The following is a 57671-nucleotide window of genomic DNA, read 5'->3' as shown; positions in this document are numbered from 1 at the left end:
AACGCCATCTTGAGATTAATACTAATTTTAATGGTGACAAATCGTTAATTTATGAGCAAACCGAAAAAAGGCCGCAGTGTCAGTTCAAATCGTTGGATGCAAGAGCATTTTGATGATGAATACGTAAAGAAAGCGCAAAAGCTTGGTTTACGTTCACGCGCGGTATTTAAAATTGAAGAGATCAATAATAAAGATAAGTTGATCAAAAAAGGTATGAAAGTCGTAGACCTAGGTGCAGCACCTGGCGGCTGGTCTGAGTATGCGGTAAAAGTTGTTGGTGATAATGGTGACGTGATTGCCTGTGATATTTTACCAATGGAACCATTACCTGGCGTTGCGTTTTTGCAAGGCGATTTTCGTGAAGATGAGGTACTTGATACCTTATTGGCACGTATCGATGGCAAGAACGTTGATGTGGTGATGTCAGATATGGCACATAACTTCAGTGGTAACGAAGCCACCGATCAGGCTCGAAACATGTATTTGGTCGAGCTGGCATTGGATATGTGTCATCAAGTTTTGAAGAAAAATGGCAGTTTTGTTGTCAAAGTATTTCAGGGAGAGGGATTCGATCAGTACATGAAAGACGTACGAAATTGCTTTACCGTGGTGAAAACCCGTAAACCTGAATCATCGCGTCCACGTTCTCGCGAAGTATATATAGTGGCTACAGGTTACAAACTGTAGTAGAGTTACATTAGCAATACTTTATAATAAGAGCTTGAAATTACGAATTAAAGCCCTTATTTAAACAAGTAAACAAGTCTAAGAATCATCGCAAAGTAAGCTATACAAGAGGTCCTCACATTGAGCGATATGGTTAAAAATCTTATTTTATGGCTAGTGATAGCTATAGTATTAATGTCGGTTTTTCAAAGCTTTACGCCTAGCAACACGGCTGACGCAAAGCTTGATTATACCCAATTTATTTCTGATACCCGTTCGGGACAGGTCGGTGAAGTGAACATTGAAGCCAATGGTGTTATCAATGGCAAAATGCGCAATGGTCAAACATTCACGACAATGATCCCTACCCAATATGACAAAGATTTGCTCAATGATTTGATTCAAAATAACGTCAAAGTACAGGGTGTTCCACCGGAAGAGCCAAGTCTTCTTGCCAGTATTTTTATCAACTGGTTCCCAATGTTGTTATTGATTGGTATTTGGATATTCTTCATGCGCCAAATGCAAGGTGGTGGCGGTAAAGGCGCCATGAGCTTTGGTAAGTCTAAAGCGCGCCTGTTATCTGACGATCAAATCAAAACAACGTTTGCCGACGTTGCAGGTTGTGACGAAGCAAAAGAAGAAGTTGCGGAGTTGGTTGATTACTTGCGTGATCCATCGAAATTCCAAAAATTAGGTGGTCGCATTCCTTCAGGTATTTTAATGGTTGGTCAACCTGGTACGGGTAAAACCCTATTGGCCAAAGCGATTGCCGGTGAAGCGAAAGTGCCATTCTTCTCTATCTCAGGTTCTGACTTTGTCGAGATGTTTGTTGGTGTTGGTGCATCGCGTGTACGTGATATGTTTGACCAAGCGAAAAAATCTGCACCGTGCATTATCTTCATTGATGAAATCGATGCGGTAGGTCGCCAACGTGGCGCCGGTCTTGGTGGTGGTCACGATGAACGTGAGCAAACATTGAACCAAATGTTGGTAGAAATGGATGGTTTTGAAGGTACTGAAGGGGTCATCGTGATTGCCGCGACTAACCGTCCTGATGTATTGGATCCGGCCTTATTACGTCCTGGCCGTTTTGACCGTCAAGTTACTGTTGGTCTACCTGATATTCGTGGTCGTGAACAAATTCTTAAAGTACACATGCGTAAAGTGCCAATTGCTGATGACGTCGATGCCGCGGTTATTGCCCGTGGTACACCAGGCTTTAGTGGTGCCGATCTTGCTAACTTGGTAAACGAAGCTGCATTATTTGCCGCCCGTACCAGTCGTCGCATGGTGTCTATGGTTGAGTTTGATAAAGCCAAAGACAAAATCATGATGGGCGCAGAACGTCGCTCTATGGTGATGAGCGAGTCAGAAAAAGAAATGACTGCGTATCATGAAGCTGGTCACGCAATCGTTGGTCGTATGGTACCTGAGCATGATCCGGTGTACAAAGTAAGTATCATTCCTCGTGGTCGCGCCTTAGGTGTAACCATGTACTTGCCAGAAAAAGATAGAGTAAGTCACAGCAAGATGCATCTAGAAAGCATGGTGTCATCGCTTTACGGTGGTCGAATTGCTGAAGATGTCATCTATGGTTCTGACAAGGTGTCAACAGGCGCATCTAACGATATTGAGCGTGCCACTGAAATCGCTCGTAAGATGGTTACCCAGTGGGGTCTATCTGACAAGATGGGGCCAATGTTGTATGCAGAAGAAGAGGGCGAAGTGTTCCTTGGTCGTAGCGCTGCACAACACAAGCATATGTCTGACGAGACTGCCAAAGATATTGATGATGAAGTTCGTACCATCATTGAACGCAACTACAAACGAGCAGAAGATATTCTTAAAAACAACATGGATATCTTGCACTCAATGAAAGATGCGCTTATGAAATACGAAACCATCGATGCTGATCAAATTGATGATTTGATGGCTCGTGTCGATGTCCGTGCACCGAAAGGTTATGGTGATGAAAATCGTAACGACAGCACACCACCAGCAAGCTCGGTTAAGCCAAGCAACCCGGATGTTAATAATCCAGCTGACGAACCAGCGAACTAAAAGCTAAATTTAGCTTCTAGGTCAATCTACAAAAACCCGCTATATGGCGGGTTTTTATTTGCCCGAAAATTAGTTTGTTCGTATCGCAAAAAAAGCCGCATTTTGAACTTTGGCCAATGAAAGTTATTGGTGGATGGGTATTACATTGAGAATGTTTGCGAGAATTCGTTGTCATTGAATAACAGCCTCTTCTATAATATACGGCAAAACCAATAACAATCTCGATAAGACACCGCCTTAAACCATGCTATTTGCTGAAAAACAACTCGATATAACCTCACCACAAGTGATGGGGATTCTTAATGTAACGCCAGATTCCTTTTCCGACGGCGGTCAGTTCAACTCGATTGAAAATGCCTTAAAGCAAGTTGAGCAAATGCTAGCCGATGGCGCGACGATTATTGATGTTGGTGGTGAGTCTACTCGACCTGGTGCGGCTGACGTTGATTTACAACAAGAGCTACAACGCGTCATTCCGGTTATCGAGGCGATTACTCGCCGTTTTGATACCATAGTCTCAGTTGATACCAGCAAAGCTGAAGTTATGCGCCAAGCCATTGCTGCGGGGGCGGGCTTAATTAATGATGTGCGAGCACTGCAAAACCCTGGTTGCCTAGCGGTGGTTGCTGAGTGTGAATTACCGGTCTGTTTAATGCATATGCAAGGCATGCCACGCACCATGCAACATGATCCGCAATACAGTGATGTGATTGGCGATTTACTCGATTTTTTTAATGACCGAATAGCACAGTGTGTTGCGGCAGGCATTGAGCGAGAGCGAATCATTATCGATCCGGGCTATGGCTTTGGTAAAACCCTGGAACAAAACTATGAATTACTGGCTCGACAACAGGAGCTAGCTTGCATGGGGTTACCAATACTATCTGGCATGTCACGTAAATCGATGATTGGCAATTTGCTGAATTGCGAGGTAGAACAACGTCTTGCCGGTAGTTTATCGGCAGCAGTCATTGCTGCATTGCATGGCGCGAATATCATTCGAGTGCATGATGTCAAAGAAACCGTCGATGCGTTAGCTGTTTTGAACAAAACGCTGCAATTTAGACGATAATAATTTTATAAGTTACAAAGATTTATTCTACAATTTTAAAAACAATTAGGAGACAGTAATTTGTCTGAAAGAAAATATTTTGGTACCGATGGTGTACGCGGACTGGTCGGCAAAGCGCCAATTTCTCCAGAGTTTGTTATGAAGCTTGGTTGGGCTGCTGGTAAAGTTTTGGCAACACAAGGCACGCAAAAAGTACTGATAGGCAAAGATACTCGTATTTCAGGTTATATGCTTGAGTCTGCACTAGAAGCTGGCTTTTCAGCTGCAGGCATCGACATCGGTTTGATGGGACCAATGCCAACACCGGCCATTGCCTATCTCACCAAAACATTCCGCGCAGAAGCGGGGATTGTCATCAGTGCCTCACACAATCCTTTTTATGATAACGGTATTAAGTTTTTCTCAACGTCTGGTGAAAAGCTACCTGACGAGGTCGAGTTACAAATCGAACGTATGCTCGATGAAGACATGGATTGCGTCCATTCCGCCAAACTTGGTAAGGCAGTGCGCATCGATGATGCCGCTGGTCGATACATTGAATTTTGTAAGAGTAACTTCCCATCAGAATACTCTCTAAATGGTTTGAAAATCGTCGTTGATTGCGCCAATGGTGCCACTTACCACATCGCCCCTGCGGTATTTCGTGAGCTGGGCGCTGAAGTGATTGAATACGGCTGCGAGCCAAATGGCATCAACATTAACGACGATTGCGGTGCAACATCTACCTCTAATATTGCCAAGTTAGTGCTTGAGCAACAAGCGGATCTAGGTATCGCCCTTGATGGCGACGGTGACCGCTTGATGATGGTTGATCACAATGGTGATATTGTGGATGGTGATGAACTTATCTATATCATGGCTAAGAACGCACAAGATCGCGAAACATTAGTCGGCGGTGTGGTTGGTACTCTGATGAGTAATATGGGCCTAGAACTGGCACTGCAATCACTTGATATTGAATTTAGCCGCGCCAAAGTTGGTGACCGTTATGTCATGGAACAACTGAAACAAAAAGGTTGGAAGCTTGGCGCTGAAAATTCTGGCCATATCATTAACCTAGATTGCACCTCTACCGGTGATGGTATCGTTGCCGCCCTTAATGTGCTTGAAGCCATTTGCCAGTCAGGTAAGACACTGGCTCAGTTAAAATCTGGTATGACTAAGTTACCGCAGATATTGGTTAATGTTAGGTTCAATGAATACACTGACCCGCTTAATGATGACAGAGTTAAGCAAAGTGTTGATGAAGTAGAAACAGAATTAGTTGGGCGAGGTCGAGTACTGTTACGTAAATCCGGTACTGAACCGTTAATCCGCGTTATGGTGGAAGGACCTGAAGTGGCCGAAGTGTCGCGCTTAGCGAATGTTATCGCTGACGCTGTTAAAGCCGCAGGTGCTGAACACTAAGTGATATTATGTTCGGCATAGGTATTGGTGAAACGTAAATCAAGCCAAAGCTAATGTGTTGAATTTGTAATAAATGTGTTGCTAATTTAAGCAAACAAACTGGTAGGCGAGATATTTCCTTGTATCTTTAATTGACAGTTGTTAATATCTCGCCGTTTTCTAATAGGGAATTGCTATGACAAGACAGACCATTGTGGCCGCGAATTGGAAGATGAACGGCGATTCGAAGTTAATACTCGAAATGAGCGAAGCGCTTAACGCGTTGACTTTAAAAAACAAACAGGTCATTGTTTGTCCTTCAGCACCTTATTTAGCCAATGCTGTAAGTGCATTTTCAAACCAAGACATTGCGATTGGTGCACAAAATGCGAACGAACATGACAAGGGCGCTTATACCGGTGAAGTTTCAGCTTTAATGCTGAAAGATTTACAGGTACAATACGTGATCTTGGGGCATTCAGAAAGACGTGCGATTTATGGTGAAAGCTCTGAGCTCGTCGCCGATAAAGTAGCGCATGTTTTAGGCCATGGCCTTACCGCCATCTTATGTATTGGTGAAACTGAATCGGAACGCGAGAATGGCGAAACCGAAACAGTGTTAAAGTCGCAGTTAGATCCGGTTATCAATAAAATTGGTATCCAGGCATTTGAAAATGTCGTTGTTGCTTATGAGCCTGTATGGGCAATCGGAACAGGCAAAACTGCCTCATCTGAAATCGCGCAACAAACCCACGAGTTTATTCGTGGTTATCTAGCATCGTTTGACACAGATATTGCCAACACAACGGCAATTTTGTACGGTGGTAGTGTTAACGCAGGTAACTGCCAAGAATTGTTCTCCCAAGCTGATATAGACGGTGGTCTAATTGGCGGGGCGAGTTTAAAAATTGAAGAATTTAGTAATATCTGCTCAGCAGAATAGGATTTAAAGATAATGTTGTATCAAGTATTGTTAGTTGTTTATCTAATCATTGCCTTGATTCTTGTTGGTTTTATTTTAATTCAACAAGGTAAGGGTGCAGACATGGGCGCATCATTCGGTGCAGGCTCGTCAGCCACCATTTTTGGTTCATCAGGTTCTGGTAACTTTATGACCAAAACCACGGCAATTTTGGCAACGGTTTTTTTCGTTACTAGCTTGATTCTTGGTAACCTGACTGCACAGCGTACCAAAGCAACCGATGAATGGAATAACTTAGGCGGCGCAGAACAAGTAGAAAGCGCTACACCAGCGTCTGATGTACCTGCAAGCGACGACAAAAAAGAGAGCGACGTACCAAACTAATTCGCCTCATACGTTTTTGCGGATGTGGTGGAATTGGTAGACACGCAGCCTTGAGGGGGCTGTGGCTTCGGCCGTGAGAGTTCGAGTCTCTCCATCCGCACCAAAACAAGGTTCTAGCAGAACCAAAGAAGACCCGAAAAGCTAATAAAATCAAGCTTTTCGGGTTTTTTTATGTCCAAAGTTATTTCATAACGTCTTTTGCAATCCACGTTTTTTAGTAGTACTGTAAGTAGTACCGGTTCAATAATTAACCAGGTGGTACTACTAAAATGGCTAGGATCGTAACTCCACTTACCAATACTCAAGTTAAGCAAGCAAAACCCAAAGATAAATTATATAAGCTCGCAGATGGTGGTGGCTTGCAATTAAGAGTGAAGCCGACAGGCGCTAAATCTTGGTTGTTTGATTACTTTAAACCCATCACTAAAAAGCGCAGTTCAATGGGCTTTGGCACCTACCCTGAAGTGTCACTTGCTGATGCCCGAAAAAAACGTACCCATGCCCGTGAATTATTAGCGCAAGACATCGACCCCAAAGAGCACAAAGAAGATGAACTTCGTGAAAAGCAATTAGCAGCTAGTAATACTTTTAAAAGCGTAGCTACTGCCTGGTTCACTATTAAAAAAACAAAAATAGCTGAAACAACAGCTAGAAGTTTATGGCGCAATTTCGAAAACCATATTTTTCCAAACCTAGGGCATAGACCAATTGATAAAATCTTGGCACCGGAAGCCATTAATGTTTTAAAGCCCTTAGCGGCAAAAGGTAGCCTCGAAACAACCAGTAAGTTAGTAGGGTATTTAAATGAAGTAATGCGCCATGCGGTTAATACAGGACTATTACACCACAATTCTTTAGCAGGTATCCGCAGTGCATTTGAAACACCCAAAGTTACGCATATGCCAACGCTTAAACCTGAAGAGTTACCTGAGTTAATGAAAGCAATTAACTACGCGAGTATTAAATTGGTTACTCGCTGTCTAATTGAGTGGCAGTTACATACCATGGTGCGCCCAAGAGAAGCCGCAGAAGCGAAATGGTGTGAAATAGACTTTGAGCAAAAGCTATGGAATATTCCAAGCGAACGTATGAAAATGAAAAAACCTCATAGCGTACCGTTAACGCCGCAAACATTATCGATATTGCAAATGATCAAGCCCATCAGTGGTCATCGAGAGCACATATTCCCATCCGATAGACACCCTAATAACCCAAGCAACCCAGAAACAGCAAACAAAGCACTGCAACGTATGGGATTTAAAGGGCGGTTAACAGCACATGGGATGCGCTCGATTGCTAGTACCACTTTAAATGAACAAGGCTTTGATGGCGACATTATCGAAAGCGCTTTAGCTCACCAAGAACAAAACGAAGTTAGACGTGCATATAACCGTGCTCAATATTTAGAAAGAAGAAAAGTATTGATGTCCTGGTGGTCAAATTATGTTGAAGAAGCCTCAACGGGCAAACTAATCAATGAAAAATCGGTTAAACACTTATCCGTAATGGTTTGATGCAGAACGTAGGGTTAATGAGATACAGCCTTAAATTTTAAACATAGAAAATAATAAAAAGAATATGAAAAAGTTATTAAAACTAAAAGAATGGCTAACGCCAGAAGAAGCGGTTGCTTACATATCAACTGAAATTGGCGAAAAAGTATTTGTAAGTGATTTATATCGTTTCGCTATTGATGAACACTTAACCCTTTCCGTTAATTTTGTTAATCAAGCTAAGGTTAAGGTGGGGCAGGTTGTTAAAATTCACCATTCAGAATTACGCACCATTGAAGGCAATAATTTCACGGATGAAGAGTTATCTGAACCATCAACATTACCTTTAGATCACCATATACACTTATCTGGTGATGATTGGCTTGCATTAACAACCGAAGTCACTTCAATTAGCGGCATCTGGGATTTGACTATGCTGGGTTCTGAAATTCTGGATATTGAAAATTATTACCAGCAACTAACTTCTGGACTTAAAGTGACTTTGACTTGCCTAGAAGGGGTGTTGGTAAAGCAAGGAGACGTTTATTGCCAGCTTCAAACAAATTTTTACGACATCTGTAATGATCAAGTTCCAAACAAAATTATCGAAGATGAACAGGATAAACGGAATGTACCATTTTATTCACCATCAGGTAGTTTAGATGATTATGACTATGTTTTTGTGATTAGAACAGCTGAAGTAAATAGAATTGCAAAATTATTAGAAGGCAGCTCTCACATTGATAAACCATTAACAACTAATGAAAGAAACTCTCTTCTCATTGTAATTGGTGCGTTATGTAAAGAATTAAACATCGACCCGAATCAAAGAGGTATAAGCACATCTGTCATTGCTATGACCGAATTGATTGGCGCACCATTAAATGTCGACACTGTTCGCAAAATATTAAATCAGATAGAACCCGCCATATCCTCTAGAAGCAAATGATCTTATCAGGATCAAAAAACGAATTCGTAATGTCATAAAACGAATTCGGTTTTTAACACGAGTTTTTAAAATAACCTCTTAGTCGTTCCTAAAAACAATTAAGAGGTATCAACATGTCTAATAAAATCATTCGCCTACCAGCGGTAAAAGATAAGACTGGTTTATCACGAAGCAGTATTTACTTACGTATGAGCAAAGGTGAATTTCCACAAAATATTTCACTTGGCGGTCGAGCAGTCGGTTGGGTTGAAGAAGATATCAACGAATGGCTAGAACAATGTATAGCTAAAGGTAAATAGCAGGGGGATTTATGAAACGAAATCATAACCCTAATAAATGCAAAATCAACCGCTTTTATACAGTCGAAGAAGTATCTATGCTTCTCGACGTTCATAAACATACGGTTCGAAATTGGATTTTAAAAGGCTTAGCTGTCTGTGATGATAAAAGACCAGTAATTATTCTAGGTAAAGATTTAAAAGCATTTTTACAAAAGCAACGTCAGCAAGGTAAGCGCAAGTGTAAACCATCAGAGCTTTATTGTATGAAATGTCGAGAGCCGAGAATACCGGATCAAAAATCTATTGAGTTTATCAAAGAAACCAACACTAAAGGTCGAGTAATAGCTGCTTGTTCACACTGTAATTCGTCTATGAACAAATACTTCAAATTAGATGAGTTAGCGACAATTCAGCGAGATTTAGCCGTGATATTACCGCTACAACAAAAACACATAGGTTAGATGCTTAACCCCTTCCTGAATTGTACTTTAAATAGGTGAGATGAAACGATGAAAACGCACAACCCAAATAATGTAAGAATCATTCATAAGTATTGTATGTTTTTAAAAGAAGCTAAGCGACAGAATGAAGCATCAATTGATGGATTTGCAAAAGCAATAAATCGCTTTGAGCAATACACTAAATATAAAGACTTTAAAAAGTTTCATTATCAACAAGCAGTGGGATTTAAAAAGCACTTGGCTAATCAAAAAAATGCAACAACTAAGCAACCGTTAAGTAAAGCTACTTTGCACACAACACTTCGACACTTGAAAAGTTTCTTTCAATGGTTAGCTATGCAAACCGGCTATAAGTCGCGAATAAACTATTGTGATACTGAATATTTTAATTTATCTGAAAAAGAAACCCGAATAGCAAATGCTAAACGTAAAAAGCCGGTGCCAAGCCTAGAACAAATACTGCATGTATTGGAATACATGCCTGAACGTACGGATATTGAAAAACGCAATAAGGCGTTAATTGCATTTACTTTGTTAACGGGAGCCAGAGATAGCGCCATTGCGTCGCTCAAAATTAAGCACGTTAACTTATTGGATAACAGCCTGTTCCAAGATGCTCGTGACGTAAATACTAAATTCAGCAAAACGTTTACTACCTACTTTTTTCCTGTTGGTAACTTACCAAAGGCAATCGTATCTGCGTGGATAGAGCACCTAACTAAAGAATTGTTATTTAGCCCAGATGACCCCTTATTTCCTAAAACTAAAATGGTCGTAGGCAGTAATCGAAAATTTCAAGCGCGTAGTTTATTGCGTGAGCATTGGCTAACCGCTGATCCCATACGGAAAGTATTTAAACAAGCTTTTCAAAGCGTAGAGTTGCCATATTTTAACCCGCACAGTTTTCGTAATACGTTAGTCAGACTAGGTGAAAAATTATGCCAAACACCTGAAGCGTTTAAAGCATGGAGCCAAAACTTAGGGCATGAAGGGGTTTTAACGACGCTATACAGTTATGGTGAAGTTGCCGACTACCGACAAGCTGAATTAATTAAAAAGCTCAATGAGCCACGAGTTGAGGGCAGCCCTGATATTGACATTATTGTTGCTGCAACGATTAAACAGATGAAGAGTAATAAACAGTAATGGTTATAGGTTAAATTGCATCAATTTTAGATGCAATTTGAATATAGGGGCTTTTTATCAAATAACTTTATGAAAGACAGTCTACATTATGACTCAAATGTAGACAGTGGAGGTACGCAGATGTCAAATATAGTGGCTTTCAAGCAAGCAGAAATAACACCGCCAACTAACGAAAAGTCGACAGTTTTAAATCGACGTGATTATATAACGATGAAAGAACTCAAAAAGCTAATTGAATTGACCAAAAATTTAAGAAACGGTGACCAAACAGCTTTAATGCTTACTATGGCTTTTAGGCATGGATTAAGAGTAAGCGAGTTAGTTAATATGACCTGGGCACAAATCTTTTTTGATGAAAGCCAGTTGCACGTAATACGCTGTAAAAAGTCACGTGATAGTATGCAGCCAATACAAGGCGATGAACTAAGAATGCTTAGAAAGCAACGGCGAGATAACCCCAATCAACGATATGTATTTTTAAGTGAGCGTGGTGCACCGTACACCTCTGACGGATTTCGCAAAAGAATTGCTAGATTAATAGCCAAGGCCAAAGAAAAAGATCCTACTTCGTTTGATTTCAACATGACACCACATTCTTTAAGGCATGGTTGCGGTCATTATTTAGCCAATAGTAAGCGATGGGAAACCAGGCGCATACAGGAGTACCTAGGGCATGTGAATATTCAGCATACGGTAAGATATACAGAGTTATCTGGGCACAAATTTAATGACCTAGTATTTAGTTAATGAAAACACTCGTTGTTTAGTATGTTATCTCAAATGGTAAGATAGAAGTGACTTACAGGCTATAACAAGTCTAACTGGCATTACAGACCGTTTTTGCCACTTTGCCGACTAAAGCCGAAATATTGCTAAGGACAGGTATACGATCCGAAAGCGGACGCAGGGTTGGTACAGATTTAGTTTCTACGCTTGAAGTCAATTATCGGTTCCTTTATAGACACTGACAGACTATGGCTATATTAGCTATAATTTAGTGGTAACCACCACAGCCAAAAAGCCATTCGCATAAGTGCCTTATAGTTAGATGCAAATATATCTATATTGATGTTTGATAATTTAATGTCAACCATTAGTAACTAAGTAATGTCGCTGTCGGAAGAAAAATACTCACTTGGCAAAGAGCGAATCCCGAAGTTCATATTAGTAGGTTATTTTTAAAAAATCGGTTAAGCAGAAGTTAACTATCTCTTGCAGTAGGACGCACTGATTTTTTTATCAAAATTTGAATTATTCTGAAAAATTGTTCCTATTATTTTGAAGGTTGATTTTTAATCATTAGCTACATACACTGGTTTTGTGCTTAATTAATAAGCACTTATAATATTAAAGGATTAAAAATGATAAAAAAATACTTCGTAAAACTATTGTCTATAAACCTACTTCTCATTTCTTTTACTTCATTAGCGGATGTTCAAGATGATACCAACACAGCCATGCTTCTTAAATGCAATGGAGGATTTGGAAATATCTCTTTGAATGGCAGTAAACCAAAATATGGTCATGTGGGGAAAAACCTAAAAATTACAGCCGAAGAAACTAGTAGTTGGGATACCGCCTATGCTTGGTTTATAACGTCTCCGAGCTACTTTAACTCGCCTCTCAATAAGTCAGATGTAGAAGGCGTGGGAGATTATTTAGCTCAATCAGGGTTATTTGATCAAATCGAAGAGCTAACGGGAGATGCTGATGAGGATGAATTTACTTATAGCAATTTCACTCGTGGTGGCCCTTGGGCAGTTACAATCGCTACCATAGATGTTGATTTTGATTGGTCTTGGCCACCATTCGGTATAAGGAGGTTTTAATAGTTGTGTTCAACAAAATCACGGTTGCCAAGAACCATTATAAATAAGGAGCTTCAAATGAAACTGATTCTAATTGTAATATTAATAGCCTTACCATTTACAGTCATGGCTCAACACTCGATCGGATTACAAGTAAATTACACTAAATTTAAAGATACTGATTTTTTTGATGTTTCCACAAAAAATTTTGTTGATGATACAGATGTTGGTTACGGTATCTATTACATCTACCAATCTACTGACTTGTTGAGGGTTAAAACTGGGTACATCGATCATGGAGAATTTGCTTTCAATGTTGATGGCAATAATTTTCACGGGGAAAGTTCAAGTATATATGTAGCTTGGGCACCAAATTATGAAATCAATAGCAATTTAGACCTTACTTTTGGGTTGGGATACTCCAAAAATGAGTTAAAGTTTAAAAGTAACAAAGATGATGAATCAGGTCTCTTTACAACTATTGGCTTTAATTATCAATACCAAGACAAATACATATTTGGAATGGAAGCTGGATCGATCAGTGGTGTTGTAGGAGATATTGATCCTATTTGGTTAGCCTTAAACGTCGAGTATATGTTTTAATTCAAAAGTTAACTTATTTAACCCTGTTAGTATAATAGGGTTAAATTTTTCCTCTTATACATTTGAAATCATTAACCTTCCAAAATTGAAATGCCGAAATCTTCAACCTAGCAAAACATGGAATAACTATAAATTAGGCTAAACATGCGTAATTGAATTTCATTGTGATAAAATTTTTTTTGTGGCAGCTTACGGGAAAATGCGTCTAGCCATATTTAATCTTCCATGATGGTCTGCGGTCCATGGCGTTGGGTTGTTCATCATTTTTCTGCAAAAAAGTAGCAAGATATTTTTGAACAAAATCTGTAACAATCCATAGTCCCCTTTCGGATCATATACCTGTCCTTAGCAATATTTCGGCTTTAGTCGGCAAAGTGGCAGGTAAAGACGTTTGCAGAGATAGATTTGTATCGACATGGTGTCAATGACATGTGAACAGGAAAAGAAATTATGACAATAAAGTTAATATAAGTGAAAACTTGATTTCATTTAGATTTAATCAGCTAGTTCTCTATGTGACTTTTGCTTTTAGTAGTACCGTAAGTAGTACTGCTTAACTTCTAACTTTATTATTCCATTTTTATTCAAAAGCTTATTTACTTAAGGCGAGTCTCTCCATCGCACCAAAACATATTAAAACCGGTCTTATGACCGGTTTTTTTGTGCTTGAACAATGGAGAATTTTTACAGATAAATTGTTTGATTTTAGTGTACTCACAAAGATGTATTACGCCGAATATAACCGTGAGTTGGACTTTTAAGATTTTGTGGGACACGTCATTTATCAACTAAGTGCCCGTATAGTTATTCACTTAATCCTTTTCTAAGGCTTATGATACGGTGCGATCAGCTATCTTCTCTGTGGCTTATTCTTCGGCACGTAATTCAAAATAGATACAGGTACCACTTTTTTGACCGCAAACCCCTCAATTTCTTTGCGCTCAATAATATGGCCAAGACGACTTTCAATGGCACATAGATTTCTAAAGTTATCTTTAGATACAAACGATATCGCTTCGCCCATTAAGCCTGCACGTCCAGTGCGGCCAATACGGTGAATATAATCATCGGCTTTGTCGGGTAAATCATAATTAACCACGCGGGTAAGCTCACCAATATCGATGCCGCGGGCAGCAATACCGGTCGCCACTAAAAATTTGATTGCGCCGGATTTAAATTCACTGAGAATCTGTTCACGTATTGCTTGGGTTCTGCCGCTATGAATGGATTCTGCTTTAATTCCGCGCTTCTCTAGCTGACTGACCAGCTTGGCTGCGCCGTGTTTTGTTTCGATGAAAATAAGGGCTTGTTGCCACTCTTGCTCTTTAATTAAATGACTGAGTAAGGCTGATTTATTACCCTTGTCTACCGTGATCAGCCATTGAGTAATTTTCGGCGCGGAGCGACTATCCGGTGTTGTCGATATTTCTACCGCATCGTGCAGCGTTCGTTTTGCCAATGTGCGAACATCATCGCTTATGGTGGCAGAGAATAATAGATTTTGTCGCTCAGTGGGCAGGCGATCAATAATTTTATTGATGTCATCGATAAAGCCCATATCCAGCATTCTGTCCGCTTCATCGAGAACAAGCACTTCAAGTTCATCAAAATGTAATGCCCGTTGGTGCGCCAGATCTAACAATCTACCAGGCGTGGCAACTAGAATATCTACGCCCCAGATCAATTGTTGTATTTGTGGCGCAGAATCAACACCACCATACATTGCCATAGAGCTCAGGTTTAGATATTTACCGTATTGGCGAATGCTCGCTTCAACCTGAACAGCAAGCTCACGTGTGGGCGTGAGAATAAGTGCTCGAATTCGTTTGCCACGCAGCTTGCGTGGTTTGTTTAACGATTGCAGTAACGGCAATACAAAACTGGCGGTTTTACCTGTGCCTGTTTGGGCACCGGCAATGACGTCTTTTCCGGATAAGATCACCGGTACCGCCTTAACTTGTATCGCTGTAGGAGATTTATAATCAAGCTCGGTTACGGCTTTTACAATAGAATCGCATAATCCAAGTTTTGAAAATGGCATATAGAGTCTCGGTTAATTGAGTGAGCAACGGGCTGCATGAGCAGAAAATCGTGAAGTGAAACAAAGGAGTGGAGTATAGCAGCAAATGCCATGGTGTAGAAGTTGGCAGCTAGGGCGTTACGCCATTATTATCTAGTACTGTTGGCTCAGAACGACTCTAAACACAGTTAGCATTTGATAGTTGAATTGTTCAGTTCTTGCTCGCCCAATTTGAAATCCCCTCTATACTTTAACTATTAAAACTTAATATAAAATAATGGCTTATTGTCTCTTTGAGCACGTTGGGGCATTCGGGCCTATTTTACTAAGGAGGGCAATTGAACAAATTAATCTATGCAATGATGATGCAATGCGTTGCACTGGTATTGTCTGTAAATGTTATGGCATCTGAACAGCATAAAATTAGCTATGGCAACGTAAAATCGGTATTAATTACCACCGCCGATTCGGATATTTTGCAAAACACCATTATTGGCGGGGCGCTAGGAATGGCAATTGGCGATAATACCTTGGCGACGATAGATGGTGCCGCTGCAGGTTTTGCTATCACGTCGATAATTGAAGGCGATCGGCGGGTATTTTTATACAGCATCGATGTCGATGGTGAAATTAAGAAAATTGCTATGGAAGAGGGGGGGATTGGCGAAGGCCGCTGTGTCGCTATCGAAACCGATGATAACCATACTAATGTAAGAGCGGTATCTTCTACTTTTTGTCTACAATCCGGTCATAAGGCGCTTTCCTCTGAAGAAGTAGTCGAGTTGCAACAATCACAGGCCGAGCAATGCAAAGCAGCTAGACAAGCAGCACTGAAAGCCACAACCGATGCTGACATTGATGATGCTATGGTTAAAGTTCGTGCCCTTTGTGAATAAACGGCTCGTTTTATAGTTCGATGAACCACGCTAAAAATACAGAGAATATTATGAATTACTTATTTAAATGGATTAGCTTGTTGTTGTTATCTCTAACTCTAATAGCCTGCTCTGGTACGGTCAGTTCAGTGGATACTAAAGGAGAGGGGGCTGGACACGTTTACATCATTTCGGAGGCTATTGCCAAACGATTAATGATGGCGGCAATGAAGTCTGAATTTAACCCGAAAGACATTAAAGAATTATCTAAGCCTAACATAGGTTACAGCTCGACAGTGCAATGGGGTGTAGATGAAGACACTATTGAACTCACTGCATTGCCGGCAGAGGGAAAGGATAGCAGCGGTGAAACGGTACGAGGTTATGTGTTTTCAGCAAAACACGCCGGAACGGCACCAGCGGCAGGAAGCCCGACCATCGATAGATTGTTAGCGCATATAGTCAAAGACGCGGAAACATTAGCTAGCACGGCGAAGTTCAGCAAGTTAATAGAATAATTTGAAACAATTTTTAGGCGCAATAAGTACGCCATTAGCCTCGATTTTTGGCAGTGGTTTTTTAGTTATCGTACCCATATTAGCTGGTGCGGTAGCGTTTTACTCTGTTTATGCAATGCTCGCGGTATGTGTGCTAGCTTTCCTAGTTGGCGAAGTGATTCGCTATAACATTCAATATGTCGAACCATGCTTAGCCAATAAAGTGGCTGCTAAATCGACATTGCTGTTGCAACGGGTATCCGATCTCGCCTTAATCTTGGCATACGTAATTTCTGTGTGCTTGTATCTACACATTTTGTCGGCCTTTGTGCTGACTGCCATTGATTATGATACCCCCATAAATGAAGATATCTTAACCACCGTTATCATCATCACTATTACTCTAATTGGTTTGATTAAAGGGTTGAAACCATTAGAAAACATAGAAACCTGGGCCTTATTGATAACCTTGTTGGTTATTATTATATTGTCTGTGGCGCTGGCTAACTACGACTATGCCATTTGGCAGCGACAATCTAGCTTTACCATGCCGGTTTGGGTCGAACAGTCTAGCTGGCAAATATTAACTATTCTAGCCGGAACTCTAATTGTGGTGCAGGGCTTTGAAACCAGTCGCTATTTAGGACGAGAATATGCTGCCAAACTAAGAATTAAAACCTCCCGCTGGTCGCAAATCATATCAACGCTTGTTTATCTAAGCTTTGTGACTCTAGCTTTACCTGTGGTGCACACCTTAGATGGCCAGTATAACGATCATAGTTTAATCGACTTAATTGCCACCGTATCGGTATTATTGGTGACACCTTTAGTGCTGGCGGCTGCATTGAGCCAGTTTTCAGCCGCAGTTGCCGATACACTTGCCGCCTCTGGCAGTATGGTTGAAATGAGCAAGGGCGTGTTAACATACGCACAGGGATATTTACTCGTTGGAGTTGGCGCCATTGTGTTAACGTGGTCGGTTAATACCTTTGAAGTGATTGCACTGGCATCTCGTTCCTTCGCTTTGTACTATTTTATTCAGTGCCTTGTTGCCATTTCTGTGGCGAAAAACCGTTATTGGCAGTTTGTGTTAGCAATATTGTCGGTCATTTTACTGTGGATTACGTTATTTGCTAAACCGGTAGGTTAACGTTTTAGTAGAATGTAATAAAAAAGCCACATAGATAAACTATGTGGCTTTGAACGTTAGCGATTACTAAATCGTCTGAAATGTTAAATGTTTAGACTATTTATTCGCTGTTAGTTTTTGTCTTGCCAGTAAGCTTGCGCTTAGGGCAATTAACATCCACCAAACGGCACCGCCCGAGTCAGAGCTTTCCTCTTTTGCTGCTAATTCCGCTGGGAATTCACAACTGCCATCATCGGTGTTAGCGTCTGCATCAAAATTTGTTGCTGAAGAGTCCATACAACCAAGCTCAATACCATCCGAGACCACGGTCAACATAAAAGTAGTGACGGCTTTGTCAGCAGAGTTAACTGCATCTTGAACCGTTACTGTAACTTCGGTTTCACCATGGAAGTTCATCTCAGGGGTGATGATAAACGTCGACCCAGCAGCATTGCCGTTGATCTCGGTAGTGAAATTATCACCACTAACGATGATCTCATTGGCACTGGTTTGCGCATCAGCATAAATAACTGCAATGTCATCAGAGGTGGAGTTTTCGTCGATTGTCACATCGTTCATCGGTGCAAGAGTGAGATTGCCATTAACTTTAATTTCAGCAGATTTTTTCATGCTTTCAATACCTTCAACGGCACTATTGATGTTTAACATCAAATTTTTACCTGAAGCATTGTCGTCAACCCGAACCTGGAATTGCAACATGATTTCACTGATCTCTGGACCAGAATAGTCGTAACAGATAACTAAGTCGTTAGATAATTTTTCATCGATGTTATCAAACGCGTATTGGCTGCCTTTATATCCTTCTATTGGTCCAAACGGAGTTCGTACACCTGAGAAGCTATGCACACCGACGGTACCTGCAGTTTCACCAGCGAAGTCAAGGTTGTCATAGGCCATGATAATCTCGTATTGATTTTCACCATGGTTATAGCCGCCTAGATTTATAATGGTTTGGAAATCATAGCGATCAACATTGTTAATCACCGTAGTCTCTTGAGTGAACCAGTTAAAATCTATGCTTTGTGAACGAACATTATCCCATTCAACGATCAGCGTTTTATCTTCGGTGTACGCGAAGGTCATACCGGCATTATCGTCTGGTGAATAAAAATTCGGCTCATATGGTGTACCAAAGCTTTGACCAAAAAATACGCCTTTCCATAGTGGTGCTATCATCGCATCAGGGAATGATGCCATTGGGAATGGCATATTGAATGGGAAGAACAATGGCAGCTCATCAAATTGCAGATAGCCTTGCGGGCTCATTGTTATCGTCGGATACGAATGATACTCGCTATTGTTATACATAGAATAAGTAAGTTCTTCGCCCCAAAGTGCCGAAAATTCAAGCGTCAGGTTTTCATTCCAAATACCACCCCAGTCAGGACCAAAGCCAACTTTGGAAAGTAAATCAAAATAACCACCGTCATGATCGGCTAAACCAAAACTTGGCGTTTTACACATCGCATCATCAAGATTGGTGGTAATGATATATTCAATTGGCGTAGTTGATGTATCTCGTTGCACACCAGTAATAGTCAGCGTGTTATTCTCAATAATCAGTTGTTCTACACCACTATGTGCCAATGACGCAGAATTTGGCACAAACGATAAACCTTCTGGCAACTCGCTCGCTAAATCAATGACGCGATCTACCCCAGACGCATTGTGACGAACACTTAACGACACATCAATTATATCGCCGGCTTTCGCGGTGGTCTGGCTAAGGTTAAGTTGTACATCATCCGCTTTACGGTTTAAACGATATGGCACTAAGCCAATGTTGTTGGTGTTGATGTTGTCAGTGCCAAGTTCAAAGGCACCATAGAACACGTCACCTTCAACCATATCTTTGTTCCATTCGATATCTAAATCGAAGGTGTCAACGCCATTATTGCTTTCAGGACCAGAAACGATAACGTCCATTGCTACTTGATCGGTAACGATAGCGGTTGCTACGGTATAACTATCAATTGGACGTGGATATGATTCCCAATATTTTTTCCAATTATGTAAAACAACCCAGTATTTGCCTTGCTCCGGATTATTGATATTACAAAAGTCTTTGTCATATTCACTAAATGATACGCAAATCGCTTCGTCCATTTGCACCATGCCATCATTATTGACATCATAGCCAACAATCACGTCAAGATCGCCGCGAATCCAATCCTCTTCGGCGGTAGATTCATCTAATGACAACACTTCTGTTATCAAACGCTTACTGTTTGCCGGCACATCAAGCCAAAGAGTTTGAGTGGCGTCATCAAGGTTACTATCCGCAAAAGGCGAATTAAAGTCGGTATCTTGTGGCAGAGTTACGCTGTGTAATGTGGCCGCTACTGGCGCATAAGAGCTAACGTTTAAGTTAGTAAACGTGCCTGCAGTTAAGCCCTTAACAGTGTGCACATCATTATTACGATATGCTGAAATGTTGATGTTTTCCGGTAATTCGCCACCATTATATTTTAATGCCAACGGCAAGTAATTATTAGGACTTAGTTGATTTGCTTCTTTAATAAATACTTTTCCGTGCACTTCGACTTCTGAATTGCCTATCGCAGTTTGCGAGTCAATAATGGAAGCTTCAAATAATATTGATACTTTTTCACCAGCTTTTAGATCAAAATTCGCTGGCGTAGCTTTCACTGCTACCGAATATTCCCCTGTTTCAGTTTCCACAGACCAAGAGCCATCATGTGTTGCTTCAAATGTGCGCACCCAGCTACAGACACCTTTACAATTAAAGTTCACCAACTCAGGCATGTTTAACGCTTTAACATCGCCACCGTTGGTTGGGTTAGCAAGCATAAAGTTTTCAGCCGTTTCGTTCATGATTAAGCCAGAACTTATCGCCGCTGCCGCATCTATCCGACCAGAGCCAGCACGATATATTCCCGCAGGTACTACACCATCAGGCCAGCCAGCATCGAACGTCACGCTTTGATTCGCGGTCATCATGATTGCCGATTGAATTTCTGAGGCGGTCCACTCTGGACGGGCTTGCTTAATCAACGCAGCCACACCAGTAACGTGAGGTGCTGCCATTGAGGTGCCACTCATTGAAATATATTTACTCGAAACATTAACCGCTGAGAATGGATGTTCATCGGCATTAGCGGCATAAATATCAACACCTGGTGCCGATATTGATGGAATTAAATGCTCAGGGTTAGTTTTACTCGGACCTCTTGATGAAAAAGCGGCGAGCATATCTTGGTTACTTTCATCAATGTTTTTCGCGACATTACTGGCGGTAATGGTCGCCATGTGGCCGGTGCCAGATTGTAACCATGGAATTAAAGACCATTGGGCATTGTAATCAATATGCACGCCAGGAATCGCATAAACGTCGTCGTTTAAACTATCATCCCAATTGATGTTGTAGAGGACAAAACCACCAGCACCACCTGCGGCGACATTTGAGGCTTTCTCAACTCGAGCAATTACACCACGTTTACAAACTACAATTTGATCAGAGGTAAAGGTGTCTATTGGGAAAGGTTGTAAACACAACTCATCACCATAATCTGCTGCTAAAACAATATTGCCGGTAAATGCTTCAGAAATACCTGCGGCTTGCCAAGAAGGGGTAATGCTGGTGTCGCCACCAGAGAGATTTTCTAATTGCTTACCAGTAACGTCGATTGTTCGACCGGTGGTAGTTGCACCAACGGTTAACAGCCAAGGTGATGCATGATCAGAAGAGGCCATTATTTCATTGTAACCGTCGGAGCCACTGTTGCCTGCAGATGCAGCAACCACTATACCGGCTTCTCGTGCTGACAAAAACGCCAGTTCAAACGGGTCATTCCACGGTAAAGCTTCGCTACCACCGATAGAGAAATTAATCACGTCAACGCCATCTTCAATCGCATCTTCAATACCAGCAACCAAGGCTTCACCAGGACAACCTGCGTAGGCGTCGCCGGCACCACCCGGGTAACAAACTTGATAAGAAATTATGTTGGCATGCGGAGCAACACCTGAAATGGTCCCCATATCAAGGCCGGTCAACACGCCATCACCATCGCCAATTTGTGGAAACATGTGCGGCACATTTAAAAGTACATTACCCGCTGTGGTACTTGCGGTATGCGAACCATGACCATTGTAATCTTCACCATTTTTCGGGCGGATTTGCATCGCAGGCATCCAGTCCTGCCAAAACTCATCTTGAAATTCTGGTGCAGAATAGGCATCGGTGATCACATCATAACTGCGTACGCCAATAAGTTTGTCATTACACATGTAAGCAAATTCTTGTTTGGCACAATCGCCAATGTAATTATCTGCACCTAACGGATTGGTATGCGCATAACCGTCACCACCAACGGCAGCAAAAGACGGGTGATCGGTGTTAATACCGGTATCTAAAATACCAACAACAATGCCTTCACCTCTAAATTGAGTATTGTTTTCGGTAACGTTACCGTTCCAAATTTTGTCGGCACCGATTAGCTGCGGTCCAACATCAGTGTTTAGCTGGTATAAACGAGAGCGCTTAATATTTAGCACTTGTGGGTTTTGAGCGATTACTTTTGCCTGCTGCTGAGTGATATTTACGCTAAAACCATTCAACGCTGTGGTGAATTGCTTGCGAACATCCAGCTTTAAACCCTGAACGGCTAGGCTATTAATCAAGTCGTTTTGTTTAGACTTTAGAAACCCTTTATAGGCATTGATGTCAGTTTTATTGACGTTTTTATTGAACAGTTTTGCATTGGCTTGTCTTAGTTCGCCATTAACCGCTGTCGCCTTCAATCCGTCAATGCCGCCCTTGTAGGTGGTTACCGGCTGCTCTATCATTTGAATAATGTAGGTATGAACACCTGAAATATCAGGTTCTTCGATAAATTTCTCTACCGAAGATTTTGGGTTTAAGTGCATGTTTACGCTGCCGGCACGTTTTAATACATTATTATTGGCAAGGGCAGTCTTACGCACTGTCTGGTTGAGTTGTTTTAATTGTGTATTGTTTAGATCAAGCTTCTTCAGTGTTGAAGTCCCTTGATTAATGATGGCGCTATTATCGGTCATTGTTGCACCTACGCTAGCGGCATAAAGTGCGGTGACCACCGATAATGCGATCGATTTAACTTTCATCGTTATCTCCGAATCTATTATTAATATTATTTCGCTCTTGGGTATGCTCCCAAGTAGTCGTATTGATACTAAAGTAAAAGGATTAATAACTAGGCATGAATAACTGTGCAAAATTGTATATGGCAGCGCGCGCAATTTTGTAAATGTGACAAATTGTACACAGGCTGTGTTTTGACCTAAAAGATCGATAAACTACGCTTTTTTTTACGGATGAGTTACGTTTCGTTAACCTTATGAGCAAATGATTTTGAGACTTGTAGTTTGTTTCCTATTTGCAGTGTTTAGCATCACCGTTAATGCGAATGACAATGATTGTAGTGGTGATTGTATTGCGACCAATAGTTGGTCTGCAGGGATTGCGCTTGGGTTAGGTGAGCTTTCAAATCCTTTACATCAAGGGCGCGACCGAAATGTATCTGTGTTGCCGGCAGTGTACTTTTATGGAGAACGATTCTACCTTGAAAATACCACGCTCGGTTACACGCTTTTTGAAAATGATCACTGGTCGATTGACATAAAAGGTGAACTTAATAAAGACGGTATTTACTTTCGAGACAGCAAATCGGATCAATTTTTTGCCACGGGCACTGTAGTAAACCCTTTCCCTCTACCGATACCTATTGACTCAGATGACTTTATTCCTGAACAAGACGTAGAACGAGACTTATCTTATATGGGCGGCGTAGGAATAAGTTATTTTTTTGCTGACGAATGGCTTATCAATCTTGATTTACTTAGTGATGTAAGTGGTGTCCATCATGGCCAACAAGTTGACCTAAGTGTTTTTTATACTAAAGAATTTGGTAAGTTAAGTTTTAACCTATCTGTCGGCGCATTATATCAATCATCTAAACTCAACAATTACTATTACGGATTTGATAACAATGAGTTTGCTGAATATGATGTTCAGTATAAAGCTGGTGGTGGGGTTAATCCCTATGCTTCGGTAGGCCTAGCATTTCCTGTTAGCAAATATTTTTCTCTAGTCGCAAATTATAAATATGAACAGCTTAGTAGTGAAATTAGTCATAGCTCTCTAGTCAACGATGATAGCGGCCATTTCTATTTCTTTGGCATTTCAGGTCATATTGGTAATCATTAATGACTCGTGCCTTAGCTATTAGCTTAATTATCGTATTGGTAAGCTGCGTTGAAAAAGCGCAGGCTTCTACTAAGGCACTACAAATAAAGCCTGAAAATTGTCTTAATCAAAGCGAACATTGTGATATAGAAGTTGAATTTTCCTGGAGCCTGAATGAACCTCGGTCTTTCTGTATTTTCCAATTAGGCTTAAACCTACCTGAATTTTGTATAGTAAACAGTCGTTCGGGTTCGAGAATAATACAGCTCGATGTTTCCGAGACCGTTGAATTTGTCTTGGTCGACAGTACTACCGATGTCCACGTCGATACCAGTTTGTTTAGAGTATTTACCAGCACTGTGCAAAAACGTAAAAGAAAACGCCATGCGTGGAGTATTTTATGAAACTTGGCGCAGAAACAATTGAGCTAAATGGGGCGGAAAAGATCAAGCTGCTGATTATCGAAGATGATATTAAACTGGCGCAACATATGAAAGGTTTTTTCATTGCCCATAACTTCAAAGTCGACGTGTATCATCATCCTGATGAGTTTTTTAAAAATGCTTACCCAATTAACGCCGACATCATCGTTTGCGATATTAATTTGCCTGGGGGCAGTGGATTCAAGCTGTGCCATGAAATTCGAAAAACTTACTTTGGTCCCTTTATCTTTTTAACAGCAAGATCTGAAGAGAATGACCAAATTAAGGGCTTAGAACTTGGGGCTGACTATTACGAATTAAAGCCGATACGTCCAAAGTTGTTATTAACTAAGATTAATGCATTGTTGCGCAGTCGACACAGGCATTACCGTGACATGGCAGAAAACAAACGTATCACGCTCGATGGTTTGGCTATCGATTATGACCGTAGGTCGATAAAAATTTGTGAGCAGAGCTTAGACTTCACCACTGAAGAGTTTGATTTGTTATGGTTAATGATAAACAAACAGGATCAGGTGTTAACCCGAGAGTTTTTATTCGAAAAAGCGGTTGGCCGTCCCTATGATGGTGTCGATAGAATTATTGATGGCCGGGTAAGCCGGATTCGCAAGAAGTTTAATCCTGTAGAAGGTAATCCGTACGAAATAAAAACGGTATGGAGAAAGGGCTATCTATTCGCTAAAAAGGATGCGGTGAATTAGTGAAGACGCAATTTATAAAACTGTTTTTATTGATTTTTTCTACGCTTTTAATTTTGGCTGTGGTTAGCGAAAAGTTGTTTAGTGAAAGTGATGACGAATATTACTCAGACATCAATGCTGTACATATGTTTAATAGTTTAGAAATCATTGATACACAAAGCGCAATAGTCAAAAATGTACGGGTGATCTCTGTGGCGCAATTGTCCTGGCCGGCTGAATTGCTAGTAGCCCTTGAAAATGGTGAAATTGTGCCGCTGCATGAAAAAAATAATAATATTTACTTTTATAAATTAAACCCTAACGAGCCGACTTCTGTTATTCAACTGGGGCCTTTCAATATAGAACAGCCAGAGTCTTCATTTTCCGCTCTGCCGGTCATTTTTTATAGCAGTTTTGCGTTATTATTATTTGCTTGGATTTGGCCTATGTTCAGAGACTTAGAGCGATTGAACAAAGCAACGGAAAGCTTTTCAAAATATAGAAAACTAATCAAGGTTGATATTAAAACGTCTTCTCGTGTTCATCCCGTTGCTCAGAGTTTGAGTGAAATGTCAGCAAAAGTCTTGCACTATATGTCATTACAGCAATTTTTGGCTAGTACCGTTTCTCACGATATTAGAACACCAGTTTCCCGAATCAATTTTTGCGTAGACATGTTAGACACAAACAACCTAGAGCAATCGAAACAGTCAATATTTGAAGACCTTGATGAAATCGAATTGCTTACTCATAACTTTATTGAGTTTTCCAAACTTGAAGGACAAATAGCCAATCTTGATATTAAACAGCAAAATCTTGTAATCGTGATCAAAAGGTTGGTTGAAAAATTATTGGCGAATTCAAAAATAGCCATAGAATTGCATGCACCTGAAACTATTTTGGTAAAATTTGATCAAGAATTCCTTCGCCGAGCATTACAAAATATTATTGTTAATGCGTTGAAATATGCAAAATCTACCGTCAGAGTTTCTTTAAAGTGTTATCAATCATCGGTGCAAATTATCATAGAAGATGATGGTGTTGGCATTAAAGAAGAAGAACGAGAACGCGTTATCTATGCCTATCAACGTGGTACCGATGAAACGGATATAAGCAAAGGATATGGCTTAGGGCTAGCCTTAACCAGTGTGATTAGCCAATGGCATAATGGCGAGTTACGTATTAGTCGCTCAGAAACTTTAACAGGCACAAAAGTCGTTTTTCTCTTACCTCGGTAAGCCCCCAAGTTTTTAACTAAATCCAGCTTAGTATTTTTTTGTTGTCTAGGTACTGTCTAGGTACTGTCTGGGCGCCTGCGATGAGCGGCGGGGCGTCGATAATAATGCAGGCGTTAACGTTAGAAAAATAAACTCAGCAGTTTTCTTCGGCGATGCCATGTCAGCTATTGTAGGTTTATTAATGACATCATTGATGTTTTGCTAACGTAACTTGCCCTGCATTTTCTTCGCTAGCGAAGCGTTCTGGATGTTGAGTCATATCCTACCAATCAGTGTTCTCATCTATCTGCTGTTAAGTAATCGGTCTAATAAAGCTCATATCATAAAAGCGATGCGAGATAGCTTATCGCTGTCACTTCAAGCATTCAATGCAATGCTAAAGCAGCACGAATTCTACCTAGGCTGCTATGATTTGAAGGACGTTGTTATTATTAGGAGGTAAATATGAAAAAGTTTTTGATCGCAATAATGCTCTTCTCATTTCTTAGTGCATGTGATGACGCGAAAAAAGCCGCTGACCAAGTACAAGAAGCGGTGCAGTCATTTGATATGGAAAGTCTCAATTTAGACCAATTTGGCGGGGCGGCGGAGCAAGCTAAAGCGTTAGCATTATCGGTACAGGATGCAATCAATGTAGACTTGAGTAACCCTGATGCAGTCAATAAGGTAAAAGACAGTATTGCCAATGCGTATAGTTGCATGGCGGACAAGTCGTCTGATGAACAAGCGACGGATTTGGTCAATACACTGATCGAAAAAGTGAAAAATGAAGATGTCATGAGCCTGATCAAACAAGCGGTTGAACAAGGTGCAAGTGTAACTCAATGCATGACCAATTAACGGTCTAATTTAACTTAGTTTAACTTACCTTAATTTAGATGAATTAGCCGGTATGTAACGTCTTCGAAACCGCATCATTGATGTAACATGCGATGTAAAGCCTGTGATAAACGCCATCTCACAACGATGGCGTTTTTTTAATCCCAAACAAACTGTTCAGCGTAACTTTTAGTCAGCAATGTGTTGAGTTAGCAAAACGACAAACCGCCGCGCATTATGTGCCCATATTCATCCCTCAACCCCAAAAATATGTCTATACTTTTATATACTTAGCTATGGACCACTATGAAACACGTAAGAACCAAAAGTATTTTAGTTGTTTTGTCTTTATGTTTTGTAACACCGATTGTTGTTGCTAATCAGGATAAACCTAAAGTAACTGCCGGGTTTGGTGTATTTGGGGCGGTTGATAAAGGTCAGATTTCGACAATCAAATTAGGTTACGAATTTATGCCCTGGGAGGAGTTTTGGGGTATACGGCCGCTCACGCAAATTATGGTTAATGACTACGGCGCTTATTATGCCTCCATTGGACTGAGCAAAGAATTTAAAATTGATGCTCGATGGCCTAAATGGCGTTGGGGCATGATGACTTCGATTGGCTATTATCATGAAGACTCAAATGACAATACCGATGAACTTGGCCATGAGGTTGAGTTTTATACTGCCATTATGGCGTCCTATAAGCTAAACACGCAGTCGAGTATTCGTATTGAACTAGGTCATATTTCAAACGGCGGGCTAGGCGATCAAAACCCAGGCTCTGAAGCGGTATTGGTTACATACCTAGCGTCTTTTTAACGCAGGGTTTGCTTATGGCGTATGAAACAAGATGCATGCGGCATATGCGTGTCGGGTTATTTCTATAAAGCTGCTTACATTAGTTTTTTAAGCAAAGTTATGTTGGTGTCATCATTTATGTCGGTCGCCAGCTATATTTTTTATTTGTGAATTCACACCAATTGAGAGAGGCAATATGCAACACTCATGTCGATATGTTGAAATGAAAGGCCGATTACTCTGTGCTTGTTTACTTAGCTGCACATTTAGCGTAAATGCATTGGCAAACGTTGAGGAGCAACAAGAAAAACTAACTCAACTACCGCAGAACCCTCAACAACCTCAACAGCAAGAATCCGCGCAACAAACTCAGCCAGAGCAAAACAAGGTTGCAGAGATATCTGAACAACCATTATCAGAAGAAACAACTGCAGACCCTAGTGCACAAGATCAATCACTTCAACAACCTGCAGAACTTTCAGATGCCATGGTAGAGCGTTTAATGAAGGATATGATTTGGGTCGAAGGCGGCGAGTTTACCATGGGCTCAGACCATGTCGACGCTAACAGTCGCGAAAAACCGCCACATCAAGTGACAGTCGACGGATTTTATATGGGCCGCACCGAAGTCACTCAAGAGTTATTCTTAGCGGTGATGGGTTGGAATTTCAGTTATTTTCCCTGCGAATTGTGCCCAGTGAACAATATCAGTTGGATTAATATGCAGCAGTTTATCAACCGCCTTAATGAGGCGACCGGTAAAGTATTTCGTTTGCCCAGTGAGGCTGAATGGGCGTTCGCGGCTAAAGGTGGCAATCAATCACAGGGGTTCTTGTTTAGTGGCTCTGATACCATTGATGACGTCGCATGGTATGCCGGTAACGCGAATCGTAAACTGCAACCTGTCGGATTAAAGCGCAGTAATGAACTGGGTTTACATGATATGACCGGAAATGTGTGGGAATTTTGCCAAGACGACATGAGTCGTACGGTATACTCAGACAAACCGCGCGACAACCCGATGTATATTGTTACCACCGATATCAAGCAAGTGTCACTAAAAGTGCTACGTGGCGGCGGTTACGAGTTTTCCGATAAAGAGTCTTATGTATATCGTCGTGACGGTGCGACCAGCAATGTGCGCATGCCCGATATTGGTTTTCGTTTAGCGCTCGATAAACAATAATGTTGCTCAATGGTTATCGCATAAATAGTGATACAAAACCTTGAGCAATGGTATGGCAATCCATCAAACTTTCACTTAGTACATTAATGTTTCCGCAAATTAGTGTGAAATTGTAAAGTTAGCCTAGGTTTATATTGCTCTTTTATGCGCACCCATATATAATTTGCACAGCTTTGACGTGAAATGATTTTTTACTTACAACTCTAGGGTACTAAATCGCTAATTTTCACGGCCTGTATTAGATAAATTGCACCTCATGGTCTTAGTCTTTTACTGTTCACAAAGGGTTGTTTTTGAGGGCCCCGTGTGAATTGGGGCTTTTTCGTATCTGTAGATCGCTTGTTAGCAGATTACGGAACGACACCAATACTACTGATTGTTGTCCGAGCCTCCCGGTGATAGATGACGATGCCAGGTAGCTACACTATTGGGCCAAGAGGCCCTTTTTTCGTTTTTGGAGAATATTCTTGAGTAAGTTTGAGCAAAAATTAACTGAGTTGCTGCGTCCGTCTGTTGAAATGACTGGCAAAGAATTATTGGGTATTGAATACATCAGTGCCGGAAATAACTCGGTTTTACGCTTATTTATTGATCATGAGAATGGCATAGACGTTGACGATTGTGCCGAAGTGTCACGACAAGTCAGCGCAGTATTGGATGTGGAAGACCCAATCAGTACTGAATATAACTTAGAAGTATCATCACCTGGGGTAGACAGACCGTTGTTTGAAAAGCCTCATTATGAAGGTGTTGTTGGTGAAACAATAGAGGTAAAACTGTCGATGCCTATTAATGGCCGTCGCAAGTTCAAAGGTGAACTTGAAGCAATCGAAGGTGACACTTTGATTGTCATCGTTGATGGCCAGGACTATGAGTTACCGATTGGCAATATCGATAAGGCGAACTTAATCGCCAAGTTTTAAACTGATTTTTCATTTCGCTGTGCTGTAATGTAGCGAAATGAGTGGAAATTGAAATAAGAAGTGAGGCTTTAAAAGCATGAGCAAGGAAATACTACTGGTCGTTGATGCGGTTTCTAATGAAAAAGCATTACCACGCGAAGATATATTCAAGGCGATGGAAACTGCACTTGAGACAGCCACAAAAAAGAAATATGAAGGCGATATCGCAGTACGAGTGGAAATTGACCGTGAAACCGGTGAGTTTGATACATTCCGTCGTTGGGAAGTTGTTGAAGATGGCAGCGAACCAATGGAAAACCCTTACGCACAAATCGGCTTAGCGGCTGCACAATATGATGAACCTGAACTTGGTTTAGGTGATTTTGTTGAAGAGCAAATTGAGTCGGTTAAGTTTGACCGTATTACTACACAAACGGCGAAGCAAGTTATCGTACAAAAAGTACGTGAAGCAGAACGCGCTAAAGTCGTTGGTGAGTACCGTGATCAACTAGGTGAAATCATCACCGGTGTGGTTAAAAAAGCAAGCCGAGATTCAGTTATCCTAGATTTAGGTAATAATGCTGAAGCGGTTATTTTCCGCGATGAAATGCTACCGCGCGAAGTATTCCGCCCTGGTGACCGAATTCGTGGTTTGTTGTTTGATATTCGCCCAGAAGCTCGTGGCGCACAATTATTTGTGTCTCGTGCTAAACCTGAAATGTTAATCGAATTGTTCCGCGTTGAAGTGCCAGAAATTGGTGAAGAAATGTTGGAAATAAAAGGCGCTGCTCGTGATCCTGGTAGCCGCGCTAAGATTGCCGTTAAGTCTAACGACAAACGTATTGACCCAGTTGGTGCGTGTGTTGGTATGCGTGGTTCACGTGTACAAGCGGTATCTGGTGAGCTTGGTGGTGAGCGTGTTGATATCGTTTTATTTGACGACAACCCAGCTCAATTCGTTATCAATGCGATGGCGCCGGCAGAAGTTGCCTCAATTATCGTAGATGAAGATACCAACACCATGGATATCGCCGTAGAAGAAAGCAATTTAGCTATGGCGATTGGTAAAAGTGGTCAAAACATTCGATTGGCAAGCCAACTTACCGGTTGGGAACTGAATGTCATGACTATTGAAGACATGAAGTCAAAACATGAAGCAGAAAACGACAAGGTTATTAACTTGTTTACTGAAAAACTGGATATCGATGACGACTTCGCCACCATGTTGGTTGAAGAGGGCTTTTCTTCACTTGAAGAAATTGCTTATGTTCCAGTTAATGAATTGCTAGACGTCGATGGCCTTAATGAAGACATCGTTGAAGAGTTACGTGAACGCGCTAAAGGAGCATTAACAACTGCTGCTCTGGCTAGCGAAGAATCACTAGAAGATGCAGAGCCAGCAGAAGATTTATTAAATCTTGAAGGTATGGACAAACACCTTGCATTCGTACTTGCAAGCCGCAGCGTAATCACGCTGGAAGATTTGGCTGAGCAAGGTGTTGATGAAATTTCAGATATTGAAGAGCTAACTGAAGAAAAAGCAGCAGAACTTATTATGGCGGCCCGTAATATTTGTTGGTTTAACGAAGAATAAGCTTAGCAAGGAGAAAATATTTAATGACCGATGTAACCGTAAAACAACTTGCTATCGAAATAGGTACAGATACCGATCGTTTGCTTAAACAGCTAGACGATGCTGGTATCAAAAAGAACGCTGAAGAAAGCGTTTCTGAGCAAGAGAAAGAAAGCTTGCTTGAACACCTTAAAAAGCAGCACGGTGATACGTCAGATTCGCAACCTACGCGTATGACGTTAAACCGTAAGAAGAAATCAACTTTATCTGTTGGTTCTGGTTCTAAAGCCAAACAGGTACAGGTAGAAGTGCGTAAAAAGCGTACCTACGTGAAAGCCAGTGATGTTGAGCTTAAAGCCCAAGCCGAAGCAGAAGAGCAGGCACGCATAGAAGCCGAAGCTCAAGCGAAAGCTGAAGCTGAAGCGCAAGCCAAAGCCGATGCCGAAGCACGCGCCAAAGCAGAAGCCGCAGCGAAAGCTAAAGCAGAAGCAGATGCGAAAGCTCGTGCAGAAGCGCAAGCCAAAGCTAAAGCAGCAGCACAAGAAAAAGCGCAAGAAGTAGAGAAAGCTGAGCCGAAAGAAGAAAACGAAGAAGAGAAAAAGATTCGTTTAGCGCAAGAAGCTGAAGCTGCCGCAAAAGCTGAAGAAGAAGCTCGTCAATCGGCTGCCGCTGCGGCCAAACTTGCTGAAGAAAACGAAGCACGTTGGAAAGAGCAAGAAGCTGAGCGTAAGAAGAAAGAGCAAGAAGTTGTTCACGTAACATCTTCTGTTTATGCTCAAGAAGCTGAAGACCAAGCTGATATGCGCGACGAAACTAAAAACCGTCGTAAGAAAAAGAAAAAGCCAGGTAAAGACGATCGTGGTGCCAGAGGTCGTGGTGCTCGCGGTCGTAAGAAAGGTACACTTAGTGCACCTACGTCTTTACAGCACGGCTTCCAAAAGCCAGCTAAAGACATTACCCGTGCCGTACGTTTAGGTGAAACCATTTCTGTTGCTGAACTAGCCGATAAAATGGCGGTTAAAGGTGCTGAAGTCGTTAAAGTGATGTTCAAAATGGGTGCTATGGCAACCATTAACCAAGTTATTGACCAAGAAACTGCGGCACTTGTTGTTGAAGAAATGGGTCATAACGTTGTTCTAGTAAATGAAAATGCACTAGAAGATGCGGTTCTTGAAGATCGCGGTCATGTTGGTGAGTCAATCACCCGTGCACCGGTTGTTACCATTATGGGTCACGTTGACCACGGTAAAACGTCATTACTTGATTACATTCGTAAAGCGAAAGTTGCTGACGGCGAAGCCGGTGGTATTACCCAGCACATTGGTGCTTATCACGTAGAAACTGGTCACGGTATGATCACCTTCTTAGATACTCCGGGTCACGCCGCGTTTACTGCAATGCGTTCACGTGGTGCGAAAGCGACAGATATCGTTATCATTGTTGTCGCTGCCGATGATGGTGTTATGCCACAAACAGTTGAAGCGATTCAGCATGCTAAAGCATCTGAAGTGCCAATTATTATCGCAATCAACAAAATGGATAAAGAAACCACGGATGTTGAGCGTGTACGTAGTGAACTTTCACAACACGACGTTCTTTCTGAAGAGTGGGGCGGTGACGTTCAATTCTGTCCTGTATCAGCTAAGACTGGTTTAGGTATTGATGAATTGCTTGATGCTGTACTACTGCAAGCTGAAGTTCTAGAACTTGAAGCGGTTGTTGATAAGATGGCGAACGGTGTTGTTGTTGAGTCTAAACTTGATAAAGGCCGTGGTCCTGTAGCAACTGTATTGGTACAAGAAGGTACGTTGAAGCAAGGTGATATCGTACTTTGTGGTTTAGAGTACGGTCGTGTTCGAGCCATGCGTGATGAAAATGGTAAAGCCATTACAACGGCGGGTCCGTCAATTCCAGTAGAGATTTTAGGTCTTTCTGGTGTACCTCAGTCAGGTGATGAAGCGACAGTTGTTAAAGATGAGAAGAAAGCTCGTGAAGTTGCGTTGTTCCGTCAAGGTAAATTCCGTGATGTGAAACTTGCTCGTCAACAAAAAGCGAAGCTTGAAAACATGTTTGCTAACATGGAAGAAGGTGACGTTTCAGAAGTTAACGTGGTACTTAAGTCTGATGTACAAGGTTCATTGGAAGCCATTTCAGACTCACTAACCAAACTATCTACTGACGAAGTTAAAGTTAAAATCGTTGGTTCAGGTGTTGGTGGTATTACCGAGACTGATGCTTCACTTGCTGCCGCATCTAACGCAATTGTTGTTGGTTTCAACGTACGTGCTGATGCGTCTGCGCGTAAGGTTATTGAAGCTGAAAACCTAGACCTACGTTACTACAGCGTTATTTACGCACTGATCGACGAAGTGAAGTCAGCGATGAGCGGTATGCTTGCCCCTGAATTCAAACAAGAGATCATTGGTCTTGCTGAAGTTCGTGATGTATTTAAGTCACCGAAAATTGGTGCTATCGCTGGTTGTATGGTTACCGAAGGTATCATTAAACGTAGCGCGCCAATCCGTGTACTTCGTGAAAACGTTGTAATCTACGAAGGTGAGCTTGAGTCATTACGTCGCTTTAAAGACGATGTACAAGAAGTTCGTAACGGTACTGAGTGTGGTATCGGTGTTAAGAACTACAACGATGTACGCGTTGGTGACCAAATTGAGGTATTCGAGACAGTTGAAGTGGCACGTACACTGTAACTCTTGAATAACAGCCTAGTGAATAAAATAGGGGCTTAGCCCCTATTTTTGCCTGTTAACCGCCAAATATACGCGCGTTAATGGCATATTTATATATTGGAGCAATGAATGGCCAGAGAATTTTCCCGTACTGATCGGGTGGCACAACAAATCCAAAAAGAAATTGCGGTAATCTTACAACGTGAAGTAAAAGATCCGCGTTTGGGCATGGTAACCGTATCAGCAGTAGAGGTTAGCCGCGACTTGGCGTACGCCAAAGTATTCGTTACCTTTTTCCACGATGATGACAGCAAAATTAAAGACGCGTTAGCCATTTTAAACGATGCTGCCGGTTATATTCGTTCGTTATTAGCGAAAGTGTTACGTGCTCGCATTATGCCGCAACTTAGATTTGAATATGACAAATCTTTGGTGGAAGGTGTTCGCATGACCAACCTAGTGAATAAAGTCATTGCTGAAGACGAAAGAAAGTCAGGCAAAACGAACGACGAGCAGGAAGACTAATTCATGGCAAGACGCAGAAAAGGCCGTCAAGTCGATGGCGTTTTATTGTTGGATAAACCCTATGAAATGTCATCTAACCATGCATTACAGGCGGCAAAACGCATTTATTTTGCCAATAAAGCAGGGCATACCGGTGCATTAGATCCACTAGCAACCGGTATGTTGCCTATTTGTTTTGGTGAAGCGACAAAGTTTTCGCAGTTTTTACTCGATACGGATAAGACCTATATCGTTACCGCTAAGTTGGGTATTCGTACCACAACCAGTGATGCGGACGGTGAGGTCGTGAGCGAAAAGCCGGTGAACATCAGCGATGCTGAGTTATTGCCAGCGCTGGAATCATTTCGTGGTAAATCAAAACAAGTACCGTCGATGTATTCAGCGCTAAAACACAAAGGTCAGCCTTTGTACAAGTATGCGCGAGAAGGTATCACCATTGAGCGAGAAGCGCGTGATATCGACGTTTACCGTTTAGATTTATTGCGTTTTGAAGGCGATGAAGTGGACATGGAAATTCACGTGTCTAAAGGTACGTACATTCGTACCATCGTTGATGACCTAGGTGAGTTACTCGGTTGTGGCGCGCATGTAAGCATGTTACGTCGTACGACTGTTGGTAGCTACCCGGTGGAAAACATGGTCACCTTGGAGCAATTAGAGCAGTTATTGGAGCAGGCTCGAGAGCAAGACATAGCACCGTCTGAGTTACTCGATCCATTATTGTTACCAATGGATACTGCTGTGGTTGGCTTAAGCGAAGTTAATGTTGACGACGAAGCGGCACATTACCTTAAACATGGTAATCCGGTGATGATGCCAGGTGTCAGCGAAGATGGTTTGCTTAAAATCACCGTCGGTGATAACAAACAGTTTATCGGTGTTGGCCATATCAATAGCGACGGCATGTTAGCGCCGAAACGCTTGGTTGTACAACACGAACAATAAGCATTTGTAGCAATACGTAAAATTGCTTGCATAGCAGGCGGATTTTGCTATTATACGCGCTCTTTTCCGCTATGCTGAATTAGTGTTTGGCTTAGCGGGTTTGATTAAACACTATTAACACTAAGGTATATATTATGTCTTTATCAGCTGAACAAAAAGCAGCAATCGTTGCAGAATACGCGACTAAAGAAGGTGACACTGGTTCTCCAGAGGTTCAAGTAGCTCTTTTGACTACTCAAATCAATCACCTACAAGGTCACTTCAAGAAGCACCTTCACGATCACCACTCACGTCGTGGTCTACTACGTATGGTTAGCCAACGTCGTAAACTTCTTGATTATGTTAAGCGTAAGAACGTTACTCGCTATCAAGATCTAATCCAACGTTTAGGTATCCGTCGCTAAGACACTACCCAAAACGCAAAAAAGGCCAGTTTATACTGGCCTTTTTTAATTCTAAAATGCAATAAATTATCACACCTATTCGCTACGCTAACGGCCATAATGAGGCGTGACGTACGCTGAACTATTTAACCGTTAACGAGCCGTCAATTACCGCCTTAAGCTCGTCAATTAAAATTCGTTTCAGCCATTTATGCGCAGCACTGTTGTGAGTGATGATGTGATCATTTAAATACATTGGCACAGCATAACTCTTGTCATGTATTAACATCACTTGTTTAAAGTCCTGTTGCAAAACCGCCTGTTCCATCAAATGATGTGCACCAATAAGTAAGTAATCATTTTTCTTCATAACCGCTGCTAACATGCCCAACTGACCGCTTTGAAAAGCAACCTGACGATGTAAGTTATGATCGTCAATATATCGTAAGGCCGGATTAGAGATAAGCGACTCTGATTGCACTTCAACATTAAAATCAACGAATTTGTAATGCAAACAATCATCGATGCTAGGGTTACTTGTCGCAAAAATAGGGTGGTCTTTGCGAGCAAAAATTGCCGGGTAGGAATAGCCTAATAATGTTGATTGAAAAGGCTCTTCGTTAATTGGTGCAACAAAAATCGCAAAGTCTAAGCTGCCGGTCGACAGATGTTTTTGTTGTGTTAATGAGGATGGTTGTTGGGAAATGATCACATCCGGTGCCAGTGCGCTGACGGTGTCAATAACTGGCAGCAACAAGGAATGACTCATCAAGCCTGGAATGGCAATGGTAAAGCTTTGCTCGCATGTTTTCGGATCAAAATCGCTGTTATCAATCAAACCATAGACATCATTAAGCAGCACCGTTAAAGGTTGCTTTAGCTCGGCAGCTCTACTGGTTGGCCGCAAACCGCTGGACTCGCGGGCAAACAGTGGGTCATCAAATATCTCTCTTAGTTTTTGCAATGCTCGGCTCACCGCCGGTTGCGATACGAACAGCTTTTCCGCTGCTCGGCTGACATTATTTTCCTGTAATAACACCAGTAAGGTGACTAACAAGTTCAGGTCAATTCGGGCCAGTCTTTGAGCTATTGAACGCATGTCTTTTGTCTCGCTGGTAGCTGCTATACTCCTTAAGTATATCACTTATAAATAGGTATCATTGGATAGTATATGTTGGCATCGGTAATATAGCGCCAAATGCTACGTCGTCCATCATTTAAGGAACATCAATGAATCAAACGAGACAGTCCATATCACAATTAACATCTCAGGTTGAAAGTTCGGTCATTGGCCAAAAACACATGGTTGAAACGCTGATCATAGCTTTGCTTACTAACGGCAATGTGCTGTTAGAAGGGTTACCTGGGACGGCGAAAACGCGTTCGATTAAAGCACTCGCCGAGGCGTTAACTGTTGACTTGGGGCGTGTGCAGTTTACCCCAGATTTGTTGCCATCTGATGTTACTGGTACCGAGGTGTATCAAGAAATTGATGGCAAGCCCTGTTTAACGTTTCAACAAGGCCCTGTATTTAACAATTTGTTGTTGGCCGATGAAATTAACCGCTCCCCGGCCAAGGTCCAGGCAGCGTTGTTAGAAGCGATGGAAGAGCGACAAATTACCGTTGCTGGTAAAACCTATAAATTACCTGAGTTATTTATGGTTTTGGCAACTCAAAACCCCGTTGAACAAGAAGGTACGTACCCTTTGCCTGAAGCGCAAATGGACCGCTTTTTAATGAAAATTAACCTTGATTACCCTGATGCAGAGTCAGAAGCTCAAATCATTAAGTTAGTTCGTGGTGAAGAAATGGCGAGTAATGGTGAGCAAATCAAAGTCGACCCGCAAGTGATTTTTGCGGCTCGCGATGAAGTTCGTCAAGTCCATTGCTCTGATGCCGTACTTGATTACATGGTGTCGATCATTATCGCCACGCGTCAGCCACAACAGTATGTTGATTCTCCTCTAGCCAACTGGTTGGCGGTAGGTTCAAGCCCGCGAGCCAGTATCGCGTTGGATAAGAGTGCGCGAGCGATGGCTTGGCTGAACGGTAAAGATTTTGTTGATCCTGATGATGTGCGTCAGATTGTCCATGCGGTATTAAGGCATCGTCTGGTGTTGTCCTACGATGCGCTGGCAGATGGAATCACCGCTGACATGGTTATAGATGAAATCCTTAAACAGGTTGCTGTAGTTTAAAGGGGAGTGAGGCTCGCATGAACTCAATGAATCATGATCAAGACATATACACCAGTATTGATGCGTTGCGTCGCTTACAGTTTAAAGCGCGAGGATTCAGCTTAGTGGCGCAGCAACCCATCAATAGCATATTGTCGGGTAAAAATGCCTCCAAACTTCGTGGCCGAGGGCTTAATTTCGAAGAAATGCGTCAATATCAGGTTGGTGACGATATTCGCACTATGGATTGGAAAGTCACTATGCGCACCAAGAAACCCCACGTTAAAGTATACAGCGAAGAACGTGAACGCAATGTCATACTGTTGGTCGACCAACGACAGAGCATGTTCTTTGGCAGTAAAGGTAAAACCAAGTCCGTGATCGCAGCGGAAATAGCGGCATTAATGGCATGGCAAGTGGTGGCGAGCACAGATCGAATCGGCGCTGTGGTATTTAACGATAATCAAGTGACTCATATAGCGCCCAAACGCAGTCAAAACCAGGTCATTACCGTCATCGGTGACATTTGTCGCTATAACCACAAATTGACCTCAGGTGCTAGTCAACCAGAGCACCATGTATCATTAGAAAGCATGTTTGCGCAAGTGATGCGTATTATCGGCCATGATGCTTTATTGATAATGATCAGTGATGGTTATGGCTGGAGTGACAAGTGTGGAGAGTACGTTAAACGCATCAGCCAGCATAACGATATCATGCTGTGTCATGTGACCGACCCATTAGAGCGTCAACTTATTGCCATGTCACAAATGGTGGTCAGTGATGGCGACATGCAGATCGAACTCACAACCAAAAAAGAAGCATTGCAACAGCGATTCAGTCACGATGTTGAAAACGCCATTGCTAAGTTTTTATCGGTTGCGCACAAATATCGCATGCCAATGATCGCCTTTGATACCTTGCTGCCTACGGATAAACAGGTTCGTAAAGCGTTTGGTGTGGTTAGAGCGTAAGGTATTGAATATGTTTCTTTTATTATCAGCATCGACGTCAGGTCAAGCACAACCGATGCTTGACGGTCTTAACGATATTCCTGTTCCTGCAGACATTAGTTGGTTTCCGCAAACCCTAGGCTGGAAATTGTTACTGTTTATGGCCATCGCAGCGATTGTTTATCGTTGCTATTTGCACCTACGACGTTATGTTCAAAATGCTTATCGACGGGCAGCCTTAGCTAAATTACAGCAGCTCGGTAATAACCCAGAGCAATTGGCTCTATTGCCTTTGTTGTTGCGTAAAACCGCCTTATACGGTTTTCCTCGCACCGACGTGACGGCTCATGTCGGTAAAGAATGGGCACTATGGTTAGATAACCAGTGCCAAGGCAGTCAATTTGCTCAGCACTACACAGCGCAATTAGCACAGTTATCGTACGCCGAGAGCAAGACCATGGCGGATAACGAATTTCGCGCATTAAAAGCACACATCGCACATTGGATAAAACACCATAGGGGGCAATATGATTGAGTTCGCGCATCCATTAGCCTGGTTGTTATTGCCTATTCCCGTGTTGGTTTATTGGTTATTGCCAGAATATAAAGAACAAAGAGCCTCGGTTCATGTGCCGTACTTCGCTCGCTTGGTAAAAGTATCCGGAGAAACCCCTAAAAAAGGTGCCGTTAAGCTGCTTCGACGTCGATTACAGCAGTTTCTATTGTTGTTAGGCTGGGTTGCATTGATTAGCGCCATTGCGCAACCTGAGTGGGTTGGTGAGCCGATAGAGCAAAAAAAGTCAGCGCGAGAAATTATGGTGGCGTTGGACTTATCTGGTTCAATGCAAGAGCAAGATTTTGTAGATCAACAAGGGCAAAAAATTGATCGTCTTAGCGCCGCGAAACAGGTGTTAAATGATTTTGCGCAGCAACGTAAGCATGACCGCTTAGGGCTTATTTTGTTTGCTGACGCTGCCTACCTGCAAGCACCATTTACCGATGATATTGCAACTTGGCAGGACTTATTGAATCAATCACAACTCGGTTACGCAGGCTATCAAACCGCCTTTGGTGATGCCATAGGCTTAACGATTGCGGTATTCGAACAACAAAAAAGCAAACAACGAGTATTGATTTTGCTCACCGATGGCGCGGATACAGGCTCAAAAATGCCGCCTATTAAGGCCGCCCAAATTGCTGCTAAGCATGATATTAAAATATACACCATAGCTGTTGGCGATCCGAGTAATGAAGGTGAATATGAAATGGATCTACAAACACTTGAAAAGGTTGCCAAAGCCAGTGGTGGACAAAGTTTTACCGCGATTAATCGCCAAGAGTTGCAGCAGGCTTATCAACAGATTAATGATTTGGAAAAGCAGCAATATGAGACTCTGTCTTATCGACCAAGGCACAGTTTGCATCATCTCGCTTTTGCGATTTATTTTGTCGCCAATTTGCTGGTTATCGTTATGTTATTTGCCGTTAAATTAATCGGCAGGAAAGCATTGCCACTGATTAATGAGTCAGACAATGAGCCAAAGACTGAACCAAGCACTGTTGTAAAAGGAGGCCAGTAATGAACCCTATAGCTGTTATGCAAGAATTAGGTTTGGGTTATTTGAGTGACTTCCATTTTATTCGCCCATTATGGTTACTGTCATTAATCCCTTTGTTTTTGTTTTATCGTTTTGTTGTCGCAAAAGATGATTCTTTGACTAAATGGCGTGGTGTTATGTCTGACAAGATGATCCGCCACTTAAGCATCGATGAAACGCAACAACGTATGTTTACGCCAAAACGTTTGTTTGCGGTGTTCGCAGTGGTGTCTACGTTAGTTATGGCAGGACCTGCGTGGAAAAAGCAAGCTACAGAGTTTTTTGTCGATGAGTCGGTACTGATCATTGCATTGGATGTTTCCAGTTCGATGCAATCGACCGATTTGCAACCGAGCCGCCTATTGCGCGCGAAACAAAAAATTAATGCCTTGCTCGACCAACGTGGTGACGCGAAAACTGCGCTGGTGGTGTACTCAGGAACCGCGCATATTGCCATGCCAATTACTAAAGATAGGCAAATGATCCGACATTTTCTGGATGTGCTTGATACCGACTTGTTGCCGGATAAAGCGCCACAGCAAAGCTCGACACTGAAACCTTTGGCGAGTTTGCTCAAGCAAACAACAACGGCATCTACGGTATTACTGTTAACCGATAAGACCGATTCAGACGCGGTAAATCAATTTAAATCGTTTTTCAGTGAGCAACAACATCAATTATTGGTTTGGGCTATTGCCGAGAATCCCGACAGTGGCTTGCCTGCGGCTAATGGTTTATCAAGTCAACAGCTGCAACAGCTGCAACAATTGGCGGACACCGGTCACGGACGTATGGTGCCATTTACTCACAATGGTGACGATGTCGACACGGTTATTAATAATATCGAAAACAATCTATTTGCCAGTGATGATTCGGCGCAACCATGGCACGACGAAGGGTATTGGTTGTTGTTTGTGTTATTGCCGTTACAGGCGCTTTGGTTTCGACGTGGGTGGACAATGCAATGGTAAATACAAAAACATTGGCTGCAACACCACGATGGTTTAATACCATAAAGCGTGTCAGCGTAAACTTATATTCGGCTTACCAGAAACATAAAACCGCCATAATTGCGGGTCTGGTGTTAATGCTTGGTCTCGCCATTTACCTAAGCCCGCAAGGTTTTATGAATTTATGGCTTAGCCGAGATCAGCAAGCGGCACTTTATCTACAGCAAGGTAAAGCAGAGCAAGCTGCAACGGTATTTGCCGATAAACGGTGGGCGGCATACAGTTATTTCGTTGCCGGTGAGTATGACCTAGCACAAACTATGTTCGCTCAACTGGATGGCGTTGATGCCAGATTTAGCGAAGCCAGTGCTCATGCATATATGGGTAATATCGTCAAAGCCATCTCACTGTATAAGCAGGTGTTACAAACGCAAGCTGATTATCCTGGCGCAGAAGAGAACCTGCAGATATTAGAAAAAATCTTAGCTAATGCGAAACCTGGTAAACCTAAAGCGATAGATACCGATGAGATAGATACCGAGAAAAAGGGCAGCAATAAAAAGATGCAAAGCCAAGGGGCGGGGCAGCGAGTGATGTCGGACAGTTTGTGGCTTAAGCAAGTGCAAACCAATCCGGAAAAGTTTTTACGTAAAAAGTTTCAACAGGAATACATCAATGCCAGTAAGTAGTTTATTTCAGCGCCGTGTTAATGGCTTCGCTAACGTATTTGCTAAAGCGTTTGTTATGTCGTTATTCGCGGTGATTTGTTTGTTTTTGATGACGCTGTCTAATCAAGTACAGGCATTCGAAAGTCAAGACGAGGTAACCGTCGCGGTTAGCCAAAAGACTGAGCAACCTTTAGTTGCCACGCAACAAGTGGTATTTGAGATTGAGTTGCGCAGTCAAATGCCGTTTGCCCAAGACTTTTCAGTATCATACATAGATATCGAAGGCAGTGTTGTTATCCAACCTAGTGGCGCTGCGCAGTCTACGATTGCACAGGTTGATGGTGAAACTTGGAATGTACAACGTCGCAATGTCATTGTTTATCCGCTTGAATCTGGTGACTTTCGCTTACCAAGTATCACTGTAAATGCCGAGCTACGAGATGAGCAAGGTCAATTGCAAACCCGTGTGTTAAAGACACCATCACCGTCATTTCAGGTTACCGATAAAAACCTTGAAAGTAAGGGACAAACCGTAATGGCCAGCCCAAAAGTGAGTTTTACGGTTAGTAGCAATATAGATAAACAAAAGTCGCTCAGCCCAGGCTCTGCAGTTACCTTTACGTATACGTTGTCGGCAGAGAAGCAACATGTTTTGATGCTGCCTAAAATTGTCATTGAAGAGCTGCCAGCAACAGAAAAATACGTCAAACCAGTGGTTGATGAGGACGAATTCCAGCGCTTTAAAAAGTTTAATATTGCCACAAGAAGCCAACAAGTAACCTACATTTTGCAACAACAGGGCAGCTATGTGTTTCCAGAGCAACGTATTAGTTGGTGGGACTTAAAAACCGATAGCTTGCAAACAGAGGTCATTGCTGAGCAAACCGTTGTGGTTGGTGATTCTGAGCGCGTGTTTACTGTCAAAAGTGCAGCAAACGATGCCAACGTAAACGGTGAACAGGCTGACCTCATTGCCGATTTTAACGTTGCGTGGCTATATGGACTTCTGGTTGTTGCTTTTACTATCGCCTGCATTAGACAACTGATAGTGCATCGCCATGCGTTGCTTGAATCCGATAAACATTCCTATTACGTGACTCGAAAACAGGCGGCTAAAGACTTTACTATGCACTGCAACCGCAGCGACTATCAACGTGCCGTTGATGTATTGTATCGCCTTAATCAAGCGCAGGGTAATGCCAGCGACTTATCATCTTGTTTATCAGGTCAAGCCTTAACTGTTTTACAAAAGCTGCAAGCAAAAGCTTATGCTAAAAATGGTGCACAAAGCGGGGTTAAAACCAGCGCTGAGGCAGCGCAAGGTGATATAAGCCAAGAGGATATCGATTTGCTGTTACAGGCGGTACTTAGTGCCAATCAAACCAATGATAGGGCTGGTAATAAAGGTTTTAAATTTTCAATGAAATTAAACCCTCATAAATAGTCGCAGCCTACGGCGGCATAATTTCAATTTATCTAAAACGCTCAAATCGGACTATTCGGTTTGAGCGTTTTCTCGTTCCGGCATTTGTTCGTTTAAGCATTTCATCATTTAGGCACTTCTCGTTTTGTGGTTATTGGCCTGTGCCTGTGCCAGTGCCAGTGCCTTTGCCTATGGCATGGCCAACCTATGCATTATCTGATGCAGAAAGCTAAGGCTAGCTAGCTAATATCATCACTGTTTTTTCTAAACGCTTGGGGTTAAATAACGCTGTTAACCACGCAGAATAATAAACACGGGCAATCTTTTTTATGCTCTACATTATGTGAAAACAAACCAACTAGGGAACAGGCTAATAACGTGGTAATCAAACATAAATTCAAATGGTTGGCTTTATTGTTTATCGCTGTGTTTGTTTATTTGGGCAAACCCCTTTATGACTTTTACAGTCATCGGCGGGGTGGTGCCCGTGCTGACGTGGCAATGGCTGAACGTACCGACTGATGCGCCTGTTTCGCAATCATTGTAAGACCCTCGCTATAAAGATGCCGCAAATCAAACTTTAAAAGCGATGCAGAGTCGACGCGCATTAATTGACGCAACCTCTTATTCGATTGCGATTGGTGTCAATGACAAATTAGTGTGGGCAGGAGCAATACGCTGGGCTAATCTGCAACGTGACATTCAAGCCACCCCAGACACCATTTACCGAATTGGCATTACTTCAAAAGCGATTACCGCAACCGCATTGGCGGTTCTTGTCGATAATCAACGATCAGGTTTTGTCGCCCAATAATATGCACTCAACGATTGTTGCGCCAAACAGCAGTGATGGCTCCGATAATATTACCACCTCGTATTTAAATCGTGTTGTGAATGGTCAACATCAAATCACCCCTTGGCGAGCGGTCGACTTATCGCATCGCTTACCCGGTGGTGGATTTTCCGCAACGTCTTCGGATCTGGTACGAATGGGACTTGTGCATTTGAATAATGACTATTTGTCAGAACAGGTTCGCCGCGAGTTTTCTAAACCGCAAAGATTGGACAGTGGTGAGGTGTATGAGCAAAACTATGCGCTTGGTTGGCGTTATCGTGAGTGGCAAGTCGACGGTGTTGGTTTGGCTCGCAATATAAATCATTGGGGTGTGTCTTGCGGAGCACAACGCTTTGTTGCCGTTTTTCCTGAGCTTGATATGGTGATCGCCATCAATGCAAATATTAAAACGGCGTCTTATGCTGACTTTGCGATGCTATATCAAGATATTCTGCAAGCATTTACCGAACAACAATAAAGCGCAGCAGTGCACAAAAAACATCATTACACGAAAAAGGCTTTGAACCTGAGATTCAAAGCCTTTTTTACTGTGTGTCTAATGGACAGTGTGTGTCAGTATTACTTTACTTCTTTAAAGAAGGGTAATAAACGGTAGCCTTCATCGCGTACCTTCTTGCTTGGAATATAGTGACGCGCAGCCATATTGAACTTGCCCGTTGGGTTGTCAATTTCCAAGTTGTTTGGTGCGTCTGCACCGCAACCAAAGCTTACCGTATACGTACCGTCTTCGTTAGCTGTCGCAGTATTTGAGCTGATGTTCGCTAGATCTTTGAACATAAAACCTTTTTGGTCGTAAACCGTGATAGACCAAAATGCATCGTTTTGAGGATCCTCAAAGGTCATTTGATAGCATTTATCATCGGCAAAATTTGGCGATAGCTCATAAATGTTATCGCGTAATTGAGCACCACCCCAACCAACAGCTGCACCAACAGCGTATTTTTGCTTGGTAAACATCTCTTTTGAATCATCACGTGGGTCGGTAAACATGCCGAACGTCGCATCCAATGGGTTTTCTTTAAGCATTAATGGCGCTTGTGCTTTCAATGCATCTTCAGTTTTATCGAATGATGCCTTATCTACAGCAACGGCATCAAACTTGTTGTTTGAGTTAGCACTGATGCTGATTTGATCTTGATACTTGCGTACTTCGTCTTTAGTGAATGTGGCATCTAAGCGCACGATAAGATAGACGTGTTCGCCGCTATGAGTTGTTAGGTTGTAGGTACCCGCGCCATATTTCATCGCTTGAACACGGTGATCTTCGGTAACCACTTCTAATGACATGTATTTACCGTCTGGGATTTCAGGTAGGGTAATGGTCGCCCCTTTAGATACATCAACCAATGCCATTGAGTAATAGGTATCGCGATTCATTCGCACAACAGGTTGCTTGTCTGTTGGGGTTAATTCGCGCTTATGCAATAGGTTATTAACGCCTACTAAGTCTTGATTCTTCAACATTTGACGCGATGTTTCCATCACAGGGTAGTTATTTTCATCAACGACGACACCATCTTTGGTAAAGAAATTATCTAAGCTGGTGGCTGTTGTTGCTGCCATTGCTGGTACGGTTAGAAAGCTAAGGCTGATTGCTGTTGCCAATACTAATTTTTTCATAACAGAGTCCGATTATCTTAATTTAAAAACTGGTTCAAAGGGTGCTTTATAGTCAAAACTACATCGTTCGATTTTTGACCGTTTGCTGATTGGTTGTCATTTTAATAGAGCTGGTTTTTATTACCAATTACCAATTCTTATAGGTGATATACGTATTTCGTATATCACCTTAGACATGCTATTTAGATTATAGGAAGGAATTTAGATTTAGGCTAAACGGGCGATCTCGGCAAGGGCTGCTTCGATCTCATTTTCGTTATTGATTAATGACGGCGCAAATCTCGAATAACTATTACGATAGGGGGTTGCGCTCATTATAATGCCTTTATCATGGAGTTTTTTAACCACTTGCTCCGCTGGTAAGCCGTCAACATCAAATACCACCAGACCAGATGATAAGCTGCTGGACATTGGTGTGTAGAGCTTGACATGTTTCATTTTTGCCAGCCCTTGTTTGGTTTGTGTATTGAGTTGATGTATCCGTTTTTGCACATTGGCTTTACCCAATTGCATATGCAGTTCAAACGCTTTAGGTAGAGCCCATCGATGTTCAAAAGAATGAAAGCCACCTGGCGTCATATGTTGGCCTTTCCACACTTTGTCCTGTTCGGTTAATCCTAACCAGACATCATAAGACTCACTAAAGCTTGGGATCACCGGCGCGGTCATTTGCCAGGCTTTATCGTTACCCCAGATAACACCTGTACCCCGTGGACCAAAAATCCATTTATGGGTACCAGCAACAAAAAAGTCACAGCCTAGCTCGTCGATGTTTTCATCTTCGATACCAAAACCGTGTACGCCATCTACACAAAATAGAATTTGTTTATCACTGCGTCGTTGTTTGTTCGCTTGGGCAATGGTGTTTGCCATTGCTCTGATGGGCAGTTTTACGCCGGTACAAGAATGTACCCAAGTTACGGCGATAACTTTTGTCTCTGAGCCTATGCCATCTCGTAATCGCTGCAACACATCTTTGGTGCTGGTTTTGGCAGGATCGTCATATAAATCAATGCGTTTAATGCTCGCACCTGCACGTTTTGCCGCAAATGCTAACGACATATCCGTTGAATAATGATCATGGGTTGTCTGCAGTATTTCGTCGCCCGAGTCGAGCGCAAGGGCGTTATACATGGTACCAAGGCCCATGGTTGTGCTATCGGTAAGGGCGATATTTTCTGCTTTGCCACCCATATAATTTGCAGCGCTTTTGGCGATGTCTTGATCTACGGTGAGAAACCTGTCGTGCCAATAATCGGACGGATTTTCATCTAGCCCTTTGCGATGTTCGGCGATCGCGTCAGCGACAGGTTTGGGGTGCGACGCTAATAGAAATGTCGACAGTTGTACGTAGTCATGGGTTAACGGGAAGAGTTTTCTTAACGCTTGCCAATCCCCTGGGCTGATCGATGTTGCTGCGGCGGCTAAGGCATTGCTGGTAGACGCTGAGGTACTCGATAGAGCGGCCTTTGATAGTGCTTGAGTTGATAGCACGCTGCCGCCAAAAATGGCAGCCATTCGGCTAATAAATTGACGACGTAACATAATGATCCCTATTGTAGCTGAGTTAATCGGTTGTGGCTGTGATAAGCCTAACCGACTTATGCGATGAGAAAAATGGCACCTGGAAGGCGCAAATGATGGCATAAGTGTAGGAGACAAACATCGGTTCTACCAATTTGCGCAAAAGGCAGTGCCTTGAAATTGTTAGCTTTAATAACATGCAGTGGCTGTAAATTATGAGACCACAGTTTTATCGCCGAGCTATGTCAGCAAACTTGCAGCTGCTTTGCTTTTGATGTTAGAAAAGAATGAACAGAAAAATAACAATCGGAGCGAAAAATGAAAAGAGTATCTACGGTTATTGCCATCTTGTCCGTTATCTTATCGTTTGTAGCGAATGCAACGGATCTCAAAAAAGCAAAAAGAAATACTGTTAGACAACGAAAAAGTAGAAGTCATTCGATTAACTTATCCACCTCATAGTGAATCAGGGATGCATAGTCACCAACACCCAAACTGAACCGTATATGTGTTGGCCGGTGGTGAGCTTACGTTGATTAACCACGACGGTAAAACACAGGTGTTGCAGGTTGCAACCGGCAGTGTACTTTACTTACCAGCAATGCAACATAATGTAAAAAATAGCGGTGCAACCACAGTGATCTTATTAGAGACAGAATTGAAAGCACGGTAAGTAACTAATTTATTAACTTTTTTTGTTAAGTTTAGGCGAATCAAAATGTCACTAAAGGATCACAAAATTCATACGCTATATAGTAGCAATAGAGAATTAATTGGGTATAATAGTGCGCGAAATTAAATATGAAATAGAACTTAGAGCAAGGGCTCTATAATACTAAGGAAAATCAATGACTCCGATCACGAAAACATTTGAATTCGGACAGCATAAAGTAACACTGGAAACAGGTGTTATTGCTCGTCAAGCAACGGCTGCTGTAATGGCATCAATGGACGACACGAGCGTACTAGTCTCTGTAGTAGGTAAAAAAGAAGCAGTACCTGGTCAAGACTTCTTCCCACTAACAGTAAACTATCAAGAAAAAACATACGCAGCAGGTAAAATTCCTGGTGGTTTCTTCAAACGTGAAGGTCGTCCTTCTGAAGAAGAAACATTAACTGCACGTCTTATTGACCGTCCAATTCGTCCTCTATTCCCTGACGGCTACACCAACGAAGTACAAGTGGTTATCACTGTTGTTTCTGCTAACCCAGAAATTGCCCCTGATATCATTTCACTTCTAGGTACGTCTGCGGCGCTAGCTATTTCAGGTATGCCTTTTAATGGCCCTGTAGGTGCCGCTCGAGTTGGTTACGTTAACGATCAATACGTATTGAACCCACTTCAATCAGAACTTGAAGAAAGCAAATTAGACTTGGTTGTTGCCGGTACTGAATCTGCAGTACTAATGGTTGAATCAGAAGCCGACGTGCTTTCTGAAGAAGTCATGCTAGGCGCTGTTGTATACGGTCATGAGCAATCACAAACTGCTATCAATGCAATTAAAGAGTTTGCTGCTGAAGTAAACAACCCTGCATGGGACTGGCAAGCACCTGCGAAAAATGAAGCACTTGTTGCTCAAATCGCAGAATTAGCGACAGCTGATATTACTGACGCTTACCAAATTACTGAAAAAGCCAAACGTTACGATGCGATTGGTGAAATCAAAAACCGCGTTATTGAACAACTTTCAGCCAATGTTGCTGAAGGCGAAGAGTTTGATGCCGGTGATGCCAAAGACTTAATTCACGATCTAGAGAAGAAAATCGTACGTGAGCGCATTACACAAGGTGCTCCTCGTATTGATGGCCGTGATCCAGAAATGGTTCGTGCGCTTGACGTAATGACTGGTGTTCTTCCTCGTACGCACGGTTCTGCGGTATTTACCCGTGGTGAAACTCAGGCACTAGTAACAGCGACCTTGGGTACACAACGTGACGCTCAACGTGTAGAAACCATTTTGGGTGAGAAGACTGACAACTTTATGTTGCACTACAACTTCCCTCCATACTGTGTTGGTGAAACTGGTTTTATCGGTTCACCTAAGCGTCGTGAGATTGGTCACGGTCGTTTAGCAAAGCGCGGTATCTTGGCTGTTATGCCTGATGCAGAAGATTTCCCATACTCAGTTCGTGTGGTTTCTGAAATCACCGAATCAAATGGTTCATCATCAATGGCATCAGTATGTGGTACGTCATTAGCACTTATGGATGCTGGTGTACCTATTAAAGATTCTGTCGCTGGTATCGCAATGGGTCTTGTTAAAGAAGGTGAGAACTTTGTTGTTCTTTCTGACATCCTAGGTGACGAAGATCACTTGGGTGACATGGACTTTAAAGTTGCTGGTACTCAAGGTGGTATCACTGCATTGCAAATGGATATTAAGATCGAAGGTATTACGCAAGAGATCATGCAAATTGCCCTTAATCAGGCAAAAGGCGCGCGTATTCATATCCTAAGTGTTATGGATGAAGCGATCAGCGAAGCTCGTGATGATATCTCTGATTTCGCTCCGCGTATCCACACCATGAAAATTGATTCAGATAAGATCCGTGATGTTATCGGTAAAGGTGGTGCAACCATCCGTCAATTGACAGAAGAGACTGGCACAACCATCGAAATTGAAGATGATGGTACGGTTCGCATTGCAGCAACATCTGGTGAACAAGCGAAAGACGCTATCTCTCGTATCGAAGCGATTACCGCTGAAATCGAAGTAGGCAAGTTGTACACGGGTAAAGTTGTACGCATCGTTGACTTTGGTGCATTCGTAAATGTATTACCTGGTAAAGATGGTCTTGTACATATCTCACAAATTGCTGAAGAGCGTGTGAACAATGTGTCAGATCACTTGTCTGAAGGTCAAGAAGTTACGGTTAAAGTACTTGAAGTTGACCGTCAAGGCCGTGTTCGTTTAAGCATGAAAGAAGTTGACGTTAAAGGCGATTCAGCTGAGTAATGGTTAACAATCATTAGCAAAAATGCCGGTCAATGACCGGCATTTTTTTTGCCTGATGTATTTTTATCCAGTTGGCTTAATTTAATTGTTTAAAAGCTATCGTGCTTTTGTGTTTGTCAGCCATTGCGATATACTTAACCCTAATTGATTATATTAATTTCAATATCTTAGGACTCTCTGTGAAATTTTCCCTCGCTATTTTCACCAGTTTGGCTGTATTAGGGCTAAGCGCATGTTCGACCACAACAGACCAATCCGCTGCGTCTTATTCACAAGCAAAAGTACTGATTGCAAAACCGCTACCTGTTAATCCACAAAGTGAGTTGGCATTGGCTAGGTTAACGGAAATTTTAACCAAAATGGAGATTACCCAAGAACAACGTGCCAAGTTGTTTTACGATCGCGGTGTGATTTACGATAGCGTCGGTCTGCGCGGCTTAGCCAGTTTTGATTTTCAACGCGCGCTGCGTTTGCAGCCTGATTTAGTTGACGCGTACAATTTTATGGGAATTCACCATACGCAGCGGCAAAATTTCGTTGAGGCTTACGATGCCTTTGATTCGGCCATTGAACTGGATATGAATCATGAATACGCGTATTTGAATCGTGGCATCGCCTTGTATTATGGTAAGCGACCACAACAAGCGTTGGCTGATCTGCAACGTTTTCAATTGCAACAACAAAATGATCCTTATCGAATCGCTTGGTTGTATTTGGTTGAATATGAAATTGATCCAGAATTGGCAAAAGCCAACCTGAGACAACACCTAGATGGCCTAGATCATAACAGTTGGGCAAATAATATTTTGCGCTTGTTTTTAGGCGACATCAATGAACAGGAGCTGATTCAAACAGTCTCTGTTGGGGTGTCTGATCATAAACAATTAATTGATCGCTTGTGTGAAGCGTATTTTTATTTAGGTAAATACAATCAATTAGTTGATCGTCCAAATACCTCTGCTGATTATTTTAAATTGGCGTTAAGCACCAATGTTTACGAGTTTATTGAACATAGGTATGCGGAATTAGAGCTCGACCTTATTGAGGCGCAACTTAGCGCACCTTAATTTATGTCTCGGTGGTATTATCTGATTTGTTTAGTATTGAGCTTGTCGTTAACGACAAGCTCTTTTTCTGTGCATGATTATTTGCAACAGCGCCTGCAATATAACAACTATAATCAAGCGCAACTGCAACAGGCATTAACGTTAAGGGTTGTCGAAGCGCAACGCATTGCCATTACTCGGGTAGCTGAGTATTCAAGTCATTGGCTGACATTAGCACGCAATTTGGCCCGTAGCGATGGGCATTATGCATTGCAATTAAGTCGTTATTACCAGTCGATTGGCAAAACAAGAGAGCAAGATTACTATTTTGATTTGGCCTTAAAGCAAGGCAATAAACAGGCAATCATAGTACAGGCGGAACAATTAGCAGACCGCGGTCAATACCAAAAAGCACTTGCCAAGTTACGATTAGTCGCATTTGTCAATAAAACTGCCAGCCCAGAAGCGCATAAACAGGCGCAACAAATCGCCGTGCTGATGCTAGAGTGGGCGGTCGCAGCGGGTGATTTTTCGACGATAGCCTCGTTATTAGAAAAACGTCACGCAATGATCCCTGCTTCCCTTATTGCTGAACTTATTCGCTTTAAGGTGATAGACGCTAACCACGCGGTGTTATTGAAACCCGAAGCAGGTCAGCAATATACGCATTTAGCGCAAAGTACCCAGCCCATAGACACATTGACTGATGCGACAAGTGTTACTCAGCAATGCCGTTATCCAATACAGTTTTTTGCCGACTCTTTAACTAAATTACGAACGCTTAAGCAGATGATGGCGCAACTAGAGCCTTTTTATCAACAGCAGTTTTGTTTACTAGAACCACAGTACACCGCGCCTCAGTGGCTAAACTGCACCAATAATGCAACCCTTAGAATTCAATGTCAGTTTGATGAGGCGTTGTTACAGGCACAGCCTAAGGCGATTCGCTATATCGGTGTCATGACGGATAAGGGCATTGCCAATGTTAATCACGGCATGGTGTTTGTTGATGCTGGCGATAGTAGCCAAGTATTAGCCCATGAACTCAGTCATTTTCTCGGCTTTATTGACGAATATCCTTTGCCTATTAACCATGCTGCCTGTGATGAGGAGGGGGCGATCGCCCATAATGTTGTCAATTTAACCCGCCGCGTATTTGCCAGCGATCAAGACGCTCGAGCTTTTTTGGCAAAGCAACTACCTTGGTATTCACTGATTCAAGCATCGACACCTGTTACACATCCCGTTAATGGCCAACATCACCTGGGGACGCCGGCAGAGTTTAAAAACCAAATAGGTTTGTTTCCCAGCCGTACATGTCAATACCACTCTGCCAGCAGTTTTAAACCCATTTATGGATTATCGAGTCTGGAGTATTTTGAAAAACCGTTACCAGAATCATATATGCAGGTATTTGAGCAGGCATCAGATAAAAAATTGATGCCATCATTTCACGTTAATATGGGGCGTTATCTGATGTCGCAAGGGCAATCATCTAAAGCGAAAACTTGGTTTGATGCGGCTCATGACTAGCCAAGGATAGGTCTTTTTTTGGCCAAAAAAATAGTCGCCTAAGCGACTATTTTGCTATTTTACCGATTTTATACTCGGTTCTGAGTCAATCAGTTCACCTTCTGACAGACTGTGAGCCTGATACTTCGAGTGTACGTAGTTTACCCTAGCTACAGGCCACATCGACTTATTGTTTATTGCCAACTTTCGTTGGCGCTCGCTACTGGTGAATGTCGTATGCACTTCATTTCGGTTCGAAGTGAACCAAGAGAATAATGACATACTGTTCCTTAATATTTCATTTCATAAAACGTTATTTAATCGCTCGTCTACAGCGTTTGAACGGTGCGACTAACCAGAGTTGTATTTTGGCTTTATATTTAATTTCGCATTCGAAAACAGCATATTAACGCCAGAATAAATATCTCCATCTGGACTGTATAGCATAGTCAAGGATCCTTTGCTTTGCGTATAAATGAATTAAAAAACTTATTGCAAAGATTCTGTTAACGATAAGAAGTTCTGCGTTATAATCCTGTAATCTTGTTTCATAGCGTATTGTCAGCCAAGTTAATGACGTCATTTAATGTTGCCGAATTTAGAAAAAAGTTTCCTCTTATAGAAATGCTAGAGCGCAAACATCAAAGTATCTACTTTGATAACGCTGCGACTACGCAAAAATTCGACGCCGTCATTGATGCCGCAAAAACATATTACGCGACGCAAAATGCCAATGTGCATCGTGGCTCTCATATGTTAAGTGCACAAGCCACTGTCGCGTATGAACTTGCTCGAGAAAATGTCAGACAATTTATTCATGGCAAAGACGTGGCGGAGATCATTTGGAGCAAAGGCACAACCGAAGCCATTAATATGGTGGCAAGTAGCCTCGGCGAACAGATTGTCGAGCGTGGTGATGATATTGTTGTTTCTGCCGCTGAACATCACGCTAATATTGTTTGTTGGCAACAACTGGCGCTAAAAAAAGGTGCTAATTTAGTGGTGCTGCCGGTTAATAAACAAGGCATCATTGATATTGCACAAGCAAGGTGTTTGATCACCTATAAATGTAAAATCCTTGCCGTCCATCACATTTCAAATGTTGTCGGAAAGATAAACGATATTAAGACGTTAATTGACATTGGCCATCAACATGGTGCCAAGGTATTGATCGATGGTGCTCAGGCTATCGCCCATGTTAACGTTGATGTACAACAGCTAAACTGTGACTTCTATGTGTTCTCTGGACATAAATTGTTTGCGCCAACCGGCATTGGTGTCTTGTATGGTAAACGCGAGCTACTCGAGAGCATGCCGCCGTATCAATTTGGCGGCGAGATGATCAAACAGGTGTCATTCAAACAGACTACATTTAATGAACTGCCACACAAATTTGAAGCGGGCACGCCTAATATTGCCGGTGTACTGGGCTTATCAAGCGCGATAACAGAGCTTGGTCATAGCCAAAATTTCACTGATTATGAATCTCAACTTGCTGTTTATCTGCATCAACAATTGACCAGCTTGGCAAAGCTCACGCCATTATTTACAGACGCACCTGATATTCCGTTATTAAGCTTTGTTATCGAGGGTATACATCATCAGGATGTCGCCAGCTTTCTCGACAGCAAAGGCATTGCGGTGAGAGCGGGGCATCATTGTGCTATGCCATTGTTGGCGGGAATGGGCTTGCAAGGCTCCGTTCGCGTGTCGCTTGCACCGTATAATAGTAAGTCTGAAATAGATCGTTTACTGGCCGCGTTAAAGGCGTGTATTGAAGCCGATGGCAACTTACAACAAGCAGACAGTAGCGATGTGGATTGGACTAAAACAGACTCTAGGTCGCAGGTGGTGCATGATAAACCGTTTGATTATGTCAGCGAAGCAGATGTGTTGGCTGAGTTTAGCGACGCAAATTCTTGGGATAAAAAGCATCGAGTGATTATGCTATTGTCTAAGCGACTGCATCGTTTAGATAAACAGCGTCGTAGTGATGAGATATTAATTTCTGGTTGTGAAAGCAATGCTTGGTTAGACGTCGTTAAGTATAACGATCGCTTTTATTTTATTGGTGATAGTGATGCTCGGCTAATACGTGGTCTTATGGTGGTGATTTTAAGCCAATTTCAAGGCAAGACCGCCGTACAAATTCAAAAAACTAAGGTGCCAGAGTTTTTTCAAAGCTTAGGGTTGATGCAACACTTAAGTCCATCTCGGGGTAATGGTGTGCGAGCAATTGTCGACAGCGTCTATACCTTAATAGGTTAAGTTATTGATTGGCAAAACGACAGATTGGTTAAAACCAAGCTCTGTTAAAAGCTAGCTCCGTTAAAGCTAGCTCCATTAAAACAAAAAACGTGAAAAGGAAAACAGATGAGTTTACATATTAACGCCATCGGCCAGATTGCGATTTGTTGTACTGATATAAACGCGGCAAGAGCGTTTTACCAGGATATCATGGGACTACCGCTGTTGTTTGATGCCGGTGAAAACTTATCGTTTTACCAATTAAACGATATTCGATTGATGCTCACCACATTACAAGGTGAAGAACGCGACCATCATACCTCAGTGATTTACTACAAAGTCGATGATATAGAGCAAGCATTTGCGCATTTGCAACAGCACAATGTCGCTATAGAGCGAGCCCCAGCCTTAGCCGCCACCATGTCAGATCATCAACTGTGGATCGGCTTTATTCGCGATCCAAGCGACAATCTAGTGGGCATTATGAGCGAAAAACCTCTTAGTGATTAATCTGCAGCTATAAACGGGCGGGCCGTACCGTCAGTATGTTATGACTTAAGCCATTGCCATAGCTGACCGAAAAACTCGTAAAAAAACGTCTCGGTTTTATGCAATTGATTGGCGTCAGGAAAGTAGTCCTGCCAACTTAGCGCACCCTGTTTAACAAAGTAACCGGTAGGAGCGGCGGTAGGCGTCAAACCTTGTTGCTCAAAATAGGTCATTGCTCTCGGCATATGATTGGCGTTGGTGACAAGGGCAAAGTGGGTGTTGGTTAACCGCGGCATTAATAACATCGCTTCGTCTTCGGTATCTTTAGCTTTGTCATTAGTGATTATGTCACCACTAAACCCTAATTCAATCAGTGCTTGTTTCACCTTTTGTGCATTGCTGGTGCTATCATAAAGTGCCGCACCGGAGGTAATAATGGTTGCTTCAGGGTGCATGTTGGCGACACGCATGCCTTCAACCATACGTTGCAATGAGCAGATTTGTAATTGTTGCGAGGCGCCAAGGTTGTCGTCACTGGTATGCGCGCAACCTAAGATGACAATATAGTCTAAACGTTGTTGCTGCTGGCTAAAGGTTGGATAGCGTTGCTCGTAAGGGGCTATGAGTGAGTTGCTGACACCAATAAAGGAAAAACCGAACAAAAACAACGTGGCAAGAAATAAGCTTACGCGAGCAACATGTCGTCGACTATGAAACAACAGCAACGCTAACAGCATCAAAAATAAAATTAAGATCATTGGTTGCAGTAATTGACCAACAAGTTTTTTTAATAAAAACCAATCCATGAAAAGCCCATCAAAAGTTTATTTTTAGCATAACCGAAATTTTGATAAAGCACCTAAGTAAATCTCGCTAATTGCCTAACAACTCGACGAAAAATTGCAAAAATATGTTAATTTTGCAGATTTTTAGTCGATACCATATTGCTTTTGTATCGCCCTTGAGGTTTAATAGCTTGCGTTGCTGTAGAGTTATTACTCAAATTGTCTACACAACACCAGAAGAGGTAGCATTAGCCAGGTAAATGATTTGAAGCACCATCAGCTTGTGACAATCATTGAGGGGGACTAATGCCGAGGGTGTTACTTTAGGTGGTTAAAGTACATTCGGTCATTACGGTTGAATCCTGATGACTGTCACCAATAGATGGTGGAGAGCTTCTGGCTGAAAACGTCAAGATTCCTATTCCTTGCTTATCAGTCATGCTCTTCCTTATGTAGTTTATAAACAGCGCCAATTGCTTTAGAAGTCTGTTATTGTATTAAAAAACTGACGTTGCAATAGGGTGTTCTGTTAATTAGGGAGAATTTCAAATGTTAAATGTTGCCAAGTTTGGCGGTACAAGTGTTGCCGATTACGATGCTATGTTGCGCTGCGCCAACATCATCAAAGATAACCAAAGCACCAAAGTGGTTGTGGTATCAGCCAGTGCTGGGGTTACCAATCATTTAGTGACTTTGTCGCAACAATTGCTATCGCACCA

At 42.2% G+C, this 57671-nt stretch carries 51 protein-coding genes, 1 tRNA gene and 1 riboswitch (1 of these 53 only partly in view); of the genes, 46 read left to right on the top strand and 6 right to left on the bottom strand.

What is annotated here, in order from left to right; all coding sequences use genetic code 11:
* The first annotated feature begins 51 nt into the window (after positions 1-51).
* From rlmE to E2K93_RS00465, 15 genes are all read left to right on the top strand, one after another.
* The gene (gene rlmE / locus E2K93_RS00535; RefSeq protein WP_135437212.1) at positions 52-687 is read left to right on the top strand and encodes a 23S rRNA (uridine(2552)-2'-O)-methyltransferase RlmE; all 636 of its coding nucleotides are present in this window, start codon (positions 52-54) and stop codon (positions 685-687) included.
* A gap of 120 nt (positions 688-807) precedes the next feature.
* Positions 808-2730 carry an ATP-dependent zinc metalloprotease FtsH gene (gene ftsH, locus E2K93_RS00530; RefSeq protein ID WP_135437211.1) on the top strand — a complete coding sequence of 641 codons (1923 nt, stop codon included), beginning with the start codon at positions 808-810 and terminating at the stop codon, positions 2728-2730.
* 244 nt (positions 2731-2974) lie between these two features.
* Positions 2975-3802, top strand: a complete 828-nt coding sequence (gene folP / locus E2K93_RS00525; protein WP_135437210.1) for a dihydropteroate synthase — start codon at positions 2975-2977, stop codon at positions 3800-3802.
* Positions 3803-3862: 60 nt separating this feature from the next.
* On the top strand, positions 3863-5209 hold the full coding sequence (gene glmM, locus E2K93_RS00520; RefSeq protein WP_135437209.1) for a phosphoglucosamine mutase: 1347 nt from the start codon (positions 3863-3865) through the stop codon (positions 5207-5209).
* A gap of 175 nt (positions 5210-5384) precedes the next feature.
* On the top strand, positions 5385-6131 hold the full coding sequence (gene tpiA, locus E2K93_RS00515) for a triose-phosphate isomerase (RefSeq protein WP_135437208.1): 747 nt from the start codon (positions 5385-5387) through the stop codon (positions 6129-6131).
* A gap of 15 nt (positions 6132-6146) precedes the next feature.
* A complete protein-coding gene (gene secG / locus E2K93_RS00510) occupies positions 6147-6494 on the top strand; it encodes a preprotein translocase subunit SecG (protein WP_189637896.1) in 348 nt (115 codons plus the stop codon).
* An 18-nt stretch (positions 6495-6512) separates the two neighbouring features.
* Positions 6513-6597: transfer RNA gene (locus E2K93_RS00505), tRNA-Leu, on the top strand.
* A 166-nt stretch (positions 6598-6763) separates the two neighbouring features.
* On the top strand, positions 6764-8008 hold the full coding sequence (locus E2K93_RS00500) for an integrase domain-containing protein (RefSeq protein ID WP_135437206.1): 1245 nt from the start codon (positions 6764-6766) through the stop codon (positions 8006-8008).
* Between the two features lie 64 nt (positions 8009-8072).
* Positions 8073-8936 carry a hypothetical protein gene (locus tag E2K93_RS00495; protein WP_135437205.1) on the top strand — a complete coding sequence of 288 codons (864 nt, stop codon included), beginning with the start codon at positions 8073-8075 and terminating at the stop codon, positions 8934-8936.
* Positions 8937-9049: 113 nt separating this feature from the next.
* Positions 9050-9235 carry an AlpA family transcriptional regulator gene (locus tag E2K93_RS00490; protein ID WP_135437204.1) on the top strand — a complete coding sequence of 62 codons (186 nt, stop codon included), beginning with the start codon at positions 9050-9052 and terminating at the stop codon, positions 9233-9235.
* A gap of 11 nt (positions 9236-9246) precedes the next feature.
* Positions 9247-9678, top strand: a complete 432-nt coding sequence (locus E2K93_RS00485) for a helix-turn-helix domain-containing protein (protein ID WP_135437203.1) — start codon at positions 9247-9249, stop codon at positions 9676-9678.
* A 48-nt stretch (positions 9679-9726) separates the two neighbouring features.
* Positions 9727-10824, top strand: a complete 1098-nt coding sequence (locus E2K93_RS00480; RefSeq protein WP_135437202.1) for a tyrosine-type recombinase/integrase — start codon at positions 9727-9729, stop codon at positions 10822-10824.
* 30 nt (positions 10825-10854) lie between these two features.
* Positions 10855-11571, top strand: coding sequence for a tyrosine-type recombinase/integrase (locus tag E2K93_RS00475; protein ID WP_135437201.1), 717 nt, complete (start codon positions 10855-10857; stop codon positions 11569-11571).
* A gap of 614 nt (positions 11572-12185) precedes the next feature.
* Positions 12186-12653, top strand: a complete 468-nt coding sequence (locus tag E2K93_RS00470; RefSeq protein ID WP_135437200.1) for a hypothetical protein — start codon at positions 12186-12188, stop codon at positions 12651-12653.
* A 57-nt stretch (positions 12654-12710) separates the two neighbouring features.
* Positions 12711-13235, top strand: coding sequence for an outer membrane beta-barrel protein (locus E2K93_RS00465; protein ID WP_135437199.1), 525 nt, complete (start codon positions 12711-12713; stop codon positions 13233-13235).
* An 850-nt stretch (positions 13236-14085) separates the two neighbouring features.
* On the opposite strand, the gene E2K93_RS00460 is transcribed toward E2K93_RS00465, so the two are convergent.
* The gene (locus E2K93_RS00460; protein WP_135437198.1) at positions 14086-15276 is read right to left on the bottom strand and encodes a DEAD/DEAH box helicase; all 1191 of its coding nucleotides are present in this window, start codon (positions 15274-15276) and stop codon (positions 14086-14088) included.
* 317 nt (positions 15277-15593) lie between these two features.
* On the opposite strand from E2K93_RS00460, the gene E2K93_RS00455 reads away from it, so the two are divergent.
* The 3 genes from E2K93_RS00455 to E2K93_RS00445 all read left to right on the top strand — a co-directional run bounded on the left by E2K93_RS00455 (position 15594) and on the right by E2K93_RS00445 (position 17777).
* On the top strand, positions 15594-16151 hold the full coding sequence (locus E2K93_RS00455) for a hypothetical protein (RefSeq protein WP_135437197.1): 558 nt from the start codon (positions 15594-15596) through the stop codon (positions 16149-16151).
* Positions 16152-16279: 128 nt separating this feature from the next.
* A complete protein-coding gene (locus tag E2K93_RS00450; RefSeq protein ID WP_135437196.1) occupies positions 16280-16648 on the top strand; it encodes a hypothetical protein in 369 nt (122 codons plus the stop codon).
* A gap of 1 nt (position 16649) precedes the next feature.
* A complete protein-coding gene (locus E2K93_RS00445) occupies positions 16650-17777 on the top strand; it encodes a hypothetical protein (RefSeq protein WP_135437195.1) in 1128 nt (375 codons plus the stop codon).
* Positions 17778-17873: 96 nt separating this feature from the next.
* On the opposite strand, the gene E2K93_RS00440 is transcribed toward E2K93_RS00445, so the two are convergent.
* On the bottom strand, positions 17874-22883 hold the full coding sequence (locus E2K93_RS00440; RefSeq protein ID WP_135437194.1) for a S8 family serine peptidase: 5010 nt from the start codon (positions 22881-22883) through the stop codon (positions 17874-17876).
* A 247-nt stretch (positions 22884-23130) separates the two neighbouring features.
* Between E2K93_RS00440 and E2K93_RS00435 the strand changes: the two genes are divergently transcribed.
* From E2K93_RS00435 to rpsO, 13 genes are all read left to right on the top strand, one after another.
* Positions 23131-23985 (top strand): MipA/OmpV family protein, encoded by an 855-nt coding sequence (locus tag E2K93_RS00435; protein WP_189637819.1) that lies wholly within the window; start codon positions 23131-23133, stop codon positions 23983-23985.
* Positions 23985-24368, top strand: a complete 384-nt coding sequence (locus E2K93_RS00430) for a DUF3019 domain-containing protein (RefSeq protein ID WP_135437192.1) — start codon at positions 23985-23987, stop codon at positions 24366-24368. Before E2K93_RS00435 ends, E2K93_RS00430 begins: the two co-directional genes overlap by 1 nt.
* The gene (locus tag E2K93_RS00425) at positions 24365-25108 is read left to right on the top strand and encodes a response regulator transcription factor (protein ID WP_135437191.1); all 744 of its coding nucleotides are present in this window, start codon (positions 24365-24367) and stop codon (positions 25106-25108) included. The genes E2K93_RS00430 and E2K93_RS00425 overlap by 4 nt, the downstream gene beginning before the upstream one ends.
* Complete coding sequence (locus E2K93_RS00420; protein WP_135437190.1) at positions 25108-26325, top strand: sensor histidine kinase; 1218 nt, start codon at positions 25108-25110, stop codon at positions 26323-26325. Before E2K93_RS00425 ends, E2K93_RS00420 begins: the two co-directional genes overlap by 1 nt.
* Before the next feature lie 444 nt (positions 26326-26769).
* Entirely contained in the window at positions 26770-27165 is a 396-nt protein-coding gene (locus E2K93_RS00415; RefSeq protein ID WP_135437189.1) for a hypothetical protein, read from the top strand.
* Positions 27166-27450: 285 nt separating this feature from the next.
* A complete protein-coding gene (locus E2K93_RS00410) occupies positions 27451-27966 on the top strand; it encodes an acyloxyacyl hydrolase (RefSeq protein WP_135437188.1) in 516 nt (171 codons plus the stop codon).
* A gap of 175 nt (positions 27967-28141) precedes the next feature.
* Complete coding sequence (locus E2K93_RS00405) at positions 28142-29131, top strand: formylglycine-generating enzyme family protein (protein ID WP_228445405.1); 990 nt, start codon at positions 28142-28144, stop codon at positions 29129-29131.
* A 467-nt stretch (positions 29132-29598) separates the two neighbouring features.
* On the top strand, positions 29599-30054 hold the full coding sequence (rimP, locus tag E2K93_RS00400) for a ribosome maturation factor RimP (RefSeq protein WP_135437187.1): 456 nt from the start codon (positions 29599-29601) through the stop codon (positions 30052-30054).
* Between the two features lie 76 nt (positions 30055-30130).
* Complete coding sequence (gene nusA / locus E2K93_RS00395; RefSeq protein ID WP_135437186.1) at positions 30131-31627, top strand: transcription termination factor NusA; 1497 nt, start codon at positions 30131-30133, stop codon at positions 31625-31627.
* A 23-nt stretch (positions 31628-31650) separates the two neighbouring features.
* Positions 31651-34314, top strand: coding sequence for a translation initiation factor IF-2 (gene infB / locus E2K93_RS00390; protein ID WP_135437185.1), 2664 nt, complete (start codon positions 31651-31653; stop codon positions 34312-34314).
* A 108-nt stretch (positions 34315-34422) separates the two neighbouring features.
* Positions 34423-34818 (top strand): 30S ribosome-binding factor RbfA, encoded by a 396-nt coding sequence (gene rbfA, locus E2K93_RS00385; RefSeq protein WP_135437184.1) that lies wholly within the window; start codon positions 34423-34425, stop codon positions 34816-34818.
* 3 nt (positions 34819-34821) lie between these two features.
* Entirely contained in the window at positions 34822-35763 is a 942-nt protein-coding gene (gene truB / locus E2K93_RS00380) for a tRNA pseudouridine(55) synthase TruB (protein ID WP_135437183.1), read from the top strand.
* A 134-nt stretch (positions 35764-35897) separates the two neighbouring features.
* Positions 35898-36167 carry a 30S ribosomal protein S15 gene (rpsO, locus tag E2K93_RS00375; protein ID WP_135437182.1) on the top strand — a complete coding sequence of 90 codons (270 nt, stop codon included), beginning with the start codon at positions 35898-35900 and terminating at the stop codon, positions 36165-36167.
* 121 nt (positions 36168-36288) lie between these two features.
* On the opposite strand, the gene E2K93_RS00370 is transcribed toward rpsO, so the two are convergent.
* Complete coding sequence (locus tag E2K93_RS00370; protein WP_135437181.1) at positions 36289-37245, bottom strand: LysR family transcriptional regulator; 957 nt, start codon at positions 37243-37245, stop codon at positions 36289-36291.
* Between the two features lie 131 nt (positions 37246-37376).
* Here E2K93_RS00370 and E2K93_RS00365 point away from each other — a divergent pair, with 131 nt between their 5' ends.
* The 9 genes from E2K93_RS00365 to E2K93_RS00320 all read left to right on the top strand — a co-directional run bounded on the left by E2K93_RS00365 (position 37377) and on the right by E2K93_RS00320 (position 45229).
* On the top strand, positions 37377-38345 hold the full coding sequence (locus E2K93_RS00365) for an AAA family ATPase (RefSeq protein WP_135437180.1): 969 nt from the start codon (positions 37377-37379) through the stop codon (positions 38343-38345).
* 17 nt (positions 38346-38362) lie between these two features.
* Positions 38363-39298: a DUF58 domain-containing protein gene (locus E2K93_RS00360; protein ID WP_135437179.1), complete on the top strand. Its 936-nt coding sequence runs from the start codon at positions 38363-38365 to the stop codon at positions 39296-39298.
* Positions 39299-39308: 10 nt separating this feature from the next.
* Positions 39309-39812: a DUF4381 domain-containing protein gene (locus E2K93_RS00355; protein WP_135437178.1), complete on the top strand. Its 504-nt coding sequence runs from the start codon at positions 39309-39311 to the stop codon at positions 39810-39812.
* Positions 39805-40857: a vWA domain-containing protein gene (locus E2K93_RS00350; protein ID WP_135437177.1), complete on the top strand. Its 1053-nt coding sequence runs from the start codon at positions 39805-39807 to the stop codon at positions 40855-40857. Before E2K93_RS00355 ends, E2K93_RS00350 begins: the two co-directional genes overlap by 8 nt.
* The gene (locus E2K93_RS00345) at positions 40857-41846 is read left to right on the top strand and encodes a vWA domain-containing protein (protein ID WP_135437176.1); all 990 of its coding nucleotides are present in this window, start codon (positions 40857-40859) and stop codon (positions 41844-41846) included. Before E2K93_RS00350 ends, E2K93_RS00345 begins: the two co-directional genes overlap by 1 nt.
* Complete coding sequence (locus E2K93_RS00340) at positions 41840-42514, top strand: tetratricopeptide repeat protein (protein WP_135437175.1); 675 nt, start codon at positions 41840-41842, stop codon at positions 42512-42514. The genes E2K93_RS00345 and E2K93_RS00340 overlap by 7 nt, the downstream gene beginning before the upstream one ends.
* Positions 42501-43937 carry a BatD family protein gene (locus E2K93_RS00335; RefSeq protein ID WP_135437174.1) on the top strand — a complete coding sequence of 479 codons (1437 nt, stop codon included), beginning with the start codon at positions 42501-42503 and terminating at the stop codon, positions 43935-43937. Before E2K93_RS00340 ends, E2K93_RS00335 begins: the two co-directional genes overlap by 14 nt.
* Positions 43938-44505: 568 nt before the next feature.
* Complete coding sequence (locus E2K93_RS00325; protein WP_135437172.1) at positions 44506-44730, top strand: serine hydrolase; 225 nt, start codon at positions 44506-44508, stop codon at positions 44728-44730.
* Positions 44717-45229, top strand: coding sequence for a serine hydrolase (locus tag E2K93_RS00320; RefSeq protein ID WP_189637818.1), 513 nt, complete (start codon positions 44717-44719; stop codon positions 45227-45229). Before E2K93_RS00325 ends, E2K93_RS00320 begins: the two co-directional genes overlap by 14 nt.
* 101 nt (positions 45230-45330) lie before the next feature.
* On the opposite strand, the gene E2K93_RS00315 is transcribed toward E2K93_RS00320, so the two are convergent.
* Together E2K93_RS00315 and E2K93_RS00310 are read right to left on the bottom strand one after the other, a co-directional pair.
* Positions 45331-46392: a DUF1254 domain-containing protein gene (locus tag E2K93_RS00315; RefSeq protein ID WP_135437170.1), complete on the bottom strand. Its 1062-nt coding sequence runs from the start codon at positions 46390-46392 to the stop codon at positions 45331-45333.
* 207 nt (positions 46393-46599) lie between these two features.
* Complete coding sequence (locus E2K93_RS00310; protein WP_135437169.1) at positions 46600-47937, bottom strand: aminotransferase class V-fold PLP-dependent enzyme; 1338 nt, start codon at positions 47935-47937, stop codon at positions 46600-46602.
* Positions 47938-48764: 827 nt separating this feature from the next.
* Here E2K93_RS00310 and pnp point away from each other — a divergent pair.
* The 5 genes from pnp (at position 48765) to E2K93_RS00285 (ending at position 56188) form a co-directional block, all read left to right on the top strand.
* Positions 48765-50873 carry a polyribonucleotide nucleotidyltransferase gene (pnp, locus tag E2K93_RS00305; RefSeq protein WP_135437168.1) on the top strand — a complete coding sequence of 703 codons (2109 nt, stop codon included), beginning with the start codon at positions 48765-48767 and terminating at the stop codon, positions 50871-50873.
* 179 nt (positions 50874-51052) lie between these two features.
* On the top strand, positions 51053-51940 hold the full coding sequence (nlpI, locus tag E2K93_RS00300) for a lipoprotein NlpI (protein ID WP_189637817.1): 888 nt from the start codon (positions 51053-51055) through the stop codon (positions 51938-51940).
* A gap of 42 nt (positions 51941-51982) precedes the next feature.
* A complete protein-coding gene (locus tag E2K93_RS00295; RefSeq protein WP_189637816.1) occupies positions 51983-53452 on the top strand; it encodes a hypothetical protein in 1470 nt (489 codons plus the stop codon).
* Between the two features lie 552 nt (positions 53453-54004).
* Complete coding sequence (locus E2K93_RS00290) at positions 54005-55699, top strand: SufS family cysteine desulfurase (RefSeq protein ID WP_135437165.1); 1695 nt, start codon at positions 54005-54007, stop codon at positions 55697-55699.
* A gap of 105 nt (positions 55700-55804) precedes the next feature.
* Positions 55805-56188 (top strand): VOC family protein, encoded by a 384-nt coding sequence (locus E2K93_RS00285; protein ID WP_135437164.1) that lies wholly within the window; start codon positions 55805-55807, stop codon positions 56186-56188.
* A gap of 38 nt (positions 56189-56226) precedes the next feature.
* Here the strand turns inward: E2K93_RS00285 and E2K93_RS00280 are convergent, their stop codons facing one another.
* The gene (locus E2K93_RS00280) at positions 56227-56973 is read right to left on the bottom strand and encodes an ElyC/SanA/YdcF family protein (protein ID WP_135437163.1); all 747 of its coding nucleotides are present in this window, start codon (positions 56971-56973) and stop codon (positions 56227-56229) included.
* A gap of 208 nt (positions 56974-57181) precedes the next feature.
* A riboswitch (Lysine riboswitch) is annotated at positions 57182-57356 on the top strand.
* A 145-nt stretch (positions 57357-57501) separates the two neighbouring features.
* On the opposite strand from E2K93_RS00280, the gene lysC reads away from it, so the two are divergent.
* Positions 57502-57671 carry the 5' portion of a lysine-sensitive aspartokinase 3 gene (gene lysC / locus E2K93_RS00275; RefSeq protein ID WP_135437162.1) on the top strand. The gene runs 1171 nt beyond the window's last position, so the window shows 170 of its 1341 coding nt (coding positions 1-170); it begins with the start codon at positions 57502-57504; its stop codon lies off the right edge, out of view.

Source organism: Thalassotalea sp. HSM 43 (assembly GCF_004752005.1).
GTDB lineage: Bacteria > Pseudomonadota > Gammaproteobacteria > Enterobacterales > Alteromonadaceae > Thalassotalea_A.
This window is presented reverse-complemented; position numbering and strand designations above follow the sequence as displayed.

Bases quoted from the DNA above. Each gene is read 5' to 3' on its own strand.
- E2K93_RS00500 (WP_135437206.1), top strand. From the start codon at position 6,764: ATGGCTAGGATCGTAACTCCACTTACCAATACTCAAGTTAAGCAAGCA.
- E2K93_RS00485 (WP_135437203.1), top strand. From the start codon at position 9,247: ATGAAACGAAATCATAACCCTAATAAATGCAAAATCAACCGCTTTTAT.
- E2K93_RS00365 (WP_135437180.1), top strand. From the start codon at position 37,377: ATGAATCAAACGAGACAGTCCATATCACAATTAACATCTCAGGTTGAA.
- E2K93_RS00360 (WP_135437179.1), top strand. From the start codon at position 38,363: ATGAACTCAATGAATCATGATCAAGACATATACACCAGTATTGATGCG.
- E2K93_RS00430 (WP_135437192.1), top strand. From the start codon at position 23,985: ATGACTCGTGCCTTAGCTATTAGCTTAATTATCGTATTGGTAAGCTGC.
- E2K93_RS00415 (WP_135437189.1), top strand. From the start codon at position 26,770: ATGAAAAAGTTTTTGATCGCAATAATGCTCTTCTCATTTCTTAGTGCA.
- E2K93_RS00285 (WP_135437164.1), top strand. From the start codon at position 55,805: ATGAGTTTACATATTAACGCCATCGGCCAGATTGCGATTTGTTGTACT.
- pnp (WP_135437168.1), top strand. From the start codon at position 48,765: ATGACTCCGATCACGAAAACATTTGAATTCGGACAGCATAAAGTAACA.
- E2K93_RS00490 (WP_135437204.1), top strand. From the start codon at position 9,050: ATGTCTAATAAAATCATTCGCCTACCAGCGGTAAAAGATAAGACTGGT.
- E2K93_RS00325 (WP_135437172.1), top strand. From the start codon at position 44,506: ATGCAGAGTCGACGCGCATTAATTGACGCAACCTCTTATTCGATTGCG.
- tpiA (WP_135437208.1), top strand. From the start codon at position 5,385: ATGACAAGACAGACCATTGTGGCCGCGAATTGGAAGATGAACGGCGAT.
- E2K93_RS00470 (WP_135437200.1), top strand. From the start codon at position 12,186: ATGATAAAAAAATACTTCGTAAAACTATTGTCTATAAACCTACTTCTC.
- E2K93_RS00480 (WP_135437202.1), top strand. From the start codon at position 9,727: ATGAAAACGCACAACCCAAATAATGTAAGAATCATTCATAAGTATTGT.
- E2K93_RS00475 (WP_135437201.1), top strand. From the start codon at position 10,855: ATGCAATTTGAATATAGGGGCTTTTTATCAAATAACTTTATGAAAGAC.
- E2K93_RS00315 (WP_135437170.1), bottom strand. From the start codon at position 46,392: ATGAAAAAATTAGTATTGGCAACAGCAATCAGCCTTAGCTTTCTAACC.
- nusA (WP_135437186.1), top strand. From the start codon at position 30,131: ATGAGCAAGGAAATACTACTGGTCGTTGATGCGGTTTCTAATGAAAAA.
- truB (WP_135437183.1), top strand. From the start codon at position 34,822: ATGGCAAGACGCAGAAAAGGCCGTCAAGTCGATGGCGTTTTATTGTTG.
- E2K93_RS00465 (WP_135437199.1), top strand. From the start codon at position 12,711: ATGAAACTGATTCTAATTGTAATATTAATAGCCTTACCATTTACAGTC.
- E2K93_RS00410 (WP_135437188.1), top strand. From the start codon at position 27,451: ATGAAACACGTAAGAACCAAAAGTATTTTAGTTGTTTTGTCTTTATGT.
- E2K93_RS00335 (WP_135437174.1), top strand. From the start codon at position 42,501: ATGCCAGTAAGTAGTTTATTTCAGCGCCGTGTTAATGGCTTCGCTAAC.
- E2K93_RS00460 (WP_135437198.1), bottom strand. From the start codon at position 15,276: ATGCCATTTTCAAAACTTGGATTATGCGATTCTATTGTAAAAGCCGTA.
- E2K93_RS00495 (WP_135437205.1), top strand. From the start codon at position 8,073: ATGAAAAAGTTATTAAAACTAAAAGAATGGCTAACGCCAGAAGAAGCG.
- E2K93_RS00345 (WP_135437176.1), top strand. From the start codon at position 40,857: ATGAACCCTATAGCTGTTATGCAAGAATTAGGTTTGGGTTATTTGAGT.
- E2K93_RS00405 (WP_228445405.1), top strand. From the start codon at position 28,142: ATGCAACACTCATGTCGATATGTTGAAATGAAAGGCCGATTACTCTGT.
- E2K93_RS00355 (WP_135437178.1), top strand. From the start codon at position 39,309: ATGTTTCTTTTATTATCAGCATCGACGTCAGGTCAAGCACAACCGATG.
- rpsO (WP_135437182.1), top strand. From the start codon at position 35,898: ATGTCTTTATCAGCTGAACAAAAAGCAGCAATCGTTGCAGAATACGCG.
- E2K93_RS00280 (WP_135437163.1), bottom strand. From the start codon at position 56,973: ATGGATTGGTTTTTATTAAAAAAACTTGTTGGTCAATTACTGCAACCA.
- E2K93_RS00290 (WP_135437165.1), top strand. From the start codon at position 54,005: ATGACGTCATTTAATGTTGCCGAATTTAGAAAAAAGTTTCCTCTTATA.
- E2K93_RS00440 (WP_135437194.1), bottom strand. From the start codon at position 22,883: ATGAAAGTTAAATCGATCGCATTATCGGTGGTCACCGCACTTTATGCC.
- E2K93_RS00370 (WP_135437181.1), bottom strand. From the start codon at position 37,245: ATGCGTTCAATAGCTCAAAGACTGGCCCGAATTGACCTGAACTTGTTA.
- E2K93_RS00350 (WP_135437177.1), top strand. From the start codon at position 39,805: ATGATTGAGTTCGCGCATCCATTAGCCTGGTTGTTATTGCCTATTCCC.
- infB (WP_135437185.1), top strand. From the start codon at position 31,651: ATGACCGATGTAACCGTAAAACAACTTGCTATCGAAATAGGTACAGAT.
- E2K93_RS00310 (WP_135437169.1), bottom strand. From the start codon at position 47,937: ATGTTACGTCGTCAATTTATTAGCCGAATGGCTGCCATTTTTGGCGGC.
- rbfA (WP_135437184.1), top strand. From the start codon at position 34,423: ATGGCCAGAGAATTTTCCCGTACTGATCGGGTGGCACAACAAATCCAA.
- E2K93_RS00340 (WP_135437175.1), top strand. From the start codon at position 41,840: ATGGTAAATACAAAAACATTGGCTGCAACACCACGATGGTTTAATACC.
- rlmE (WP_135437212.1), top strand. From the start codon at position 52: ATGAGCAAACCGAAAAAAGGCCGCAGTGTCAGTTCAAATCGTTGGATG.
- folP (WP_135437210.1), top strand. From the start codon at position 2,975: ATGCTATTTGCTGAAAAACAACTCGATATAACCTCACCACAAGTGATG.
- E2K93_RS00425 (WP_135437191.1), top strand. From the start codon at position 24,365: ATGAAACTTGGCGCAGAAACAATTGAGCTAAATGGGGCGGAAAAGATC.